Origin of the sequence: Nocardioides sp. J9 (assembly GCF_007829375.1) — a bacterium.
GTDB lineage: Bacteria > Actinomycetota > Actinomycetes > Propionibacteriales > Nocardioidaceae > Nocardioides.
Window position 1 is genome coordinate 1 of sequence record NZ_VLJQ01000072.1, and the last position, 51285, is coordinate 51285.

The 51285-nt window shown below is 73.0% G+C and carries 55 protein-coding genes, 4 tRNA genes and 1 pseudogene; 42 read left to right on the forward strand and 18 right to left on the reverse strand.

Translation table 11 applies throughout. From position 1 onward, the window contains the following. Positions 1-47 precede the first annotated feature (47 nt). Positions 48-479 carry a MarR family winged helix-turn-helix transcriptional regulator gene (locus L615_RS11230; RefSeq protein WP_145725126.1) on the reverse strand — a complete coding sequence of 144 codons (432 nt, stop codon included), beginning with the start codon at positions 477-479 and terminating at the stop codon, positions 48-50. Between the two features lie 66 nt (positions 480-545). Between L615_RS11230 and L615_RS11235 the strand changes: the two genes are divergently transcribed. The 8 genes from L615_RS11235 (at position 546) to L615_RS11270 (ending at position 5821) form a co-directional block, all read left to right on the forward strand. Next, positions 546-1079: a DUF1697 domain-containing protein gene (locus tag L615_RS11235; protein ID WP_028656066.1), complete on the forward strand. Its 534-nt coding sequence runs from the start codon at positions 546-548 to the stop codon at positions 1077-1079. Positions 1080-1136: 57 nt separating this feature from the next. Beyond that, complete coding sequence (gene clpS / locus L615_RS11240) at positions 1137-1451, forward strand: ATP-dependent Clp protease adapter ClpS (RefSeq protein WP_028656065.1); 315 nt, start codon at positions 1137-1139, stop codon at positions 1449-1451. Beyond that, positions 1448-2041 (forward strand): DUF2017 domain-containing protein, encoded by a 594-nt coding sequence (locus L615_RS11245; protein WP_145725127.1) that lies wholly within the window; start codon positions 1448-1450, stop codon positions 2039-2041. The genes clpS and L615_RS11245 overlap by 4 nt, the downstream gene beginning before the upstream one ends. A gap of 127 nt (positions 2042-2168) precedes the next feature. Continuing rightward, positions 2169-3122, forward strand: a complete 954-nt coding sequence (locus L615_RS11250; protein WP_145725128.1) for an acyl-CoA desaturase — start codon at positions 2169-2171, stop codon at positions 3120-3122. Positions 3123-3215: 93 nt separating this feature from the next. After that, positions 3216-3662, forward strand: a complete 447-nt coding sequence (locus L615_RS11255) for a Mov34/MPN/PAD-1 family protein (protein WP_028656062.1) — start codon at positions 3216-3218, stop codon at positions 3660-3662. A gap of 1 nt (position 3663) precedes the next feature. Further along, positions 3664-3954, forward strand: coding sequence for a MoaD/ThiS family protein (locus tag L615_RS11260; protein WP_028656061.1), 291 nt, complete (start codon positions 3664-3666; stop codon positions 3952-3954). Positions 3955-3967: 13 nt separating this feature from the next. Further along, positions 3968-4936, forward strand: a complete 969-nt coding sequence (locus L615_RS11265; RefSeq protein ID WP_028656060.1) for a PLP-dependent cysteine synthase family protein — start codon at positions 3968-3970, stop codon at positions 4934-4936. 33 nt (positions 4937-4969) lie between these two features. Continuing rightward, entirely contained in the window at positions 4970-5821 is an 852-nt protein-coding gene (locus L615_RS11270; RefSeq protein ID WP_051485869.1) for a DUF3152 domain-containing protein, read from the forward strand. Positions 5822-5845: 24 nt separating this feature from the next. Here the strand turns inward: L615_RS11270 and L615_RS11275 are convergent, their stop codons facing one another. Next, on the reverse strand, positions 5846-6916 hold the full coding sequence (locus L615_RS11275; protein WP_028656059.1) for an alkaline phosphatase family protein: 1071 nt from the start codon (positions 6914-6916) through the stop codon (positions 5846-5848). Positions 6917-7004: 88 nt separating this feature from the next. Between L615_RS11275 and murI the strand changes: the two genes are divergently transcribed. Both murI and L615_RS11285 read left to right on the forward strand, forming a co-directional pair. Further along, positions 7005-7826 carry a glutamate racemase gene (gene murI, locus L615_RS11280; protein ID WP_028656058.1) on the forward strand — a complete coding sequence of 274 codons (822 nt, stop codon included), beginning with the start codon at positions 7005-7007 and terminating at the stop codon, positions 7824-7826. Beyond that, entirely contained in the window at positions 7823-8644 is an 822-nt protein-coding gene (locus tag L615_RS11285) for an MBL fold metallo-hydrolase (RefSeq protein ID WP_232221794.1), read from the forward strand. The genes murI and L615_RS11285 overlap by 4 nt, the downstream gene beginning before the upstream one ends. A gap of 7 nt (positions 8645-8651) precedes the next feature. Here the strand turns inward: L615_RS11285 and L615_RS11290 are convergent, their stop codons facing one another. Further along, positions 8652-9338: a response regulator transcription factor gene (locus L615_RS11290; protein WP_261376647.1), complete on the reverse strand. Its 687-nt coding sequence runs from the start codon at positions 9336-9338 to the stop codon at positions 8652-8654. Further along, positions 9335-10531, reverse strand: coding sequence for a sensor histidine kinase (locus L615_RS11295; protein ID WP_145725130.1), 1197 nt, complete (start codon positions 10529-10531; stop codon positions 9335-9337). The genes L615_RS11290 and L615_RS11295 overlap by 4 nt, the downstream gene beginning before the upstream one ends. A gap of 131 nt (positions 10532-10662) precedes the next feature. Between L615_RS11295 and L615_RS11300 the strand changes: the two genes are divergently transcribed. From L615_RS11300 to rdgB, 4 genes are read left to right on the forward strand one after another with little or no spacing between them, the layout of a single operon-like run. After that, positions 10663-11598, forward strand: a complete 936-nt coding sequence (locus L615_RS11300) for an ABC transporter ATP-binding protein (protein ID WP_145725131.1) — start codon at positions 10663-10665, stop codon at positions 11596-11598. Beyond that, positions 11595-12422, forward strand: a complete 828-nt coding sequence (locus L615_RS11305) for an ABC transporter permease subunit (RefSeq protein WP_145725132.1) — start codon at positions 11595-11597, stop codon at positions 12420-12422. The genes L615_RS11300 and L615_RS11305 overlap by 4 nt, the downstream gene beginning before the upstream one ends. Before the next feature lie 50 nt (positions 12423-12472). Further along, positions 12473-13180, forward strand: a complete 708-nt coding sequence (rph, locus tag L615_RS11310) for a ribonuclease PH (protein ID WP_028656052.1) — start codon at positions 12473-12475, stop codon at positions 13178-13180. Then, positions 13177-13779: an RdgB/HAM1 family non-canonical purine NTP pyrophosphatase gene (gene rdgB, locus L615_RS11315; RefSeq protein ID WP_028656051.1), complete on the forward strand. Its 603-nt coding sequence runs from the start codon at positions 13177-13179 to the stop codon at positions 13777-13779. Before rph ends, rdgB begins: the two co-directional genes overlap by 4 nt. 20 nt (positions 13780-13799) lie before the next feature. On the opposite strand, the gene L615_RS11320 is transcribed toward rdgB, so the two are convergent. From L615_RS11320 to bcp, 3 genes are all read right to left on the reverse strand, one after another. Next, positions 13800-13881, reverse strand: a tRNA-Leu gene (locus tag L615_RS11320). A 50-nt stretch (positions 13882-13931) separates the two neighbouring features. Beyond that, entirely contained in the window at positions 13932-15104 is a 1173-nt protein-coding gene (locus tag L615_RS11325) for a hypothetical protein (protein WP_145725133.1), read from the reverse strand. Positions 15105-15129: 25 nt separating this feature from the next. After that, on the reverse strand, positions 15130-15615 hold the full coding sequence (gene bcp, locus L615_RS11330; RefSeq protein ID WP_028656049.1) for a thioredoxin-dependent thiol peroxidase: 486 nt from the start codon (positions 15613-15615) through the stop codon (positions 15130-15132). 105 nt (positions 15616-15720) lie between these two features. Between bcp and L615_RS23285 the strand changes: the two genes are divergently transcribed. From L615_RS23285 to L615_RS23295, 12 genes are all read left to right on the forward strand, one after another. Further along, entirely contained in the window at positions 15721-16407 is a 687-nt protein-coding gene (locus L615_RS23285) for an energy-coupling factor ABC transporter permease (protein WP_186449831.1), read from the forward strand. Then, complete coding sequence (locus tag L615_RS23290; RefSeq protein ID WP_186449832.1) at positions 16404-16781, forward strand: PDGLE domain-containing protein; 378 nt, start codon at positions 16404-16406, stop codon at positions 16779-16781. The genes L615_RS23285 and L615_RS23290 overlap by 4 nt, the downstream gene beginning before the upstream one ends. Position 16782: 1 nt before the next feature. Next, a complete protein-coding gene (cbiQ, locus tag L615_RS11340) occupies positions 16783-17481 on the forward strand; it encodes a cobalt ECF transporter T component CbiQ (RefSeq protein WP_036518090.1) in 699 nt (232 codons plus the stop codon). Beyond that, positions 17478-18248, forward strand: a complete 771-nt coding sequence (locus L615_RS11345) for an energy-coupling factor ABC transporter ATP-binding protein (RefSeq protein ID WP_028656047.1) — start codon at positions 17478-17480, stop codon at positions 18246-18248. Before cbiQ ends, L615_RS11345 begins: the two co-directional genes overlap by 4 nt. Then, positions 18245-18499: a DUF3618 domain-containing protein gene (locus L615_RS11350; RefSeq protein ID WP_028656046.1), complete on the forward strand. Its 255-nt coding sequence runs from the start codon at positions 18245-18247 to the stop codon at positions 18497-18499. The genes L615_RS11345 and L615_RS11350 overlap by 4 nt, the downstream gene beginning before the upstream one ends. 25 nt (positions 18500-18524) lie before the next feature. Continuing rightward, a complete protein-coding gene (locus tag L615_RS11355) occupies positions 18525-18824 on the forward strand; it encodes a co-chaperone GroES (RefSeq protein WP_051485876.1) in 300 nt (99 codons plus the stop codon). A 100-nt stretch (positions 18825-18924) separates the two neighbouring features. Further along, on the forward strand, positions 18925-21351 hold the full coding sequence (locus L615_RS11360) for a penicillin acylase family protein (protein ID WP_261376648.1): 2427 nt from the start codon (positions 18925-18927) through the stop codon (positions 21349-21351). 23 nt (positions 21352-21374) lie between these two features. Next, positions 21375-22160, forward strand: a complete 786-nt coding sequence (locus L615_RS11365) for a crotonase/enoyl-CoA hydratase family protein (protein ID WP_145725134.1) — start codon at positions 21375-21377, stop codon at positions 22158-22160. A 79-nt stretch (positions 22161-22239) separates the two neighbouring features. Further along, positions 22240-23145 carry a WYL domain-containing protein gene (locus L615_RS11370; RefSeq protein ID WP_145725135.1) on the forward strand — a complete coding sequence of 302 codons (906 nt, stop codon included), beginning with the start codon at positions 22240-22242 and terminating at the stop codon, positions 23143-23145. Further along, the gene (locus L615_RS11375) at positions 23142-24149 is read left to right on the forward strand and encodes a WYL domain-containing protein (RefSeq protein ID WP_145725136.1); all 1008 of its coding nucleotides are present in this window, start codon (positions 23142-23144) and stop codon (positions 24147-24149) included. Before L615_RS11370 ends, L615_RS11375 begins: the two co-directional genes overlap by 4 nt. A gap of 188 nt (positions 24150-24337) precedes the next feature. Further along, positions 24338-24739, forward strand: coding sequence for a hypothetical protein (locus L615_RS11380; protein ID WP_145725137.1), 402 nt, complete (start codon positions 24338-24340; stop codon positions 24737-24739). A 321-nt stretch (positions 24740-25060) separates the two neighbouring features. Then, positions 25061-25225 (forward strand): hypothetical protein, encoded by a 165-nt coding sequence (locus tag L615_RS23295; protein WP_186449833.1) that lies wholly within the window; start codon positions 25061-25063, stop codon positions 25223-25225. Here L615_RS23295 and L615_RS11385 read toward each other — a convergent pair. From L615_RS11385 to L615_RS11395, 3 genes are all read right to left on the reverse strand, one after another. Then, on the reverse strand, positions 25222-25980 hold the full coding sequence (locus tag L615_RS11385) for a GAF and ANTAR domain-containing protein (protein ID WP_186449834.1): 759 nt from the start codon (positions 25978-25980) through the stop codon (positions 25222-25224). The genes L615_RS23295 and L615_RS11385 overlap by 4 nt on opposite strands. Before the next feature lie 145 nt (positions 25981-26125). Continuing rightward, a tRNA-Lys gene (locus L615_RS11390) sits at positions 26126-26198 on the reverse strand. A gap of 62 nt (positions 26199-26260) precedes the next feature. Beyond that, a complete protein-coding gene (locus tag L615_RS11395) occupies positions 26261-27829 on the reverse strand; it encodes an NAD(P)/FAD-dependent oxidoreductase (RefSeq protein ID WP_145725139.1) in 1569 nt (522 codons plus the stop codon). Between the two features lie 80 nt (positions 27830-27909). Between L615_RS11395 and L615_RS11400 the strand changes: the two genes are divergently transcribed. Both L615_RS11400 and L615_RS11405 read left to right on the forward strand, forming a co-directional pair. Beyond that, positions 27910-28863, forward strand: coding sequence for a pirin family protein (locus L615_RS11400; protein ID WP_028656038.1), 954 nt, complete (start codon positions 27910-27912; stop codon positions 28861-28863). A gap of 42 nt (positions 28864-28905) precedes the next feature. Beyond that, entirely contained in the window at positions 28906-30843 is a 1938-nt protein-coding gene (locus L615_RS11405; RefSeq protein ID WP_145725140.1) for a penicillin acylase family protein, read from the forward strand. On the opposite strand, the gene L615_RS11410 is transcribed toward L615_RS11405, so the two are convergent. Together L615_RS11410 and L615_RS11415 are read right to left on the reverse strand one after the other, a co-directional pair. Beyond that, positions 30798-31673: a bifunctional helix-turn-helix transcriptional regulator/GNAT family N-acetyltransferase gene (locus L615_RS11410; RefSeq protein WP_145725141.1), complete on the reverse strand. Its 876-nt coding sequence runs from the start codon at positions 31671-31673 to the stop codon at positions 30798-30800. The genes L615_RS11405 and L615_RS11410 overlap by 46 nt on opposite strands. Positions 31674-31730: 57 nt before the next feature. Continuing rightward, the gene (locus L615_RS11415; protein ID WP_028656035.1) at positions 31731-31934 is read right to left on the reverse strand and encodes a hypothetical protein; all 204 of its coding nucleotides are present in this window, start codon (positions 31932-31934) and stop codon (positions 31731-31733) included. Between the two features lie 102 nt (positions 31935-32036). Here L615_RS11415 and L615_RS11420 point away from each other — a divergent pair, with 102 nt between their 5' ends. Further along, positions 32037-32267 (forward strand): hypothetical protein, encoded by a 231-nt coding sequence (locus L615_RS11420; protein ID WP_145725142.1) that lies wholly within the window; start codon positions 32037-32039, stop codon positions 32265-32267. Here the strand turns inward: L615_RS11420 and L615_RS11425 are convergent. Together L615_RS11425 and orn are read right to left on the reverse strand one after the other, a co-directional pair. Continuing rightward, positions 32260-32335: transfer RNA gene (locus L615_RS11425), tRNA-His, on the reverse strand. The genes L615_RS11420 and L615_RS11425 overlap by 8 nt on opposite strands. A gap of 48 nt (positions 32336-32383) precedes the next feature. Next, positions 32384-33067, reverse strand: a complete 684-nt coding sequence (gene orn, locus L615_RS11430; protein ID WP_036518087.1) for an oligoribonuclease — start codon at positions 33065-33067, stop codon at positions 32384-32386. Positions 33068-33151: 84 nt separating this feature from the next. Here orn and L615_RS11435 point away from each other — a divergent pair, with 84 nt between their 5' ends. The 5 genes from L615_RS11435 to L615_RS11455 all read left to right on the forward strand — a co-directional run bounded on the left by L615_RS11435 (position 33152) and on the right by L615_RS11455 (position 37948). Further along, entirely contained in the window at positions 33152-33649 is a 498-nt protein-coding gene (locus L615_RS11435) for a MauE/DoxX family redox-associated membrane protein (RefSeq protein ID WP_028656033.1), read from the forward strand. After that, complete coding sequence (locus tag L615_RS11440) at positions 33649-34395, forward strand: thioredoxin domain-containing protein (RefSeq protein ID WP_036518084.1); 747 nt, start codon at positions 33649-33651, stop codon at positions 34393-34395. Before L615_RS11435 ends, L615_RS11440 begins: the two co-directional genes overlap by 1 nt. Before the next feature lie 4 nt (positions 34396-34399). Continuing rightward, entirely contained in the window at positions 34400-35467 is a 1068-nt protein-coding gene (locus L615_RS11445) for an adenosine deaminase (protein ID WP_084255225.1), read from the forward strand. Between the two features lie 2 nt (positions 35468-35469). Next, entirely contained in the window at positions 35470-36633 is a 1164-nt protein-coding gene (locus L615_RS11450) for an acyl-CoA dehydrogenase family protein (RefSeq protein WP_145725143.1), read from the forward strand. Between the two features lie 259 nt (positions 36634-36892). Beyond that, entirely contained in the window at positions 36893-37948 is a 1056-nt protein-coding gene (locus L615_RS11455) for a hypothetical protein (RefSeq protein ID WP_145725144.1), read from the forward strand. Between the two features lie 233 nt (positions 37949-38181). Here L615_RS11455 and L615_RS11460 read toward each other — a convergent pair whose 3' ends face one another. Further along, positions 38182-38841: a hypothetical protein gene (locus L615_RS11460; protein ID WP_051485867.1), complete on the reverse strand. Its 660-nt coding sequence runs from the start codon at positions 38839-38841 to the stop codon at positions 38182-38184. Between the two features lie 69 nt (positions 38842-38910). Here L615_RS11460 and L615_RS11465 point away from each other — a divergent pair, with 69 nt between their 5' ends. Next, positions 38911-39759 (forward strand): hypothetical protein, encoded by an 849-nt coding sequence (locus L615_RS11465; RefSeq protein ID WP_145725145.1) that lies wholly within the window; start codon positions 38911-38913, stop codon positions 39757-39759. 65 nt (positions 39760-39824) lie between these two features. On the opposite strand, the gene L615_RS11470 is transcribed toward L615_RS11465, so the two are convergent. Continuing rightward, positions 39825-39898 (reverse strand) — tRNA-Arg (locus L615_RS11470). A 77-nt stretch (positions 39899-39975) separates the two neighbouring features. On the opposite strand from L615_RS11470, the gene L615_RS11475 reads away from it, so the two are divergent. Together L615_RS11475 and L615_RS23300 are read left to right on the forward strand one after the other, a co-directional pair. Beyond that, entirely contained in the window at positions 39976-40476 is a 501-nt protein-coding gene (locus tag L615_RS11475; protein WP_186449835.1) for a DUF4396 domain-containing protein, read from the forward strand. After that, the gene (locus L615_RS23300) at positions 40473-40610 is read left to right on the forward strand and encodes a hypothetical protein (protein ID WP_157514910.1); all 138 of its coding nucleotides are present in this window, start codon (positions 40473-40475) and stop codon (positions 40608-40610) included. The genes L615_RS11475 and L615_RS23300 overlap by 4 nt, the downstream gene beginning before the upstream one ends. A 30-nt stretch (positions 40611-40640) precedes the next feature. Here L615_RS23300 and L615_RS11480 read toward each other — a convergent pair whose 3' ends face one another. Together L615_RS11480 and L615_RS11485 are read right to left on the reverse strand one after the other, a co-directional pair. Further along, positions 40641-41987 (reverse strand): NAD-dependent malic enzyme, encoded by a 1347-nt coding sequence (locus tag L615_RS11480; RefSeq protein ID WP_051485866.1) that lies wholly within the window; start codon positions 41985-41987, stop codon positions 40641-40643. A 462-nt stretch (positions 41988-42449) separates the two neighbouring features. Continuing rightward, positions 42450-43697: pseudogene (locus L615_RS11485) on the reverse strand (aminopeptidase P family protein); the annotation flags it as partial. A 172-nt stretch (positions 43698-43869) separates the two neighbouring features. Here L615_RS11485 and L615_RS11490 point away from each other — a divergent pair. The 5 genes from L615_RS11490 to ettA all read left to right on the forward strand — a co-directional run bounded on the left by L615_RS11490 (position 43870) and on the right by ettA (position 50616). Next, positions 43870-44991: a PrsW family intramembrane metalloprotease gene (locus tag L615_RS11490; RefSeq protein WP_145725147.1), complete on the forward strand. Its 1122-nt coding sequence runs from the start codon at positions 43870-43872 to the stop codon at positions 44989-44991. Beyond that, positions 44988-46739 carry a dynamin family protein gene (locus L615_RS11495; RefSeq protein WP_261376649.1) on the forward strand — a complete coding sequence of 584 codons (1752 nt, stop codon included), beginning with the start codon at positions 44988-44990 and terminating at the stop codon, positions 46737-46739. Before L615_RS11490 ends, L615_RS11495 begins: the two co-directional genes overlap by 4 nt. Next, on the forward strand, positions 46736-48331 hold the full coding sequence (locus L615_RS11500) for a GTPase (protein WP_051485865.1): 1596 nt from the start codon (positions 46736-46738) through the stop codon (positions 48329-48331). The genes L615_RS11495 and L615_RS11500 overlap by 4 nt, the downstream gene beginning before the upstream one ends. A 176-nt stretch (positions 48332-48507) precedes the next feature. Further along, positions 48508-48924, forward strand: a complete 417-nt coding sequence (locus L615_RS11505) for a single-stranded DNA-binding protein (protein WP_051485864.1) — start codon at positions 48508-48510, stop codon at positions 48922-48924. 9 nt (positions 48925-48933) lie between these two features. Next, on the forward strand, positions 48934-50616 hold the full coding sequence (gene ettA, locus L615_RS11510; protein WP_028656023.1) for an energy-dependent translational throttle protein EttA: 1683 nt from the start codon (positions 48934-48936) through the stop codon (positions 50614-50616). The last annotated feature ends 669 nt before the right edge of the window (positions 50617-51285 follow it).

A 51285-nucleotide genomic window follows, 5' to 3' on the forward strand; every position in this document is an offset into this window, starting at 1 on the left:
GATCCCTCCCGTTCGGCGCTGGCGGTGGTGCTGCGAGGCGGTGGTGGTCACGAAGTTCCTTCCCGAGGGAGGTCGAGGACGGCCTTCAGCACCGCCACGGCGGTGGCGAGGTCGTGGGTGGTGAGGTCGGGGTGGTGGGCCAGGCGGTCGGCGACCAGCTCGGCGTTGAGCCGACGCACCCGGTCGAGCTCGGCGCGCCCTGCGGGGGTGAGCGCCACCAGGCTGCTCCGCGCGTCCGCAGGGTGGGGCTCCTTGGTCACCCAGCCCAGGTCGGCGAGGTGGCGCACCTGGCCGGTCATCGTGGGCTGTGAGCAGTGGTCGGCCTGCGCCAGCGCAGTCACCGACTGGGGGCCCAGCTCGTCGAGCGTGGACAGCACGCGCAACCCCGCCGTGGAGGTGTGCTCGCGGCGGATCAGGCGGACCAGCCGGGCGGCCTGGACCGTGAGCTCGCCGTGCAGCGGCGTGGGGGTGGAGGGCACGAGGAACCAAACTACATTGGAAACCTATGTATGTCAGGTGTCCGTGAGGCACGACACAATGCAGGGATGCCCACGTACGTCGCGTTCCTGCGGGCCATCAACCTCGGGCCCAACCGCAAGTTCCCCAAGGCCGACATCGTCGCCGCGACCGAGGCCGCCGGCGGCACCGACGTGCTGACCCACATCAACACCGGCAACGTCCGCCTCACCATCGGCAACCGGTCGCCGCAGAAGGTCGCTGCGGTGCTGGAGAAGGCCTACGAGGAGCGGGCCGGCTTCGCCGTGCCCACCATCGTGTTCACGACCGCCGAGCTGCGCGCCATCGCCGACGACGCGCGCGAGCTCACCCGCCCCGACCTCGAGCGGCACTACGTCTACCTGCTCGCCGACGAGCCGGACCCGGACCGGGTCACCGCGGTCCACGAGCGCAGCACCGACGTCAACCAGGTCGTCGTCCGCGGCCGCGCGGCGCACGTCCTGCTCGGCCCCGGCTACGAGGCCGGCGCCGTCGACCCGTACAAGATCGAGAAGTCCCTCGACGTCGTGGCGACCAACCGCAACCTCAACGTGGTCACCACGCTCGCCGACAAGTGGTGCTGACCGTGGGCTGACCGTGGTGCCCGGGGACGCCCCGAGGCGCTGTGCCACCATGGAGCCGTGACGACCGCGAGCCCGGAGAAGGTCGATCCGGGAGTCCAGCAGGACCTCACCCCGGACGACATCACGCTCGCCGACACCCCCTGGGTGACGGTGGTGTGGAACGACCCCGTGAACCTGATGTCCTACGTCACCTTCGTCTTCCAGAAGCACTTCGGCTACGGCAGGAAGAAGGCGGAGAAGCTGATGATGGAGGTCCACGAGGAGGGGCGGTCGATCGTCAGCAGCGGCAGCCGCGAGGAGATGGAGCGCGACGTGCAGGCGATGCACGAGTACGGCCTGTGGGCCACCCTGTCGAAGGCCACCGACGCGTGACCTCCCCGACCACCGGCTTCGTCCGGCACCGGCGCAGCAAGCGCGCCATCGCGACCTTCTCGGTCTTCGAGGCGGACCTGCTGCGCTCCCTGGCCGCCCAGCTCGTCGAGCTGCTGCACAACGAGTCGGCGGTCGCCGCCACCGAGCGCGACCCGCTGGAGGCGCTCCTCGACTTCTCCGGCCCCACCACCGAGCCCGAGGACCCGGTCCTGCGCCGGCTGTTCCCCAGCGCCTACCGCGAGGACGCCGAGGCTGCCGCGGAGTTCCGGCGGTTCACCGAGGGCGGCCTGCGCGACGGCAAGGCCCGCGCCGCGGCGACCGTCATCGACACCCTCGAGGAGGCCGGCCTGCCCGCCGAGCCCCTCGACGAGGAGCTCGCGATCGACGTCGAGCTCGACGACGAGACGGCGCTGGTCTGGCTGCGCTCGCTCACCGACCTCCGGCTCGCGCTCGGCACCCGGCTCGGGGTCGAGGAGGACGACGAGGAGCTCTGGTACTCCCTGCCCGACGAGGACCCGCGGGCACAGGCGCACCACATCTACGAGTGGCTCGGCTTCATCCAGGAGACGCTGGTCCGCTCAGTCGGCTGATCCGGCCAGAGGTCGGCGTCCGGTGGGGGACTACGCATCCCGTACGGCGGTACCGGGTGGTCAGACCCTGCAGCAGCGGGCCTAGTCTTTCCGTGATGAGGCCCGCCGAAGCCCTGGAGCACCCCCGATGACCGCACTCGACGACCGAGCCGGGACCGACACCACCGTCCGCGCCACCATGAGCGGTGACACGCAGTCGTGGCCCGAGCGCTTCGCCCTCGGGCTCTTCATCGCCGTTCCGTTCGTCGCGTTCCTCGCCGCCATCCCCGTCGCGTGGGGCGGCTGGCTGGGCTGGAGCGACGTGCTCATCACGTTCGTGATGTACGGCCTCACCCTGCACGGCATCACCGTCGGCTACCACCGGCTCTTCACGCACAAGTCCTTCAAGCCGAACCGGCCGGTGAAGATCACCCTCGCCGTCCTCGGCTCGATGGCCGTCGAGGGCCCGGTCATCCGCTGGGTCGCCGACCACCGCAAGCACCACAAGTTCTCCGACCGCGACGGCGACCCGCACTCGCCGTGGCGCTACGGCGACAGCCTGCGCGGCCTCACCAAGGGCTTCCTCTGGGCGCACATCGGCTGGCTGTTCGACCCCGAGCAGACCCCGATCGACAAGTACGCCCCCGACCTCGCCAAGGACCGCGACCTGGTCCGGATCTCCCGCCTCTTCTGGCTGTGGGTCCTCACCTCGCTCTTCCTGCCGCCCCTCCTCGGCTTCCTGCTGACCTGGTCGTGGCAGGGCGCGCTCACCGCGTTCTTCTGGGGCACCATCGTCCGGATCGGGCTGATCCACCACGTCACCTGGTCGATCAACTCGATCTGCCACACCCTCGGCGAGCGCCCCTTCACCTCCCGCGACTTCTCCGGCAACGTCTGGTGGCTGGCCATCCCGTCCGGCGGCGAGTCCTGGCACAACCTCCACCACGCCGACCCCACCTCCGCCCGCCACGGCGTCAAGCGGTTCCAGCTCGACACCTCCGCCCGGGTCATCTGGGTCATGGAGAAGCTCGGCTGGGTCCACGACGTCCGCTGGCCCAGCCCGGAGCGGATCCGCGCGAAGTCGGTCAGCCCGACGGGCTGACGGGCCGGTCGACGCCCCGGTGCGGGGCGGCCCAGCCATCCGACTACCGGCCCGATGCCGGGGGAGCGGGGCAGACGCAATACGCTGGAGCGCGTGTTGCGGATCGACCAGGCGACGTACGACGCCCTCGTGGAGCATGCCAAGCGGGAGCACCCGGTGGAGGCGTGCGGCATGGTCGTGGGCCCGATCGGGAGCGACCAGCCGGTGCGCCACGTCGAGATGGTGAACGCGGCGGGCAGCCCGACGTTCTACGAGTACGACTCCAGCGACCTGTTCCAGCTCTACAAGGAGATGGACGATCGCGACGAGGAGCCGGTGGTGATCTACCACTCGCACACCGCGACGGAGGCGTACCCCAGCGTCACCGACATCAACCTGGCCAGCGAGCCCGGTGCCCACTACGTGCTCGTCAGCACGCGGGAGCACGGGAATAACCCCGGTCCGGTGGAGTTCAGGTCCTACAGAATCATCGACGGCGTCGTGACCGAGGAAGAGGTCACCATCGTCGACACCGTCACCCCTGCAGAGGAGAGCAGCTGACATGGCCATCGAGGTCCGGATCCCGACCATCCTGCGCACCTACACCGGTGGTGAGAAGGCTGTCGACGCCGAGGGCTCGACCCTGAGCGCGCTCATCGACTCCCTCGAGTCCAACCACCCGGGCATCAAGGACCGGCTGGTCGAGGACAAGGGCGCCGGCCTCGAGCTGCGCCGCTTCGTGAACGTCTACATCAACGACGAGGACGTCCGCTTCATCGGCAGCCTCGACGCCGAGCTCTCCGACGGCGACCAGGTCGTCATCCTGCCGGCCGTCGCCGGCGGCGCTGCCTGAGCGCCCGTCGGCCATGGTCCGCTACGACAGCCTCCTGACCTCCGTCGGCAACACGCCGCTGGTGGGGCTGCCGCGACTCTCGGCCCCGTTCAACACCCCGGGTGCGCCGGAGGTGCGGATCTGGGCCAAGCTCGAGGACCGCAACCCGACCGGTTCGATCAAGGACCGGCCCGCGCTCCGGATGATCGAGGAGGCGGAGAAGGACGGCACGCTGCGTCCCGGCTGCACGATCCTCGAGCCGACGTCCGGCAACACCGGCATCTCGATCGCGATGGCGGCCAAGCTCAAGGGCTACCGCACCGTCTTCGTGATGCCCGAGAACACCTCTGAGGAGCGGCGCCAGCTGCTGCGGATGTGGGGGGCGGAGATCTTCTCCTCGCCCGCCGCCGGCGGCTCCAACGAGGCCGTGCGCGTCGCCAAGCAGATGGCGGCCGAGCACCCCGACTGGGTGATGCTCTACCAGTACGGCAACGCGGCCAACGCCCTCGCGCACGAGGAGGGCACCGGACCCGAGATCCTCGCCGACCTGCCGAACGTCACGCACTTCGTCGCCGGCCTCGGCACGACCGGCACGCTGATGGGCGTCTCCCGCTTCTTCCGCCGGGCGAAGCCCGACGTGCGCATCGTCGCCGCCGAGCCGCGCTACGGCGAGCTCGTCTACGGCCTGCGCAACCTCGACGAGGGCTTCGTCCCCGAGCTGTACGACGCCGAGCTGATCGACAGCCGGTTCTCGGTCGGACCGCGTGACGCCGTGCGCCGGGTGCGGGAGCTGCTGGAGATGGAGGGCATCTTCGCCGGCATCTCCACCGGCGCGATCCTGCATGCCGCGCTCGGCCAGGCGGCCAAGGCGGCGAAGGCGGGCGAGGCCGCCGACATCGCGTTCGTGGTCGCCGACGGCGGCTGGAAGTACCTCTCGACCGGTGCCTACGAGGGCACGATCGACGAGGCGGAGGACCGCCTCGAGGGCCAGCTCTGGGCTTGAGCCCGGCCCCCACGGGCGACGTATTGTGGAGCGATGCGACTCCGCGGAACCGTCCTCGCGCTGTGCTGCGTGCTCGCCGTCGCCACCCCGGCGGCCGCCGACGAGGCGACGCCCGGCTCGGGTGACCTGCCGGCCTTCACCCAGGTGGAGGCGCCGCAGGTCACCGGCGTGCGCCGCTTCGGGCAGACCCTGCGCGCCGAGCCCGGGCGGTGGCGCCCGGCGCCGGCGACGGTGCGCTACCAGTGGCTGCGCGACGACCGACCGATCACCGGTGCCACCGGCCGCCGCTACCAGGTCCGGCCCGCCGACGTGGGCCACCGGCTCGGTGTGAAGGTCGTCCTGCGCCACCCCGAGCGGAAGACGGCGATCGCGACCGCCCGGACCGGGGTCGTGCGCCACCGGGTCGACGTGCGCCGCGTCGTCCGCTACTCGGTGCGGGTCAAGGGCGCCGTGCGCACCGACGTCGCCACCTTCCGTCGGCAGGCCCAGGAGACCTTCGACGACCCGCGCGGCTGGCGGGGCCGGGGAGTGCGCTTCGTCCCGGTCCGCTCCGGCGGCGGCTTCACGCTGTGGATCTCGGCGGCGTCCCGTGTCCCCGGCTTCTCCTCCGGGTGCAGCGCGGAGTGGTCGTGCCGGGTCGGGCGCAACGTCATCATCAACGCGACCCGCTGGAAGCACGCCTCCCCGGCCTGGAACCGCGCCGGCCGTTCGCTGCGCTCCTACCGGCACATGGTCGTCAACCACGAGACCGGGCACTGGCTCGGCAAGGGCCATGCCTCCTGCCCGCGCCGCGGCGCCCTCGCGCCGGTGATGATGCAGCAGTCGAAGGGCACCCAGGGCTGCCGCTTCAACCCGTGGCCGACGCTGCGCGAGCTGCGCCGCTGACCGGGGGACCGGGTGCCGGCCCGATCAGCGGTGCCAGGTCAGGTGCTGCGACCGGTTCCAGAGGCTGCCCGCGACCGGGCCGAGGCCGAGCACCTTCGTCGCGAGGTTGGCCAGGTCGCCGTTGCGGACCGGCTGCGCCCCGCTCACGCCGGGGCGGCCGCGGCCGGGGTTGCGCAGCGTCGGGTTGAGGTCGTAGAGGTCGCCGTGGTCGACGCCGGCGCCCCAGACGATGAACGGGACGCGGTAGTTCTCGAAGCTGGTCGCGGCGCCGTGGCCGTTCGTGCCCGGGACGCCGCCGTGGTCGGCGGTGAGGACGACGACCGTCGAGCGTGCCAGGCGCGGCGTGCTGCGGACCGTCGACAGCACCTGGCCGACGAGCCGGTCGAGGCGCACCACGGCGTCGAGGTAGGGCCGGGTCATCCAGCCGCGCGCGTGGCCGGTCTTGTCGGCCAGGCCCAGGTGCAGGAAGGCGAAGGACCGCTTCGTGGCCACGATGTCGCGGCGGAAGAGCCTCGTGAGGGCGACGTCGTCGGCGTCGCGGATCACCGTGCGGTGCACGGCCTGCGACCACGACCGGCCGAAGAGGGTGAACTTCTGCTTGGTCGAGAACAGCGCCGTGCGACCGCCGCCGCGGTGGACGGTCCGGAACACCGAGGACACGTCGTGGCCGGCGGCCCCGTGCACCGTCGTCCCCGGGCGGTGGGTGTTCCACGTGACGCCGTGGCCGTCCGCGGCTGCGCGGATCCGGCGGCCGGTGACCATGCTCGTGTGGTTGGGCAGGGTGACCGTCTGCTCGACCTGGGCCCGGGCGTTGAGGGTGTAGGCGCCCTCCCGGATCATCCGGTAGAGGTGCGGCAGCCGGCTGCGGCCGAGCCGGGTGATCGCGCGGGGGTTGAGGCCGTCGAGGGAGATGGCGACGACGCGCTTGCCGTTGATCGCCGAGGCGCGCGGCACCTGCTGCGAGGTCGGCACCAGCTGGCGCGACGCCGGCTGCTCCTGCGCGCCGGAACAGCTCGCCAGGAAGGGCAGCAGCAGGGCGAGGGCGAGCGCCGCGGCGGTCCCCGGGAGGCGCCCGAGCCGGTCACCAGAGGTCATCGCACGAGCATAGGCGTGAGCGTCGTCATGACGTGATCTCGGTCCCGCAATGCCGACCCGGGAGGGGCCGACGCCGTAGTCTGGCCGGGTGCGGAACCACGACCACCTCGACGTCGATGCCCCTATCGGGATCTTCGACTCCGGGTTCGGCGGGCTCACCGTCGCACGGTCGGTCATCGACCAGCTGCCGCACGAGTCGATCACCTACGTCGGCGACACCGCCCGCCAGCCGTACGGCCCCAAGCCGATCGGGGAGGTGCGCGAGTACGCCCTCGAGTGCCTCGACCACCTCGTCGAGCAGGGTGTCAAGGCCCTCGTCATCGCGTGCAACTCCGCCTCCGCCGCGATGCTGCGCGACGCCCGCGAGCGGTACGACGTCCCGGTGGTCGAGGTGATCTACCCGGCCACCCGGCGCGCGGTCGCCGCCAGCCGCAACAACCGGATCGGCGTGATCTGCACGCGGTCCACCGCCGAGTCGATGGCCTACGACGACGCCTTCGCCGCGGCGCCCCAGATCTCCCTGACCACGCGTGCCTGCCCGCGCTTCGTGGACTTCGTCGAGGCCGGCGTGACGGGCGGCGAGGAGCTCATCGCCGTCGCGCACGAGTACCTCGACCCGCTGAGCGAGCTCGGCATCGACACCCTGATCCTCGGCTGCACCCACTACCCGCTGCTGACCGGCGTCATCTCCTACGTCATGGGCGACGAGGTGACCCTGGTGAGCAGCGCCGAGGAGTGCGCCAAGGACGTCTACCGGATGCTCGCCGACACCGGCCTGATGCGGCCGGCCGGCGAGCCGACGTACACCTTCTCCACCACGGGCTCCCCGGCGGAGTTCGCGACGATCGGGCGCCGGTTCCTCGGCCCCGAGCTGGTGGCGGCCGGACAGTTCGCAGGGGGACTTGCATGAGTGAAGACGTGGCTCCGGAGACGACGCGGCTCCGGGTCCCGGACGCCCCGGCGGACCGCTCCGTGCGGCTGACGGTCGTGGGGTGCTCGGGCTCCTACCCGGGTCCCGAGTCGCCGGCCAGCTGCTACCTCGTGCAGGCCACCGACGCGCTGCGCACGTGGAGCCTGGTGCTCGACATGGGCAACGGCGCGCTCGGCGCGCTGCAGCGCTACGTCGACCCGCTGCAGGTGGACGCGGTGTTCCTCAGCCACCTGCACGCCGACCACTGTGTCGACATGACCAGCTACTACGTGCTGCGCAAGTACCACCCGTCCGGCACCCAGCCGCGGATCCCCGTGTGGGGCCCGAAGGGCACCGCGAAGCGGCTCGCGAAGGCCTACGACCTGCCCCGCAAGCCGGGGATGCGCGAGGAGTTCTCCTTCCGGGTCTACAAGGAGCCGGTCGAGGTCGGACCGTTCACGATCGAGCCGTTCGAGGTCGACCACCCGGTGCCGGCGTACGGCCTGCGCGTCAGCGCGTTCGGCAAGGTGCTCGGCTACAGCGGCGACACCGGCCCCACGGCCGCGCTCGACGCGATCGCCGCGGACGCCGACCTGTTCCTGTGCGAGGCGTCCTTCCGCAGCTGCGACGACAACCCGCCCCACCTCCACCTGACCGGCCAGGAGGCCGGCGAGGTCGCGACGCGGGCCGGGTCGAAGCGGCTCGTGGTCACCCACGTGCCGCCGTGGCACGACGCGCAGACCATGCTCGCCGAGGCGGGCAAGGCGTACGACGGGCCGACCGAGCTCGCCGTGCAGGGCGCCGTCTTCGACCTCTGAGCCCGCGTCAGCGGCGGGCGGCCTCGATGGTCAGCGCGATCTGCACGCGGTTCGTCGTCTCCAGCTTGTCGAAGAGCCGCGACACGTGGCCCTTGACCGTCGGCACCGACAGGTGCAGCTCGGCGGCGATCTCGGCGTTGGACAGCCCGCGGCCGACGGCCAGGGCCACGTCGAGCTCGCGCTCGGTGAGCCGGTCGAGCCGACGCCGGGCGTCGGCGGCCCGGTCGTCGCCGGTGTCGGTGCGCACCCGCTCGATGAGCGTGCGGGTCACCGAGGGGGAGAGTATCGGGTCGCCGTCGGCGACCTTGCGGATCGCGGCGACGATCTCGCTGGGTGGGGTGTCCTTGAGCAGGAAGCCGTCGGCGCCAGCCGCGAGCGCGCCGACCACGTAGTCGTCGGCGTCGAAGGTGGTCAGCACGATCACCCGCGGCGGGTCCGGCTCGCCGTGCAGGACGCGAGTCGCGGCGAGGCCGTCGAGCACCGGCATCCGGATGTCCATCAGCACGACGTCGGGCGCCATCTCCCGGGCGAGCCGCACGCCGGCCTTGCCGTCGGGCGCCTCGCCGACGACCGCGATGTCCGCCTGCCCGCCCAGCATGAGGGCGAGCGCGGAGCGCACCAGCGGGTCGTCGTCGACGACCAGCACCCGGGTCACGCCCCCGGACCGGTCGCCCTGCCCACTCGTGTCACTCACCGCACGGCCTCCTCGGCGGACCACGGTAGCCACGCCCGGAGCACGAACGACTCCGGCCTGCCGTTCCCCGGCGAGGTGCCCTCGACGCCGTGCGCGAGCCAGCCGCCGCGCAGCTCCGCGCGCTCGGTGAGGCCGACCAGGCCGAGCCCGGCACCGGGGGTGCGGGTCGGGCCGAAGCCCAGGGCGTTGCGCAGCACGATGTCGACGCCGGTGTCGGGGGAGCCGCCGACGTGGACGTGCAGGGTGGCGGCCGGGGCGTGCTTGGTCGCGTTGGTGATGCCCTCCTGCACGATGCGGTAGGCCGTGCGCCCGACCGCGGCCGGTGGGGGCTCGTGGGCGACCAGCCCGTCGTCGTACTCGATGGTGGCGCCGGCCGCGCGGGCCTCGGCGACGAGCTCCCCGATGTCGGCGTACGTCGGCTGGGGGACCGTCGCGGGGACGTCGGCCTCCTCGTCGCGGAGCACGCCGAGCACCTCGCGGAGGTCGCTCAGCGCCTCGTGGGCCTTGGTCTGGATGACGGTGAGGCTGCTGCGCATCTCGTCGGCCGACAGGTCCTCGCGGAAGGTCAGTGCGCCGGCGTGCATGGAGATCTGCGAGATCCGGTGGGCGAGCACGTCGTGCATCTCCCGGGCGATGCGGGCGCGCTCGTTGGTCCGGGCCTGGCTGGCGCGCAGGTCGCGCTCGGCCTCGGCGGTCTCGGCGCGCTGCCGCAGCGTCCACAGCAGCTCGCGGCGCGAGCCGATGAACATGCCCCACGCCATCGTCGCCGCGACGGCCGCCACGCTGACCGACGCGACCAGCCACCCCGGGTCGGAGCTGGTCACCGGCTGGAGCTGGTAGTAGAGCCAGTCCCCGGCGAGCGTGGCGACCGCGACTACCGCGACCTGCCACCACCGGCGCCGGGTCGCGAGGGAGACCGCCGCGAGCGTCGACGCCCCGGCCGCGAGCGAGCTGAGCGGGAGCATCGCGGTGGTGGCGAGGGCGACCGCCAGCGGCCAGCGCCGGCGCCACCACACGACCGCGAGGGCGAGGACGCCGAGTGCGAGGTCGCCCCAGAACAGCAACGGCCGCTCCTCGGCCTGGGCCTCCACCACCGGCACCCAGACCACGAGACCGATGGTGACCGCGACCAGGTAGCGCCACAGGTGGCTCCACCACCGCAGGGGCGGCTGGTAGACGTCGGGGCACTCCACGCCGTCGAGACTAGGGTGTCCCGCACCCAGCGCGGGAGCGCCGTGGGGAGCAACAGCCCCCTACCGAGGTAGGGGTCTGTTCCAGCCGCCCGGCCGATGTGCGCCGGAGGTGGGTCCGGCAGGCTTGGACCATGATCACCGTAGATCGACTCACCGTCTCCTACGGCGCGTTCACCGCTGTCGACGACGTCAGCTTCGTCGCGCAGCCAGGCCGCGTGACCGGCTTCCTCGGGCCCAACGGCGCGGGCAAGTCGACCACGATGCGTGTGATGGTCGGCCTCACCCCGCCCACCCGCGGACAGGCCACCATCGGCGGACTGCGCTACCACGACATCCCCAACCCCGGCCGCCACGTCGGCGCCCTGCTCGACGCGGGTGCCCAGCACGCCGGTCGCACCGGTCGGGAGATCCTCACCATCGGCGCCCAGACGATGGGCCTGCCGCGCACGCGCGTCGACGAGATGCTCGAGCTGGTCGGGCTCACCGACGCCGAGGCGCGCCGCCGGCTGCGCAACTACTCGCTCGGCATGAAGCAGCGCCTCGGCATCGCCCACGCCCTGCTGGGCGACCCGTCGGTGCTGATCCTCGACGAGCCGGCCAACGGCCTCGACCCCGCCGGCATCCGCTGGATGCGCGGCCTGCTCAAGGGGTACGCCGACCGCGGCGGCACCGTGCTGCTGTCCAGCCACCTCCTGCACGAGGTCGAGCAGATCGCCGACGAGATGATCCTCATCGGCCACGGCCGGATCGTCGCGCAGGGCGACCGCAAGACCCTGCTCGAGCGGGCGGGCAACGCCGCGGTCACCCTCGTCACCTCCCTGGACAACGCGGCGCTCGCGACCGCCCTGACCGGGGCGGGCCACGCCGTCGAGCCGGCCGGCGAGGGGCTGAAGGCCCACGCGACGACCGAGGAGGTCGGTCGTGCCGCCCTCGCGGCGGGCGTCGTCCTCACCGACCTCCGGTCCGGTGGCGCCGGGCTGGAGGACCTGTTCCTGGAGCTGACCTCGGAGACCGCGCGCGACGCGGTGCCGGGCGTCGCCGTCCCGACCGGAGGTACCCCGGCATGAGCACCACCGCACCCGTGACCCTCGACCTGTCCAAGAGCGGCCCCACGCCCTTCTCCCGCCTGGTGAAGGTGGAGTGGCGAAAGATGGTCGACACCCGCGGCGGCCTGTGGCTGATGGGCATCACCGCCGGCCTCCTGCTGCTGGTGATGGCGCTGGTCGTCCTCATCGTCGGGCTCAACGACGGCCGGGTCGACGGCAACGACCTCTCGCAGGTCTTCACCATCCCGGTCTCGCTGCTGCTCCCGGTCTTCGCCATCCTCACCGTCACCAGCGAGTGGAGCCAGCGCACGGCGCTCGCGAGCTTCACCCTCGAGCCGCACCGCGGACGGGTGATCCTCGCCAAGCTGGTCGCGGTCTCCGCGCTCGCCGTCGCCACGATCGTCGTCGCGTTCGTCGTCGGCGCGGTGACCAACGTGCTGTGCGCCCTCGTCACGGACAACCCGCTGGCGTGGAACCTCGACCTGAGCACGCTGGTGTGGATCGTGATCAGCCAGCTCGCGTTCTTCGCGATGGGCTTCGCGCTGGCCTGCCTGATGCTGAACACCCCCGGCGCGATCAGCGTCTTCTACGTCGTCGCGCTGCTCATGCCGCTGATGGTGTGGTCGACGCTCTACGCGATCTTCGACTGGGCGAAGGACGTCCTGCCGTGGATCGACATCAACACCGCGATCACGCCGCTGACCACCGACGGCTACGACATCATCGGCGAGCCGGTCGACGTCGGCCTCGTCAACTACGTCCAGGGCGTCTGGACGCTCGTGCTGTGGGTCGGCATCCCGGTCACCCTCGGCATGTGGCGCATCCTGCGCGCCGAGGTGAAGTAGGCGGCCACCGCCGTCGGCGCGGCCGTCGGGGTGCTCGGTAGGTTTCTCCCATGAGCACCCGCGAGGACGGCCGCGCCGACGACGAGCTGCGCCCCATCACGTTCACCCGCAACTGGCTCGACCACCCCGCCGGCTCGGTGCTGGTGGAGTTCGGCCGCACCCGCGTGCTGTGCGCCGCCTCCGCCTCCGAGGGTGTCCCGCGCTGGCGCAAGGGCTCGGGGCTGGGCTGGGTGACGGCGGAGTACGCGATGCTCCCCGCCGCGACGAACACCCGCTCCGACCGTGAGTCCGTCAAGGGCCGCATCGGCGGTCGCACGCACGAGATCAGCCGCCTCATCGGCCGCTCGCTGCGTGCGGTCATCGACAACAAGGTGCTCGGCGAGAACACCATCCAGATCGACTGCGACGTGCTCCAGGCCGATGGTGGCACCCGCACCGCCGCCATCACCGGCGCGTACGTCGCGCTGGCCGACGCCTGTGCCAAGCTCGGCGTGCCCGGCGCGCTCACCGGCTCGGTGGCCGCCGTCAGCGTCGGCATCATCGACGGTGTGCCGCGCCTCGACCTGCCCTACGTCGAGGACGTCCGTGCCGAGACCGACATGAACGTCGTGATGACCGGCGACGGCAAGTTCGTCGAGGTGCAGGGCACCGCCGAGGGCGCCGCCTTCGACCGCGGCGAGCTCGACGCCCTGCTCGCGCTGGCCGAGAAGGGCTGCGCCGACCTCACCCGGATGCAGCAGGAGGTCCTGGGCTCGTGAAGGTCCTCGTCGCCTCCCGCAACGCCAGGAAGCTGGAGGAGATGCAGCGGATCCTCGCCGAGCACCTCCAGGGCGTCGAGGTCGTCGGGCTCGACGACGTCACGCCCTTCGAGGAGCCGGTCGAGGACCAGCCGACCTTCGAGGGCAACGCGCTGCTCAAGGCCCGTGCGGGCGTCGCCGCCACCGGCCTGCCGACGATCGCCGACGACTCCGGGTTGTGCGTCGACGCCCTCAACGGCATGCCGGGGGTGCTCTCGGCGCGCTGGTCCGGCCCGCCGAAGAGCGACGAGCGGAACAACCAGCTGTTGCTGGCGCAGCTCGCCGACGTGCCGGACGAGCGGCGCACGGCCCACTTCGCCTGCGCCGTCGCGCTGGTCCGTGCCGACGGCCGCGAGCTGGTCGTCGAGGGCCGCATGGAGGGCCGGGTGATCCGCGAGGTCCGCGGCACCGGCGGCTTCGGCTACGACGTGCTCTTCGTCGCCGACGAGCACCCCGGCCGCACCACGGCCGAGCTCAGCCGCGAGGACAAGGACGCGATCTCGCACCGCGGCCGTGCGCTGCGCGAGCTCGCGCCGCTCGTCGCCGACTTCCTGGCCTGACGGGCCCATCGGCCCATCGGTGCCGGAGGCGGGACTCGAACCCGCACACCCGAAGGCACAGGAACCTAAATCCTGCGTGTCTGCCAGTTCCACCACTCCGGCTGGGCGCAAGGGAGTCTAGGACCCGCCGACGCCCGGGGAGACCCGGGCCGTCAGCCCTGCCACTGCCAGGTGCTGAGGATCTTGTCGAACTCCTCGAGCACGTCGTCGTCGCCCGCCTTGAGCGACACGGTGATCGAGTAGCCCTTGTCACCGCTGATGACCAGGTGCGAGCGCTGCACGACGTCGACGTTGCTGTCGTTGGTGCGGGCGATGTCGACGGTGAGCGCGGTCTGGCCGTCGATGGAGATGTTGGCGGCGTCGTTGATCTCGGCGGAGCTGTCACCGGAGACCAGTGCGGTCTTCCAGTTGTCCTTGAGGTCGTTGGGGTCGGTGTAGCCGTACGACGACTGGGTCTCGATGATCACGTTGCCGCGCGCGGTGTTGAAGGTGTCGCCCCAGAGCAGCACCTTGTCGAGGGTGGAGGTGTTGGAGTTCTGCGACTTGAACTCCTCGGTGCCGTCGGTCCAGCCCTTCGGCACCTGGACCTCGTAGCCGAGGCCCTCGAAGCGGTCACCACCGATGTCAGGGACGTCCGAGCCGGGCGTGGACTGCGTGTCGGTCGGCGTCGGGTCGTCGGTCGCCTTCCGCTCCGGGTCGTCGTCGCCACTGAGCGCGACCGCGGCGATGATGCCGCCGATCACCAGGACGAGCACCAGGGCGACCGCGCCGATGACGAGGCCGGTCTTGCCCTTCTTCGGTGGAGTCGGCTGGGACCCGCCTCCGCTGCGGGCGGGGCGGGGGACGCCCGGCTGCTGGGGGTGGGCGACCGGGGAGGTGACCGGCGACGGGGCCGGCGGCTGGCCGGGGGAGGCCACCGGGGAGTGGCCCGGCGACTGCACCGGCGGGACCGGCGGGGGCGGCGCCGTCGTACCTGCGTCGGGGTCGAGGCCGGTGACCAGGTGCTCGGGCACCTTGCCCAGGGCGTAGCCGAGGACGGCGACGGCCCACTGGCAGCCGCGCACGTCGGCACTGCCGCGGTCGCGGGCCAGGCGCTGCCCGGCCGACTCGACGGCGTCGGCGGGGTTGGCGCCGCTGTCGAGCATGGTGACCATGCCGTCGAGCGCGCCGAGCCGGACGGCGTCGGTCAGCAGGTTGATGGTGCCGCTGGAGGCCTGGCCCTCGTCGAGGTAGTCGTCGAGGGAGCCGCGGAAGGCGGTCGCGTCACGGAACAGGTCGTGTCCGTGGTCGCGGGCGAGGTCGGCGAGCGACTGGTGGAGCTTCATCACTGTCCTTCGGAGTGGTCGGTCCCTAGGCGGTCAGGCCCAGGTCCCTCCTGAGCTTGGCGACGTGACCGGTCGCCTTGACGTTGTACTGCGCGAGCTCGAGCGTGCCGTCGGCGCCGACGACGAAGGTCGACCGGATGACGCCCTCGACAATCTTGCCGTAGAGCTTCTTCTCCCCAAAGGCTCCGTAGGCCTTGTGCGTGGCGAGCTCGGGGTCGGAGAGCAGGGTGATCGTGAGCCCGTCCCGCTCGCGGAACTTCGCCAGCTTCGCCGGCGCGTCCCTGGAGATGCCGACGACGGTGTAGCCGGCCGCCTGCAGCGAGTCGAGGGAGTCGGTGAAGTCGCACGCCTGCTTGGTGCAGCCCGGCGTCATCGCAGCGGGGTAGAAGTACACGATCACCTTGTCCCCGCCCTCGAGCAGCGAGGACAGGGAGACGGCCTCGCCGGTGTCGGAGGTGAGCTCGAACGCGGGCGCGGTGTCGCCGGGGGAGAGGCGGGCCGGGTCGGTCATGGGGTGCGATCACTCCTGAGGCGCAGGTGCTGTTGCAAATGACATGCAATAAGGTGGTCGTTGTTCGTGACCATCCAACTACACCCGCCCGAACGGAGCAGCGAGATGCACGTCCCTGACGGATTCCTCGACGCGCCCACGTCGGTCGCCACGGGGGTGGTCGCGGCGGCAGGTGTCGGCATCGCGCTGCGCCGCGCCCGCGCCGAGCTCGACGACCGCACCGCCCCGATGGCCGGCCTCGTCGCCGCCTTCGTCTTCGCCGGGCAGATGATCAACTTCCCGGTCGGCGCCGGCACCAGCGGCCACCTGCTCGGCGGGGCGCTCGCCGCCGTGCTCGTCGGCCCGTGGACCGGAGCGCTGTGCATCAGCGTCGTGCTGCTGGTCCAGGGCCTGTTCATGGCCGACGGCGGGTTGACGGCGCTGGGCACGAACATCACGCTCCTGGCGCTCATCAGCGTCGTCGTCGGGTACGGCGTCTTCGTGCTCCTGCGCGCGGTGCTGCCGCGCTCGGTCGCATCGGTCCCGATCGCCGCTGCCGGCGGTGCGCTGGTCTCGGTGCCGGCAGCCGCCGCGGTGTTCACCCTCCTCTTCGCGATCGGCGGCACCGCCGACGTGGCCACCGGCAAGGTGCTGACCGCCATGCTCGGCTGGCACACCGTGATCGGCATCGGCGAGGCGGTCGTGACCGGCCTCGTCGTCAGTGCCGTCGTCGCGTCCCGCCCCGACCTCGTCCACGGTGCCCGCGGCCTCGCCGCGCGCCGCCCCCTCGTCACCTCGGAGGCAGCAGCATGAGCAGCACGAGCCGCACCAGCGGCCGCCGCAGGTTCTGGGCGGTCGCCCTCCTGGTCACCCTGCTGGTCGCCGGAGTCGGCAGCTACTACGCCAGCAGCCACCCCGACGGCCTGGAGTACGTCGCCGAGAAGACCGGCTTCATCGACACCGCCGAGGACCCGGTCGACACCGGCAGCCCGTTCGCGGACTACGGCACGAAGGGGGTCGAGGACGAGCGGCTCAGCGGCGGCATCGCCGGCGTGGCCGGCGTGGGGCTGACCCTCCTCGTGGGCGGCGGCCTGTTCTGGCTGCTGCGCCGTCGTACACCCGCGGACCAGCCCGGCCCGCAGGACGACGCCCGGGGCGACAGCCAGCCCGAGCCGGCCCACCACTGACGTGGGCGCGGGACACGGCCACCGGCTGCACTTCCACGGCCACTCCGTGGTGCACCGTGCCCCGGCGCACCTGAAGATCCTCGCGCTGCTGGCCTTCGTCCTCGTCGTCGTCGCCACCCCGCGCGACTGGTACGCCGCCTACGCGGTGCACCTCGCGATCCTGCTCGGTGTCGTCGCGGCCTCGCGGGTGCCGCTGGGCTACCTGCTGCCCCGGATGGTCATCGAGGTGCCCTTCCTGCTGTTCGCCGCGCTCATCCCGTTCATCGCCGAGGGACCGCAGGTCGCCGTCGCCCTGCCCGGCGGGTGGGAGCTCAGTGTCTCCGAGCCCGGCCTGCTCGCCGCGTGGGGCCTGGCCGCGAAGGGCACGCTCGGCGTGCTCGCCTCCCTCACCCTCGCCGCGACCACCGAGCCGGACGCGGTGCTGCGCGGCCTGCAGCGGCTGCGGATGCCCGAGCTGCTGGTGCAGATCATGGCGTTCATGGTGCGCTACCTCGACGTGGTCACCGCCGACCTCGGCCGGATGCTGACCGCGATGCGCTCACGCGGTGCCGACCCCCGCTCGCCGCGGCACTGGCCGGCCCTCGCGCGCACCCTCGGCGCGCTCTTCGTCCGCTCCTACGAGCGGGGGGAGCGGGTGCACCTGGCCATGCTCTCGCGCGGGTACGACGGCCGCCTGCCCGACGTGGAGGGCGCCCGATGACCCCCGTGCTGGACCTCCAGGGCGTCGCCTTCGCCTACCCCGACGGGCACCAGGCGCTGTTCGGCGTGGACCTGCACGTCCACCCGGGCGAGCGGGTCGCGCTCCTGGGGCCCAACGGCGCGGGCAAGACCACCCTCGTGCTGCACCTCAACGGGATCCTGTCGGCCGAGTCCGGCCACGGTGCGGGCTCGGTCAGGGTGAGCGGCCTGCCGGTGACGAAGAAGAACCTCGCCGAGATCCGGCGCCGGGTCGGCATCGTCTTCCAGGACCCCGACGACCAGCTCTTCATGGGCTCGGTGCGGGCCGACGTGGCGTTCGGGCCCGCCAACCTCGGCCTGCGCGGCGCTGCGCTGGACAAGCGGGTGATGGACGCGCTGGAACAGGTCGGCATGGCGGAGTTCGCCGACCGGCCGCCGCACCACCTCTCCTTCGGCCAGCGGCGCCGGGTCGCGGTCGCGACCGTGCTCGCGATGGAGCCGGAGATCCTCGTCCTCGACGAGCCGAGCTCCAACCTCGACCCCGCCTCGCGCCGCGAGCTCGCCGACATCCTGCGCAGCCTCGACGTCACGGTGCTGATGGTGACCCACGACCTGCCGTACGCCCTCGAGCTCTGCCCCCGCTCGGTGGTGCTCAGCGGGGGGCGGGTGGTGGCGGACGGGCGCACCTACGACGTGCTCACCGACGACGAGCTGATGCGTGCCCACAGGCTGGAGCTGCCGTGGGGCTTCGACCCGCGTTCCATCCCGGTTGATAGCCTGCCCGGGTGAGTGACACTCCCTCTGACATCGAGCGTGAGATCGAGGAGGCGCGCGAGCGCCTCGCCGGCACGATCGACCAGCTCCTCTACCGCTCGCACCCCAAGACGATCATCGGGCGCGAGGTGGCCCAGGTGAAGGCCTACTACGTCGACGTGGAGACGGGGGAGCCGCGCACCGACAACATCCTCAAGACCGTCGGTGGCGTGGTCGGCGTGATCGCCCTGATCGCCACCATCCGCACGATCACCCGCACGCGCTGAGGTGTCCGACAAGACCCCCATCAAGATGCTGCACGACCGCATCTTGTGCGAGACCGACACCGAGGCCGGCGAGCGCCGCTCGTCCGGCGGCATCGTCATCCCCGCCACGGCGGCGATGGGTGCGCGCCGGCTGGCCTGGTCGCGGGTCGTGGCGGTCGGACCGCATTGCCGGGCCGTCGTGACCGGCGACCGCGTGCTCTACGACCCCGAGGACAAGGCCGAGGTCGAGGTGGCCGGTGAGGTCTACGTCGTGATGCGCGAGCGCGACATCCACGCCGTCGCCGCCGACCGGCTCGGCGACGAGTCGGCCGGCCTCTACCTCTGAGGCTCCCGGGACCTCCCGCGGCCGACCCGTTCCCCGAGAGGCCTCGGCAGAAGTGCCTGGCGTGACGTAACGCACACCGGGCCGGGACCGTTGGTCCCGTGTGCGCTCGCCCCGGCTCCTGACGCTGCTCGCCACGGCCCTGGCCGTGCCCGCCCTGGCCCTCGCGGGGCCCGCCGACGCCGGGCCCGACCCGGCCGACGGCGCGCTCGCCGCCGGGCCCTACCAGGCCACGGTCAAGATCACGAAGCACGGCATCCCGCACGTCACCGCGGCCGACTGGGGCTCGCTCGGCTACGGCAGCGGGTACGCCGCCGCGGCCTCGTCGATCTGCACCCTCGCCGACACCGTGCTCACCGCCCGCGGCGAGCGCTCGAAGCACCTCGGCCCCGACGGCCGCTACCGCGACGGCGTCTCGCTCGACGCCAGCAACCTGCAGGTCGACACCTTCGTGACCGACCTCCACGACCGCAAGGTCGTCGAGGGGCTGCTCCGCTCGCCGGCCGGGCCGAGCGCGCGGGCCCGCGCGATGGTCAAGGGCTACACCGCCGGCATCAACCGCTGGCTGCGCGACAACCGGATCACCGACCCCGCCTGTCGCAACGAGGCGTGGATCAAGCCCGACGCCACCGAGACCGACCTCTGGTACGGCGTCTACATGGCCAACATGATCGCCTCGTCCGGCAACTTCGTGAAGGAGATCGTCGAGGCCGACCCGCCGACCCTGCAGGACCCGGGCCTGCCGGACCTCGGCATCGACCTGCCGCTCCCCACGAAGAAGGAGGACGTCGCGGCGTACGCGAAGAAGGTCGACGGTGAGGCGCTGCGCCGGTCGCTGGGCCAGGACAGCAAGTTCGGGTCCAACGCCACCGCGATCGGCGGCGACAAGAGCTCGACCCGCCGCGGCATGCTCCTGGGCAACCCGCACTTCCCGTGGGTCGGCCGCTACAAGTTCACCCAGCAGCACCTGACCATTCCCGGGAAGTACGACGTCGCCGGCGCCTCGCTGATCGGCTCGCCGGCGGTCAACATCGGCTGGAACAAGGACGTCGCCTGGAGCCACACCGTCTCCACGGCGTACCGCTTCACGCCCTACGAGTACCTCACGGTCGGCCCCGGCCCGCTCTACCTGTCGGCCAACGGCCTGCTGCGCAAGGCCGAGCGCCGCTTCGTCGACGTCACCGTCAAGCGCAAGGACGGCTCGCTCGGCACCGTGCGCGAGGACGTCTGGCGCACGCCGCAGGGCTACGTCATCGACAGCCCGTCGCAGTTCATGGGCTGGTCCCCGATCAGCTTCTGGGCGATCCGCGACGCGAACGCCGAGCACCTGCGCACCATCGACACCTTCCTGTCGATGGGCGAGGCGCGCAGCAGCCGCGACCTGCTGGTCCGCCAGGACGCCGGGGGCGGCATGCCGTGGGTCAACACGATCGCCGCCGACCGGCGGGGCGAGGTGCTCTACGCCGACCACAGCGTCGTCCCGCACGTCACCAACGCCATGGTCAACCGCTGCCTCACCCCGGTCGGCCTGCTGCTCAAGACCGTCGCCGGGCTGCCCGGGCTCAACGGCCTGCTCGCCGACGGGCTGTGCACGTGGGGCTCCGACGCCGACGCGCAGCGCCCGGGGATCCTCGGGCCGAGGAACCTGCCCGCCGTCGTACGACGCGACTGGGTGATGAACGCCAACGACTCCTACTGGACGCCGAACGACAAGGTGCGGCTCGAGGGCTACGCCAGCATCATCGGCTGCGAGAAGTGCCCGCGCACGATGCGCACGCGGATGGTCCAGCAGTACGTCGTCGACCGCCTCGCCGTCGGCCGGGAGACCCCTTCGACGCTGCGCGGGCACGAGTACGCGAACCGGGTGCGGGCCGCGGAGGTCATGCGCGAGGGCGGCAGGCTCGACGAGGTCTGCGCCAGGACCGGGGAGACGCAGGCCTGCGCCGTGCTCAGGAAGTGGGACGGCCGCTCCGACGCCACCTCGGTCGGCACGCACATCTTCGAGGAGTTCGTGAAGCGCGCCCCGACCGGCACGAACCTGTGGTCGGTGCCCTTCAACGCCAGGGACCCGCTCAACACCCCGCGCGGGCTCAAGACCGGCACCGCGGTCGTGAAGGCGATGCAGGCGGCCATCGACGCCGTGCGCGACGCCGGCGTCGCCTTCGACGCGCCGTGGGGCAGCCTGCAGGTCGCCGGCGACCGGGGCGCCCCGCCGCTGCCGATCACCGGCGGCGACGGCGACCTCGCGGGCAACGCCAACGCCGTCGACACCGAGCACCCGCAGGCCAACAGCGACCGCTACAAGGCGATCAGCTACGGCTCCTCGCACATCCAGGCGATCAGCTACCTCGCCGACGGCACCGTCGACGCCCGCACGATCCTCACCTACAGCCAGTACGAGGACCCCGCGTCGCCGTGGTCGTGGGACCAGACCAAGCTGTTCTCGCAGGAGAAGTGGGTGCGCTTCCCGTGGACGCCGGCGCAGATCAAGGCGGCGCTGGTGCGCACGGTGCGGCTGTCGGGCAGCTGAGCCGCCGGGCCTAGCCTTCACCCATGTCCGTCGAGGTCGAGAAGCACGGTCCGGTCACGCTGGTCACCCTGTCGCGCCCCGAGGTGCGCAACGCCGTCGACGCCGAGCACGCCCGCCTGCTCACCGAGGCGTTCAGGGAGTTCGACGCCGACGAGTCCGCCGCCGTGGCCGTGCTCCACGGCGCGGGCGGGGTGTTCTGCGCCGGCGCCGACCTCAAGGCGGTCTCCGAGGGGCGGGTCGAGGTCGGCGCCCCCGGTGACGGCCCGGACGCCGGCCCGGCCGGGATGGGGCCGACCCGGATGCTGCTGTCCAAGCCGGTCGTCGCGGCCGTCGAGGGGTACGCCGTCGCCGGCGGCCTCGAGCTCGCGCTCTGGTGCGACCTGCGGGTGGCCGACCCGGCCGCCGCGTTCGGCGTCTTCTGCCGCCGCTGGGGCGTGCCGCTCATCGACGGCGGCACGGTCCGCCTGCCGCTCAACGAGTGGCTCGTCGGCCACTCCCACGCCCTCGACCTGATCCTCACCGGCCGCGAGGTCGGCGCCGACGAGGCGCTGCGGATGGGCCTGGCCAACCGGGTCTCCGCCCCCGGCAAGGCCCTCGACGAGGCGCTCGAGCTCGCCGCCCGGCTGGCCGCGTTCCCGCAGACGTGTCTGCGGCAGGACCGGCTGTCGTCGTACGGGCAGCACGGGCTGGGCCTCGACGACGCGCTGGCACTCGAGTGGAAACACGGCCTGGTCTCGCTCTCCGCGGATACCCTCGACGGTGCCTCGCGGTTCGCCGCAGGGGCGGGCCGGCACGGCCGGTTCGAGTAGGCATCCGCGAGCAGACATCCGCACAGCGCAACGAGGGGGACGAGTGGCGAAGGGACCGGGACGCGACCAGCGGGGTCCGATGGAACGGCTGGTGCGGATCGCGGCCTACCTGCAGGCTCACCCCCAGCAGGGCGTGCCCGGCGACACGCTGATCAAGGTCGCCGGGTTCGAGCACGGCAAGGACGCGGGCACCCAGCTCAAGCGGGAGCTGAGCCACCTCGAGCGCCAGGGCTGGCAGATCGAGAACATCGCCGCGCACGGCGAGCAGGCGGTCTACCGGATGACCACCGTCGACAACCGGCTGCGCGTGCGGTTGACGCCGGGCCAGCAGGCCCAGCTGCGCCGTGCCGTGCTGCTCGCCCGGCGCGAGGACCTCGCCCGCCGCCTCGGCCTGCCCGCCGGCTCCGCCGGCGACGAGCTGCCCGTGCCCGCCGCTGTCCGCGCCGCGACGCCCGAGGCGCTGCCGCTCGTCGTGGACGCCGTGCGCGACCACCAGCTGCTCACCTTCACCTACAAGGGCACCCGCCGCACCGTGCACCCCGAGTCGGTGCGCAACCAGAACAGCACGTGGTACCTGCGCGGCGTCGAGGACGCCGACCTCGACGAGCCGGTCGCGAAGGCGTTCGTGGTGTCCCGGATGTCCGACGCCGACGCCGGACCGGTGGGCAGCGCGCAGCCGATCCCGTCGGTGCGCCACACCGGGCTGCACCCGATGTCGTGGGAGATCGACCCGCCCGTGGACGTCACCCTGCGCGCGCCCGCCCACTACGAGCCCGACGTGCGCCGCTGGCTCGGGGAGCCGGTCCGGGTCGAGGACGCCGGGGACGCGCAGGTGCTGATCACCTACCGGGTCACCCACCGCGCCGCGCTCCGCACGCGCCTCAACGAGCTCGGCGACCGGGTCCGGATCGAGGGACCCGACGAGGTGCGGGCCGAGGTGATCGCCGCGCTGGACCAGGCGCGCGGGGGAGGGGGAGCGGCATGAGCACGCCCAAGTACGTCGAGCGCTTCGCCCGGCTGCCTGCGATCTTCGAGCGGCTCCAGCGCCACCCCGACGGGCTCTCGCTGGAGACCCTCGCCGCGGACTTCGACGTCACCGTCGAGGCGCTGCGCGAGGAGCTGCTCGCCTTCTACACCGCCGACATCGGCGGCCGCTGGCTGCTGACCCGACCCGAGGTGCTGGAGTTCCTCGGCCCCGACGGCGGCACCGAGGACCCCGGCACCGCCGGCGTCGTCCGCATCGTCGCCGAGGTGCCGGCCGACATCGGCGTCGAGTACGTCGACGCCGGCGAGCTCGGCCTCGCCTACACCGCCGCCCTGGCGCTGCTGGAGACCGAGCCCGACAACGAGGAGCTCTCCGGCGCGATCGACGTGCTGACCGAGACCATGTTCGGCCCCTCCGCCGCGGCCGACGCGCCTCCCGCCGTACAGAGCTGGAACCGGCTGCTGCCCACGCTGCGCGGGGCGCTCGACGACCGGCGCGCGGTGCGGATCAACTACTCCCGCGCCTGGCACCCCGGCGTCACCGACCGGGAGATCGAGCCCTACCAGCTCGTGCAGACCCGGCGCGGCTGGGAGGTCGACGCGGGTCCGGTCGACGACGAGGGCCGGCTGCGCACCTTCCTGCTGTCCAACATCCGCTCCGCGGAGGTCCTCGAGCGCACCTTCACCCTGCCCGACGACGTCGCGGAGCGGCTGGCCGAGCAGCGCGCCACCACCCGGGTGCGGGTGCTGCTGCCGCAGAGCGCCCGCTGGGTCGCCGACTTCTACGCCGAGCAGGTCACTCTCGTGGAGGACGACGAGCAGGACGTGGTCGTCGACCTCGACCTGCTGCCCCCCGTCGAGCGCCGCGTCGGCCGCCTCCTGCTCGCCGCCGGCCCCCTCGCCACCGTGCTCGCCCCCGCCGACCTCGACTCCGCCGGCGTCGTCCTCGCCGAGGAGCTCATGGTCCACCACTCCACCACCCCCGCCCCCGACGCCGAGGTGTGACACTTCGCCCCGCGAGGTGTGACGCTTTGCCCCGCGAGGTGTGAGGGCTTGCCCCGCGAGGTGTGAGGGTTTGCGCCGCGAGGTGCGGGTTGTGGCTGCGCGAGGTGTCGGTTCTGGCGGCACGACGTGCGCCTCGTGGCGGTGCGAGGTGCGTGTCGTGGTCACCACCGTCCCTCTAGGCTCCCGACATGACGCTGGCGCAGAACCTCGTGCGGATCGCGCTCGGCGCGGCGATGGTGGGAGCCGGGGTGACCCACCTGACGGTGGCCCGGGAGGAGTTCCGGGCCCAGGTGCCCGACTGGTTCCCGATCGACGACGACCTGGTCGTGCTCGGCTCGGGCGTCGTCGAGGTCGGCCTCGGCGCAGCCTTCGTGGCGCTGCCGCGAAAGCGGCGGCTCGTCGGCGCGCTGCTCGCGGCGTTCTTCGTCGCGATCTTCCCCGGCAACATCGCGCAGTACGTCGAGGGGACGGACGCCTTCGGCCTCGACACCGACCAGAAGCGGTTCGTGCGGCTGTTCTTCCAGCCCGTGCTGGTCCTGCTCGCCCTGTTCGGCGGCGGGCTGCTCGGCCGCGGGCGCCGTACATCCTGAGGCACGGGCGCCACGAGGCGCACCTCGGGCAGCCACGAGGCGCACGTCGCGCAGCCACGACGCGCACCTCGCGCAGCCACAACCCGCACCTCGCGCAGCCACAACCCGCACCTCGCGCCGCAAAGCCTCACACCTCGTGCTGCAGAGCCTCACACTTCGCGGTGCGCACCCTCACACCTCGCGCCGCAAAGTCTCACACCTCGCGGGGGCGGGGGTGTCGGGCATCGTGGTGGACGAGGGGTCATGGCCTACAGTGGCGGGAGCGGCTCAGGACGGGGGCCGTGCCTCGGGGTCGGCGACCCCACGGCCGAGAGGTCCCCTGTGCAACCCAACAGCCCTGTGCTCGTCGAGTTCGACGGAGCGCTCCTGAGCGGCCTGTGCCTCAAGGCGGCCGCTGACGGCGAGTCCCTGCTGGTCACCTTCGAGCGCGAGGGGCGCGTGGCGACCTCGTGGGTCCCGGCCGACCGGGTGCAGCCGGCGCCCTAGGCGCCCTGCTCCTGCACGGCCTGCGCCGAGGCGCGCTCCTCCTGCACCCGGCGGGTGGGGATCGCCTTGGGGTCGGCCTGCTCCTCGGCGGCCGCGACGATCTCCTGCGCGATCGCACGCAGGCGGATGTTGCTGGTCGACGAGGCGCGCACGAGGAACTGGAAGGCGCGGTCCTCGGTGAGCTGGTAGCGCTCCATCACGATGCCGACCGCGGTGCCGATGGCCTGGCGGGAGGCGACCGACTCCTTGAGCTGGTGCTCGTAGCGCGAGCGGCCGAGCGCGATCGCGGCGTGCGCGGCGAACAGCTCGGCGAGCTGGATCGCGTCGGGGTCGATGCCGGGCTCCTTCGCGTAGAAGTTCAGCCCGCCCAGGGCGCCGTCCTCGTTGTAGAGCTGCAGGCCCATCTGGGCCCGCAGGCCGAGGCGCTCGACCTCGGCGACGTACTTCGGCCAGCGGTCCTCGCTGTGCACGTCCTCCATCACCATCACGCCGCCGTGGCGGATGGCGTCGTAGCAGGGGCCCTGGCCCAGGGAGTACTGCAGCTCGTCGACCTCCCAGACCAGGCGGCCGGTGCCGGCGCGGGTCTCGATGGTGCCGCCGTTGGTGACGGAGATGCCGACGTGCTCGAACCCGGGGACCGTCTCCTGCGCGGCGCGGACGATCGCGTCGAGGGTGTGCTCGAGCGACTGCTGGCCGTCGATGGAGCGGGCGGCCTCGGTGAGGACGGCGGCGATGTGCTTGCTCTCGGGCGTCACGGGACCTCCTGGGTGATCGTCCGCCCAGTACCCCGGCGCGTCGGGTCGATGCGCGTGGCCCGGGCCACCGGATCCGCGGGTGCCGGCGGGGGAGCGCGCGAAAAAGCCAGGAGGCCCGGTCCTGGGACCGGGCCTCCTGCTGCGGTACACCCCCTCGGACTCGAACCGAGAACCCGCTGATTAAGAGTCAGCTGCTCTGCCAATTGAGCTAGGGGTGCTAGCGCTTGACGCGAGGCGAGACATTACCAGCGCCGGTGCCCCCGGGCGAAATCGGGATGCCTCACGCCTGCTCGAGCACGGCGTGGGCCGCGTTGTGCCCGCCCAGCCCGCTGACCGCGCCGCCGCGACGGGCGCCCGAGCCGCACACCACCACGGCGTCGTACGACGTCTGCACGCCCCACCGCTCGGCCGGGGTCTCGAGGCGGGCCCGTGCCGGCGCCCAGGGCCAGTCGAGGTCGCCGTGGAAGATGTGCCCGCCCGGCATCGCCAGGTCGGCCTCGACGTCCTGCGGGACCTTCGCCTCGATGCAGGGCTGCCCGTCGGGGCCGCGCAGCACCACGTCCTCGACCGGCTCCTCCAGCACGGCGTCCAGCGAGGCGAGGGCACGGCGCAGCGCCTCCGCCTTTGCCGCCGCGGGGTCGGCCGCGAACAGCCGGGCGGGGGTGTGCAGGCCGAAGTAGGTCAGCGTGTGGGTGCCGGGCGGCACGTCGCCGAGGATCGAGGGGTCGGTGAGGGAGTGGCAGTAGACCTCGCCGGGCAGGGGGTCGGGCAGCTCGCCGCGCTCCGCGGCGGCCCACGCGGCCTCGAGCTCGGTGGCGGACTCGGCCAGGTGGAGCGTGCCGGCGAACGCGACCGCCGGGTCGACGCCGGAGCGCAGCCGGGGCAAGCGCGAGAGCAGGAGGTTGACCTTGAGCTGCGAGCCTTCCGGCTTGGTCGCCGGGTCCTCGCCCTCCCCGAGAAGGATCCGTAGCACCCAGGGCGCGACGTTCGCCAGCACGTGGCCGGCCTCGACCACGTGCTCGCGCTCGCCGTCGTGCCAGTGCACCTCCGCGCCGGCGCCCGGGCCGCTGCCCGGGACGATCCGGCTCACGCCGGCGCCCGTGACGACCTCGGCCCCGGCCTCGACGGCGGCCCGGGCGAGCGCGTCGGTGACCGCGCCCATGCCGCCGACGGGCACCCGCCACTCGCCCGCGCCGTTGCCGATCAGGTGATAGAGGAAGCAGCGGTTCTGGGCCAGTCCCGGGCCGTGCAGCGAGGCGAAGGTGCCGATGAGGGCGTCGGTCGCGACCACGCCGCGGACCAGGTCGTCGCGGAAGCGGCGCTCGATCGCCTCGCCGATCGGCCGCTCGACCACGTCGTGCCAGATGTCCGCGTCGACCGCCGCGCGGACCTCGGCGTCGGTGGCCAGTGGCCGGGTCAGGGTCGGCGCGACGGCCGCGGCGAGGCGGGACACGCCGTCGTAGAAGGTGCGCCAGGCGTCGTACTCCTCGTCGGAGCCGGTCAGCTCGCGGAACGAGCGCCGGGTGGCCTCGCCCTCGTCGCGCTCGACGAGCAGCCCGGTCGGGCGGCCGTCCCGCACCGTCGGCGTGTACGACGCCGTGGGGCGGCTGACCAGGCGCAGGTCGAGCCCGAGGTCGTCCGCGACCTGCTGCGGCAGCAGGGAGACCAGGTAGGAGTAGCGCGAGAGCCGGGCCGGGACGCCGGGGAACGCCTGCGCGGAGACCGCGGCGCCGCCGACGTGGTCGAGCCGCTCGAGCACGAGGACGGACAGCCCCGCCCGGGCGAGGTAGGCGGCGGCGGTGAGGCCGTTGTGGCCGCCCCCGACGACCACGGCGTCGTAGCGCGTCATGCCTCGACCCTATGCGGAATACCTCCACCGGAGTTATGGTTGACATGGCAACTAAGCCGAACGACCTGGGAGGTGGGCCGATGCCCGCGATCACCGTTGACGACCTGACCGTCCTGCCGCGCGTGAAGGCGCCGGGGCTGGGGGACCAGCCGCGTCCGGTGTGGCAGGTGACCACCGCTCCGCAGGGCTACGAGGGCGAGGGATTCCCGGTGCGGCGCGCGTTCGCCGGCATCGAGATGCAGCGCCTCGACCCGTTCATCATGATGGACCAGATGGGCGAGGTGGAGTACGCACCGGGCGAGCCCAAGGGCACCCCGTGGCACCCGCACCGCGGCTTCGAGACCGTCACCTACATCATCGACGGCGTCTTCGAGCACCAGGACAGCCACGGTGGTGGCGGCACCATCACCAACGGTGACACCCAGTGGATGACCGCGGGCAGCGGGCTGCTGCACATCGAGACCCCGCCCGAGTGGCTGGTGCAGTCGGGTGGGCTCTTCCACGGCATCCAGCTGTGGGTGAACCTGCCGCGCACGGACAAGATGAACGACCCGCGCTACCAGGACATCCGCTCGGGCGAGGTCGCGCTGCTCACCAGCGACGACGCCGGCGCCCTGGTCCGGGTCATCGCCGGCACGGTCGACGGGCACGCCGGCCCGGGCGCGACCTACACGCCGATGTCGCTGGTGCACGCCACCATCGAGCCCGGCGCTCGCCTCGACCTGCCCTGGCAGGTCGACTACAACGCCCTGGTCTACGTGCTCAACGGCTCCGGCACGGTCGGCGCGACCGACGCCGCACCGGTGCGCACCGGCCAGACCGCCGTCCTCGGCGCCGGCGACTACCTGACCGTCACCGCCGACGGTGCCCAGGAGGGCCGCTCGCCGAAGCTCGACGTCATCGTCGTCGGCGGCCAGCCGATCCGCGAGCCGATCGCGTGGGCCGGTCCGTTCGTGATGAACACCAAGGCCGAGGTCCTCGCCGCATACGAGGACTTCCAGAAGGGCCGCTTCGGCCTGCCGATCGGCCACTGAGCCGCAGGTCACCGGGCCCGGCCCCTCGTTAGGGTCGGGCCCATGGCCCGGCTGTTCCGTGACCCGTACGGCGTCCCGCACCTGCGCGCCTCGTCGGTGACCGACCTGGCCCGCGGCCAGGGCCGGGTCAGCGTCCTCGACCGGGCCTGGCAGGTCGAGTGGCTGCGGCTGCGAGCCACGTCCGGCACCGCGGCCGTCCTCGGCACGGACGCCGCTGCCGCGTGGGACGACCTCGCCCGCGCGATGCGCGTCGAGGAGACCGCACGCCGGGCGCTCGCCGCGTGCAGCGCGGAGACGCAGGCGTTCGTCGGCGCGTACGTCGAGGGCGTGAACGCCGAGCTCTCCCGCACCGACCCGGGCTCGGTCCCCGAGCTCGCCCACCTCGGCCACGCGCCGGGGGAGTGGGAGCCGTGGACGCCGCTGGCCACCTTCCTCGCCCAGCACCTGCTCTTCGGCGCAATCGGCTCGCAGCTGTGGGACCGGCTTGTGACGCAGGTGCTGGGCGACGACGCCCACCTGCTGCGGCACGAGGGGCCGCAGGCCGCCGGCAGCAACGCCTGGGCCGTCGGCGGCCGGCGCACCGCCTCCGGCCTCCCGCTCGTCGGCGGTGACCCGCACCGCAACCTCGAGCAGCCCGGCGTCTACCAGCAGGTCCGCCTGGCCTGCGACGACCCGGACCGTCCCGAGGACCGCTTCGACGTGCTCGGCTTCTGCTTCGTCGGCGCGCCCGGCGTGCAGCACTTCGCCCACGCCGGCGACGTCGCCTGGGCGATCACCAACGCCTGCGCCGACTACCAGGACGTCGTCGAGGTCGACCCCGGCCTGGACGCGGCCGACCTCCCGGCCGACCTGCTACCGCTCCGGCCGGGCCTGGCGGTCCGCACGTCGTCGTACCTGCTGGGGGAGCTGGGCTTCGACGCCCTCCTGCCGCTGCTGCGCGCCCGCAGCGTCGACGACGTCGACCGCGCGCTCGACCGCTGGGTCGAGCCGGTCAACAACGTCGTCATCGCCGACCGGGCCGGCACGGTGCGCTACCGGCTCGCCGGACGCGTGCCCGTGCGCGACGCCGACGGCGGGTGGACCGGCTGGTTGCCCGACCCCCACCGGCACGACGCCGGGCCGGACGGGGTCGTGGTCACGGCCAACGAGCGCCGCGGCCCCGAGAGCAGCATGGTCGGGCGGTCGTTCGCGCCGCCGTACCGCGCCCGCCGGATCCGCGAGCTCCTGGGTGACCGGCGCGGGCTCACGACCGCCGACTTCGCCGCCATCCACGACGACGCGTTCCTGCCCACCGCCCCGCTGCTCGCCCGGCTCGTGCCGGGCGCCTTCGACGACTTCGACGGGGTGATGGCGGCCGGCTCCGCCGGGGCCGCACGCTTCGCCGCCTGGCGGTCCGCGCTGGTACGACGCCTCGTGGCCGAGCCTGCGCTGGCCGGCCTCGCCGATCCGGGACCCGAGCACGACCACGGCCCGTTGCTGGCCTGGTCGATGGACCCGGTCGTGCGGGTCGGGCTGGCGCTGCCGACCCTCGCCGCGGCGGCGCTGGCCGACGAGCGGCCGCTCGGGATCGACCTGCCCGCGCTCGCCCGGGCCGCCCTCGGCGACCTCGCGGCGAAGGAGGTGCCGGCGACCTGGGGCGACACCCACGTGGCCCGGCCGGTGCACGCGCTGGCCGAGGTGGGCTTCGACGCCGGCATCCCGTTCCTACCGGTCTCCGGGGACCAGGACGCGGTGCGCACGATGGGTTCGTGGCCGGCGATCAGCGACGCCGCCACCCGGGGAGCGGTGGCGCGCTACGTGTGGGACCTCGCCGACCGGCAGGCCGGGGGCTGGGTGGTGCCGACCGGCGCCTCCGGCCGGCCCGGCCCGCACCACGACGACCAGCTGCGACCGTGGCTCGACGGGCACCTCGTGCCGATCGTCACCGACTGGGATCAGCTGGCCGAGGACAGCTCCTTCTCGAAGAACGCCTCGGCGTAGGGGTTGTCGTTGTAGCGGTCGATCCGCGCGTAGCCAGCCCGTTCGTACATCTCGATCGCCCCGGTCAGCGTGCCGTTGGTGTCCAGCACGACGCGTCGGTAGCCCTGCTCGCGCGCGAGGCTCTCGAGGTGTCGCAGCATCCGCGTGCCCAGGCCTGCGCCGCGCCAGCCGGCGTCGACCCACATCCGCTTGATCTCGGCGGTGTCGTCCCGGCCGGGGACCGGGCGGAGGCCACCGTGGGCCACCGGCCGGCCGTCCGAGGTCGCCACCACCCAGGTCGCGTCCGGCTCCGGCGCCAACGGGCCGGGGTCGAAACCGGCGGGGAAGCGGTCGTCGAGCTCCGCGACGTACCGCCGGGTGGCCTCCCGGGCGACCGGGTCGTCGTCACCGACCTGCCGCAACCGGACCGTGGCGGCCCGCACGAGCAGGTCGGCCGTGGCCAGCGCGTCGGCCAGCCGCTCCTGCTGGCGGGGTGTCAGCGGGGCCATCAGGGAGCTGGCCCGCTCATCGGAGCGACGCTCGAGGTCGTCGTAAGCCTGTTGGCCCGCGGTCGTCAACGAGACCAGCCGGCGGCGCCGGTCGGCGCCGTCGACCGTCGTGGCCACCAGGCCGTCGTCCTCGAGCCGGCGCAGCATCCGGGACAGGTGCCCGGAGTCGAGGTCGAGCAGCTCGCGCAGCTCGCGGACCCCCACGGCCCCCGCGCTGCCGATCTCGAAGAGCAGCCGGGAGACTGCCAGCGGCCGGCCGGTCCCGAGGAAGGACTCCTCGAGCACGCCGATGCGCTGGGTGTAGGTGCGGTTGAACCGGCGGAGGACCTCGGTCACGGTCATTCTCTGACTCTAGTCAGAGATTACTCCGAGTGGCAAGGGAGCGATTGCGACACCGACTCACTTCGTGTCGTCGTTGCTGCCCCCGGTGTCCTCCTCGCCGGCGTTGTCGCCCTCCTCGGGCGGCGTCGTCGAGCTGTCGTCGACCGGGTCGTTGATGATGTCGTCGTTGTTCTCGCCGCCACCGCCGCAGGCGGTCAGGCCCAGGGCGAGCAGGGTCGCGGCCACGGCGGCCGCCTTGCGGGGGATGCTCACGGTGCTCATCGCCGAGCGTTACCCCCGCGTCGCTGCTGCACTCAGGGGGCGGGGCCCGACCGGAGGCGCTGAGAGACTTCGCTCCCGTCGACCAGGGAAGCAGGTGGCGCCATGACCTGGTTCACCGCCCTCGTCATCGTCCTCCTGGCTCTCGTGCTGGCCGGGCTCGTCCTCGGTGGACGGCGGCGTTCGGGCCCCTCGCCGCTCGAGCGGGACCACGGCGCCGGGCTCTACCGCGGCGGCACCGGCAACGACCCGCTCGAGCGCCGCCAGGCAGCGGAGAAGCAGGAAAAGCGAACCGGCCGGACTCGAGGGAGTCCGGCCGGTCCGTTGCTGGGGTGAGTAACGGGACTTGAACCCGCGACATCTGCGACCACAACGCAGCGCTCTACCAGCTGAGCTATACCCACCATGTGGCCCGAGGGCCGGAGATGAGTGTAGACGCAAGCCGCCCGGAATCAGGAATCGGTACCCGTACCAGCGGCGTCGCCGCCGGTGGCCGGATCCTCGGCTGCGTCCTCGGCCGGGGCCAGCCCGAGGCCGGTGAGTGCGCCGCCGTGGCGCGTCGCGACCTCGCGTGCGGTGTCGGTGTCCGGGCCGGGCGGCGCCACGAAGACGGTGTCGCGGTAGTAGCGCAGCTCCTCGATGCTCTCCTGGATGTCGGCCAGGGCCCGGTGGTTGCCGCGCTTGGTCGGGGCGTTGAAGTAGGCCCGCGGGAACCAGCGCTTCGACAGCTCCTTGATCGAGGAGACGTCGACGATCCGGTAGTGCAGGAAGCCGTCGAGCTCGGGCATGTCACGGGCGACGAAGCCGCGATCGGTGGCGACCGAGTTGCCCGCGAGCGCGGGCCGGCTGTCCGGGGCGCAGTGCTCGCGCAGGTAGGCCATGACCTGTTCCTCGGCCTCGCGCAGGGTGACGCCGTTCTCCAGCTCGGTGATCAGGCCGGAGGTCTCGTGCATGGTCCGCACGAACTCGATCATCTGGTCCAGCGCCTCGGCGGGCGGCTTGATGATGACGTCGACACCCTCGCCGAGCACGTTGAGGTCGAAGTCGGTCACCAGGGCTGCGATCTCGATGAGGGCGTCGTTGCGGAGGTCGAGCCCCGTCATCTCGCAGTCGATCCAGACCAGTCGTTCGTTCACGATGCTGCACCCTACGCCTGACGGCCGTCACCGGGGCGGGGTGCTCTCAGGAGCCGCTCAGCGGAGCCGGTTAGCCTCGGCGCCGTGAACGGAACACTGGCCTGGGTGGGCCTGCTCGCCCGGCTGGTGACGGGAGGGGTCTGGCTCGTCGCGGGCGGCCTCAAGATCACCGAGCCCGACGCGAGCGTCAACGCGGTCCGTGCCTACCAGCTGCTGCCGTCCTCGGTCGCCGAGGTGGTCGGCCTCGCCCTGCCCGGCATCGAGGTCGCCATCGGCCTGGCGCTGGTCCTCGGCGTGCTCACCCGTGGCGCCGGCGTGCTGTCGGCGCTGCTGTTCGTCGCGTTCATCATCGGCATCGCGTCGGTGTGGGCACGCGGGATCGAGATCGACTGCGGGTGCTTCGGCGGTGGCGGGGCCGACCCCGGTGCCTCCTCGGCCTACCCGTGGGAGATCGCCCGGGACGTCGCGCTGCTGGCCGCGTCCCTTCTCGTCGTGTGGCTGCCACGCACGCGGCTCGCCCTGGATTCCGTACTGTTCGAGAACCGCGCCGCCAGCGGCGCTGCTGAAGGAGAAGTGGACTGATGTCGTCGAAGTCGTCGAAGGCGAACGCGCGGGCGCAGAAGGCGGCCGCCGAGCGGGCCGCCCAGGCCAAGCGGGAGGCGCGGCGCCGGATGCTGACCGTCGGTGGCGTCGTGCTCGCGATCGTGCTGATCGTCGGCGGCTCGGTCGGCTACTCGGTGTGGAAGCGGGACAAGGACCAGAAGGCGCTCGAGGAGGCCGTGGCCACCGCCGCGGCGTACGGCGTCTCGATCGGCCCGGAGGACGCGCCGCACGAGGTGATCATCTACGAGGACTTCCTCTGCCCGTTCTGTGGTGACCTCGAGGAGGAGACCCGCGACGACCTCGCCCGGCTCGCCGCCGACGGCAAGGTCCGCGTGGAGTACCGCCCGTTCGACCTGCTCAGCCAGATCGGTGACTACCCGATCCGCGCGACCAGCGCCTTCTCGATCGTGCTCGAGGAGGCCGGCCCGGAGGCGGCGAAGAAGTTCCACGACCTGCTCTTCGCCAACCAGCCGTCCGAGAGCAACCCCGACGCGGTCGACAACGACGACCTCGTCGAGTACGCCGTCGAGGCCGGTGCCGACGAGGCCGCCGTCGGTGACGCGATCCGCAGCGTCGCCAACCGCGACTGGGTCACCGAGGCCACCGAGGAGGCGCGCCGCGTCGGTGTCTCGAGCACCCCGACCATCCTGCTCGACGGCAAGGTCTTCGACGACGGGCGCACCGTCGACGACCTTGCGGAGAACCTCATCGACGCGCTTGAGTGACGTCGTGCCGCCGAGCCCCTCGCTGAGCCCCTCGCCGAGCCCGTCGCTGGGTCGGTTCGTCGCCGGCCTGCCCAAGGCCGAGCTGCACGTCCACCACGTCGGGTCGGCCTCGCCGCGCATCGTGTCCGAGCTGGCCGCGCGCCACCCCGGCACGGTGCCCTCGGACCCGGAGCGGCTCCGCGAGTTCTTCGCGTTCCGCGACTTCGCCCACTTCATCGAGGTCTACCTCGCCGTGGTCGACCTGGTCCGGACGCCGGAGGACGTGCGCTACCTGACCTACGAGATCGGTCGCGAGCTCGCCGAGGGCCAGTCCGTGCGCTACGCGGAGCTCACCTGCACGCCGTACACCTCGGTCTGGCCGGACGACCCGGACCGGGGCATGCCGATCGAGGCGTACACGGAGGCGATCGAGGACGCGCGGGTCGCCGCCGAGCGTGACTTCGGGCTGGTGCTGCGCTGGATCTACGACGTCCCGGGGGAGGCCGGTGTGCCGGCGGCCGACGCGACCCTGCGGTTCGCCCTCGAGCACGCGCCCGACGGACTGGTCGCCTTCGGCCTCGGCGGGCCGGAGATCGGGGTGCCGCGCGAGCAGTTCGTGCCGCACTTCGCCCAGGCGCTGGCGGCCGGGCTGCACTCGGTCCCGCACGCGGGGGAGACCACCGGCCCGGAGACCATCTGGACCTCGCTGCGCCACCTGGGCGCGGAGCGGATCGGGCACGGCACGTCCGCCGCGGAGGACCCGGCGCTGCTCGCCCACCTCGCCGAGAACCGGATCCCGCTCGAGGTGTGCCCGTCGTCCAACGTGGCGACCCGGGCGGTGGCCGCGCTGGACGAGCACCCGCTGCCGGCGTTCGTGGAGGCGGGGGTCGTGGTCACCATCAACTCCGACGACCCGCCGATGTTCGGCACCACCCTCAACCGGGAGTACGAGATCGCCGCCGACCTGCTCGGCCTCGACGAGGCCGGCCTCGCCGACCTCTCCCGCGCTGCCGTCGGCGCCTCCTTCGCACCGGAGGACGTCAAGGCGCGCCTGGTCGGCGAGATCGACGCCTACGTCGCCGAGGGGCGCTGAGCATGCAGGCGCCGCTCGAGCTGTTCGGGATCGACGGCCTGCTGAGCGACGAGGAGCGCGCGATCCGCGACACCGTCCGTGCCTTCGTCGACGACAGGGCCCGGCCCCACCTCGCCGAGTGGTACGACGACGCCCGGATCCCGGCTCGCGAGCTCGCCGTCGAGCTGGGCCGGCTCGGCCTGCTCGGCATGCACCTGGAGGGCTACGGCTGCGCCGGCACCAGCGCCACCGCCTACGGACTGGCCTGCCTCGAGCTCGAGGCGGCCGACTCAGGCCTGCGCTCGCTGGTCTCCGTGCAGGGCTCGCTGGCGATGTTCGCGATCCGCCGCTGGGGCTCGGAGGAGCAGCGCGAGGAGTGGCTGCCCCGGATGGCCACCGGCGAGGCGATCGGCTGCTTCGGCCTCACCGAGCCCGACTTCGGCTCCGACCCGGGCGGGATGCGGACCCGCGCCGTGCGCGACGGCGATGACTGGGTGCTGCACGGCGCCAAGATGTGGATCACCAACGGCTCCGTCGCCGACGTCGCCGTGGTCTGGGCCCGGACCGAGGAGGGCATCCGCGGCTTCGTGGTGCCGACGGACGCCCCTGGCTTCTCCGCGCCGGAGATCCGGCGCAAGCTGTCCCTGCGCGCCTCGGTCACCAGCGAGCTGGTCCTCGACGGGGTGCGCCTGCCCGCCTCCGCGGCCTTCCCCGACGTGCGCGGCCTGCGCGGCCCGCTGTCCTGCCTCGACGAAGCGCGCTTCGGGATCGTCTTCGGCGCGCTCGGCGCCGCCCGCGACTGCCTCGACGCGACGATCTCCTACGCCCGCGAGCGGGCGATCTTCGACAAGCCGCTGGCGTCGTACCAGCTGACCCAGGCGAAGCTCGCCGACATGGCCCTCGAGCTCGGCAAGGGGATGCTGCTCGCGCTGCACCTGGGCCGGCTCAAGGACGCCGGGCAGCTGCAGCCCGACCAGGTCAGCCTCGGCAAGCTGAACAACGTGCGCGAGGCGCTCGGGATCGCGCGGCAGTGCCGCACCATCCTCGGCGCTGCCGGGATCACCCTGGAGCACCCGGTCATGAGGCACGCCAACAACCTCGAGTCGGTGCTCACCTACGAGGGCACGAGCGAGGTCCACCAGCTGGTCATCGGACGTGCCCTGACGGGCGAGTCGGCCTTCCGCTGAGAGGCGTCAGCCCCGCGAGGCTCATACCTCCCGCGGGGCCACGACCTTTGTACGACGCCGGGCCGCCCTCCGGGCGGAGGCGCGCCGTCCCGACCGCCCTCCCGGTACCCGACCGTCTCGCCGCCACGACCCTCCGACATTTGTGTCGGTAAAGCCGGGGATCATGGGTCACCGGTCGTCGACGGGTCAGGTCCGGGCCGGCGACGACGATGGTGACCGTGGAGGACGAGGCGTGGGACGCACTGGTGAGGAGGCAGGGATGGCCGAGGCAGCCGAGGAGGCCGCAGGCGCACGCTCCCTGGACGACCTCGCCGACGACCTGCGCGCCCTGCGCGTGGCAGCCGGCAGCCCGTCGTACGCCGAGATCGCGCTGGGCGTCGCCCGGGTCCGCGAGGCGCGGGGAGCCGCAGGGCGCCCCGGCCGGACGACCGTCTACGACGCCTTCCGCACCGGTCGCCGACGCATCGACGTCGAGCTGGTGGTCGACATCGTGCGGGCGCTGGGCGTCGACGAGGACGAGGTCGTCCGCTGGGACGCCGAGTGCCGCGCCGCCCTCTCGGCCGCGACCGCAGCACTGCCCGCCACGCGCCCCGGGACCGGGGCCCCGGTGGCCGACGCCCCGGCCGCGGGGGAGGGCCCGGCTGCGGGGGAGGGCCCGGCTGCGGGGGAGGGCCCGTCGCCTGCCCGCTCGGCGCCGGAGGCCGCGGCCCGTGTCCCGGCTGTGCCGCTGCCCCCGCCGCTGACCGCGCGTCGCGGGCTGCTGGTCGGCGTCGGCTGCGTGCTGGCGAACCTGCTCGGCCGCTCGCTGGTCGACCTGCTGAACCTGCCGCTCTACCTCGACATGATCGGCACCGCGGTCGCCGCGGTGGTCCTCGGGCCGTGGTGGGGCGCCCTGGTCGGCGCGACCACGAACGTGGCGGGAGTCCCGATCAGCGGCGCCGACTCGATCCCGTTCGCGCTGGTCAACGTCACCGGCGCGCTCATCTGGGGCTACGGGCTGCGGCGCTTCGACATGGGGCGCACCATCGGACGCTTCCTGCTGCTCAGCATGGTCGTGGCCCTCGCCTGCTCGGCGGTGGCCGTCCCGATCCTGCACGTGCTCTACGGCGGCTCGACCGGGCACGGCGCCGACACGATCACGGCGACCTTCTTCGACCTCAGCCACAGCCTGCTGCTGGCGGTGACCTCGGCCAACCTGCTGACCTCCCTGGCCGACAAGCTGATCAGCGGCTTCGTCGCCCTGGCCGCCCTCGACGCGGTGCGCCGGCGGGCGGAGGACCGACCACCCGTGCGGGCCGACGGCCTGCTGGCCTGACCCCCTCGTCCGGAGGCATCCGGAAGGGGGTAGGCCCCGGCGTCCCCGCGCTGACCTGCGTGTTCGGAGTTGTTCGGGGTTGCCGGAGGGGCGCCGACGACGCCTCCGGACAGGCGAGACTGTGCGTGGGGGACCGCCCGGTTCGGCGCCGACCGCCGTCGGGGGACACGACGGCACACAAGCCAGGCAGTGGGCCGGAAGGTGGTCGTGGGGGCCAGCTTCCGAGACCGGCGTCAGCGGGCGGTCCGCTCCCCGCGCAGGCGCCGGGCGGTGGCGTAGGAGCGCTCGCGGAGCTGCTCCACCCAGGGGTACTGCTCGAGTCCCGGCATCGTGTTCACGATCGGGTCGAAGGACGCCTCGGCGTCGTCGGGCAGGGGCAGCTGGAGGGTGAGCACCCCGAGGTGGCGCCAGGCCCCGCCGACCGGCGCCCAGGACAGCTCGTAGCGGTGCTCCTCGGTGCCACGGGCGCCGAGCACCACCGGCCCGGCCTCGGTCCGGTACGGCAGCAGGGTGGTCAGCGGCTGGCCCTTGCGGAAGGCCGGGACGAGCAGGTGGCGCGCCACGGGCGACCAGCCGGTGTTGGCGAGCAGCAGGTCGGCGTACCGGTCGTTGCCCAGGGGCAGGCGCACGGCGAGGCCGAGGATGTCCGGGACCGGACCGGGCAGGCCGATCGCCCGGGAGGTGCGCACCAGCACCTCGTCCTCGCCCGCGGTGTCGATCCAGGGGACGCCGACCGGCTCGGGGGAGCCGGTGCGGCTGATCAGGCCGGCCCAGGTCCGGCCCTCGGGGTGGAGCGGTTTCTCCGCCGGGCGCAGCGCGGCGATCCCGGAGGTGGCGGCCGAGAGGGCCCGGCCGGCGAGGTCGGCAGCGGTCGTGATCACGGGGTGGGGCATCACCGTGCGGTACCCCTCCCTCGTCGTGGCATGAGGTCCCGCCTCCGGCCGGCGTCCTAGGCTCGCGGCGTGGACGAGCAGGTGCGGGTGCGGGTGGATCGCGACAGCGTCGCGGCCGGGGACGACGTCGTGTCGCACGCACGGGTCGTCGACCTGCCGGCCGGGCAGCCGCTGGGCGTCGTGCTGGCGGCCGTCCGCCCCGAGGTCCGGGCGCCGGGCTGGTCGTGGGTGGTCCGCGTCGACGGCGAGGTGGCGGGGGTGTGGTCGACCGACCACGGTGTGCGGCTGCTGGTCCCCGACCGCCCGGTCGGGCCCGGGGAGCTGGACGTCCACTTCTCCTACTTCCTGCAGGTCGACCCGAGCTGGCTGTTCGACCGGCTCGCCGCGGGGGCCCGGGCCCGGCGGCGCGACCTCGTCGAGGAGTACACACCGATCGCCGCCGCGCGCCACGAGGAGGAGCTGCGGCGCCGCGAGCGCGAGCTCCCGGAGCGGCTGCTCGGGCCGGAGTGCGTCGCCGCGCTGGTGGCGTTCGGCGCCGTCGTCGACCTGCACGCCGACCGGGCGTGCTGGTTCGAGTGCGGTGGGGAGCGGTGGCGGGTGGTCCGCGCCGACACGATGACCCAGGTCTTCGCGCCCGGACGTGCCGGGGCCACCTTGTCCGCGCGTCCGGTGGAGGTCGTGGAGGGATGGCTGGTCGCCGCCCTCGGCGCCCGGGGCCGGGTCGGGCAGGGGCTGGCGCCGTACCCCGAGCACGAGCCGGTCCCACTTCCGGGCCTGGCGCTGCAGGCAGGTCGCTGGGTGATGACCGGCGCGGTGACCGTCCAGGTCCAGGACGGGTGGGCGGTCGAGGCGCTGCGCTTCGCCCACGGTCGCACCGTGCCGGACATCCGAGCGGCCCTCGTCGTTCCCGGGGCCTGACGGCCCGGCGTCCGGTGACCGCGCGGGGAGGGCAGTGCGTCGCCCTCGCCCGCCCGGTCGGACGGCGCCCCCGGCAGGAGTCGAACCCGCAACCTGAGAGGTAGAAGCTCCCTGCTCTATCCAGTTGAGCTACGGAGGCCTGCGGGCGAGCCTAGCGCCCGCGCCGCGCGCCGGACGAGCCGGAATAAACCCCGAGGGGGTATGTGTTGGCCGATCATGGACCCTCGCAACGCCATCGCTGTCAGCGCGACCCTGCACTGCCTGACCGGTTGCGCCATCGGTGAGGTCGCCGGCCTGATGGTCGGTACGGCGCTCGGCCTGTCCGCCGGCCAGACCATCGCGCTCGCGGTCGGCCTCGCCTTCGCCTTCGGCTACCTGCTCTCGTCGCTGCCGCTCGTCGGTGCCGGCATGCCCCCGGGCCGCGCGCTGCGCCTGGTGCTCGCCGCTGACACGATCTCCATCGTCGTCATGGAGGTCGTCGACAACGTGGTCATGGCGGCCGTCCCGGGCGCGATGGACTCCGGCCTGGTCGACCCCGTCTTCTGGCTGGCGATGATCGTCGCGCTCGCCGCCGCGTTCCTCGCCGCGTTCCCGGTCAACCGCTTCCTCATCGACCGTGGCCGCGGGCACGCCCTGCACCACGCCCACCACGACCAGCACGACCAGCACGACCAGCACGACCGGCACGACCAGGCCCACGGATCGGAGCACCGATGAGCACCACCACCCTCGCCGCCGGCGTCGCCGGCTTCCTGCTCGGCGGCCTCGTCGTCTCCACCGCCGCCAGCCTGGAGGACGACGACGGGCCGGCCCACGGCCTGGACCGGCCTGCTGTCGTCACCGTCCGGTAGGCGCGAGCACGCACACGGCTCGACCGCGGGTCACTCCGGCTTGTGCGCGATCGCCGCGGCGACCGCGTGGTGCACCTCGGGGTGGAACACCGACGGCATGATGAAGCTCGCGTTGAGCTCGTCGTCGTGGACCACGTGCGCGATCGCGTCGGCCGCGCGCAGGCACATGTCCACGGTGACCTCGTGGGCGCGGGCGTCGAGCAGGCCGCGGAAGACGCCGGGGAACGCCAGCACGTTGTTGATCTGGTTCGGGAAGTCCGAGCGGCCCGAGGCGACCACGGCGGCGTACCTCGCCGCCTGCGCCGGGTCGACCTCCGGGTCCGGGTTGGCCAGGGCGAAGACCACCGGGTCCTCGGCCATCGTCTCGATCCACTCCGGCTTGAGGATGCCGGGCGCGCTGACGCCGATGAAGACGTCGGCCCCCACGAGCACCTCCTGCAGGCCGCCGCTGCGGGACTCCCTGTTGGTCAGGGAGGCCAGCTCCTCGTGCGCGACCGACAGGTCGGCGTCGCCCGCGACGAGGGCGCCGGTGCGGTCGACGACGACCACGTCGCGCACGCCCGCGGCGAGCAGCAGCTTCACGATCGCGGTGCCGGCGGCACCGGCGCCCGAGACGACCACACGCGCCTCGCCGAGCTCCTTCTTCACCACGCGCAGCGCGTTGGTGAGCGCGGCGAGCACCACGATCGCCGTACCGTGCTGGTCGTCGTGGAAGACCGGGATGTCGAGCCGCTCGCGCAGCCGGGCCTCGATCTCGAAGCAGCGCGGCGCTGCGATGTCCTCGAGGTTGATGCCGCCGAAGCCGGGGGCGATCAGCTCGACCGCGCGCACGATCTCGTCGGTGTCCTGGGTGTCGAGGCAGATCGGCCAGGCGTCGATCTCGCCGAACCTCTTGAACAGCGCCGCCTTGCCCTCCATCACCGGCAGCGCTGCGCCGGGCCCGATGTTGCCCAGGCCGAGGACCGCGCTGCCGTCGGTGACGACGGCGACGGCGTTGCCCTTGATGGTCAGCCGGCGCACGTCCTCCGGGTTCTCGGCGATCGCCATCGACACCCGGCCCACGCCGGGGGTGTAGGCCAGCGACATGTCGTCGCGCGTCTTCAGCGGCACCTTCGAGCCGACCTCGATCTTGCCGCCGAGGTGGATGAGGAAGGTCCGGTCGGAGACCTTGTGCACCTCCACGCCGTCGACGCCGGCGACCGCCTCCTGCAGCTCCGCCGCGTGCTCGGCGTCGGCCGCCGAGCAGGTGACGTCGACGGTCAGCCGGTTGCTGCTGGACTCCGCCACGTCGATGGCGGTGACCATCCCGCCAGCGGCAGCGATCGCCGTGGCGACCTCTCCGACGACCCCGTGGTCGACGGAGGTGCGCAGGCGCATGGTGATGGAGTACGACGAGGCAGTGGCAGTTTTCCGAGGCACGGACCCAGTCAACGCCCGACCGGGGGTTACTCGGAAGTCGCCGGGGTGTCTGATGGCGCGAGCGTGTCGCCTGTCGAGGGCTGCGCGCAGGCACTCGCAAGCTCGGCCCGCACTTGCCCTCGACGCGCCTTCGGCGCGGGCGCCACGCTGCCGCGCCGCGGTTGCCTTGCGTAGGTCCAGCCCCCGCCCGGCGGCAAGCCGACCGCAGGTGGTGGGAGCGCGAACTCCCGGTGGTTGAGGTGCGAGGCCGCCCGCGGCCGAGCCTCGAAACCTCCGGGCCTGCCCGCCGGGCGGTGGTGGGCACGGTCCGGCGGACCGAGGGGCCGGCYMCCCGCGCAGGCGGSCCATCCACTCCTCGACGTCGTCGGAGGTGCGGGGGAGGGCCGAGGACAGGTTGTGCACGCCGTCGGCGGTGACCACCACGTCGTCCTCGATCCGGATGCCGATGCCGCGCAGCTCCTCGGGGACCAGCAGGTCGTCGGCCTGGAAGTAGAGGCCGGGCTCGACGGTGAGCACCATGCCCTCGGCGAGGGTGGCGTCGCGGTAGGCCTCGGGGGCGGCGTGGCCGCAGTCGTGCACGTCCATGCCGAGCATGTGGCTCACGCCGTGCAGGGTCCAGCGGGCGTAGACCTTCGAGTCGGGGGCGAGCGCCTCCTCGGCCGACACCGGCAGCAGGCCGAGGTCGGCCAGGCCGTGCGCCAGCACGACCATCGCCGCGTCGTGGCCGGCGAGGAACTTCACCCCGGGGCGCAGCGCCGCGATCGCGGCCTCCTGGGCCTGGAGCACGAGCGAGTAGAGGTCGCGCTGCAGCGACGTGAACCGGCCGTCGACCGGCAGGGTGCGGGTGACGTCGGCGGTGTAGAGGTTCGCGCCCTCGACGCCCATGTCGCACAGCACCATCTGACCGGGCACGACCGGGCCCGAGTTCTCGATCCAGTGCAGGGTCGTGGCGTGCGGGCCGTTGGCGACGATTGAGTCGTAGCCGAGGTCGTTGCCCATCGTCCGCGCGCGGCGGAAGAAGGTGCCCTCGAGCCAGCGCTCGCCGTGCTCGATGACGCGGTCCCACTCGCGCACGCAGTCCTCGAAGCCGAGGGTGGTCGCGTCGACCGCGGCCTGCAGCTCGCCGACCTCCCACTCGTCCTTGATCAGCCGCAGCTCGGAGAGCACCCGGGCCAGCTCGGCGTCGCGGCCGTCGTCGGGCGTGACGAGGCCGTCGACCACGGGGGAGACGCCGCGGTGCACGCGGGTCTTGGTGCCGCTGCCGAGCGCGCCCGGGAGCTCGTCGACGTGGCGGACCTCGATGCCGAGGGCAGCCGACAGCTCGTCGGCCGACGGGCGCTTGCCGGCCCACAGGGCGCCGTACTGCCGGTCGCGGAAGAACTCGTCGCTCTCGCGGCCCGCGCGCGGACGCGCGTAGAGGGCGGAGGAGCCGTCGGGCTCGACGACCAGGACGGCGTCGGAGGTCTGGTTGCCGCACAGCCAGGTGTGGGCGGTGTCGGGGCGGAAGCGGTAGTCGGTGTCGTACGCGCGGACCTTGTAGCCGCCCGCGGGCAGCACCAGCCGCTCACCCGGGAAGGCCTCGGCCAGGCGGCGCCGACGGTCGACGGCGAGGTCGGCGAGCGGGTGGCGCTCGACCTCGGTCGGCCGGTCGTCCCAGCCGGTGCGCATGAAGGTCGCGTAGGCCTCGGGGACGGCCGGGTCGTGCTGCTCGGTCCTGAGCTGCTCCTCGGCCGCGGACGTCGTGCTGTCGGGGGTGTCCTCTGTCACCTTCCTCACTGTACGCCGCGGGGGACGATCCACGATCAGGGGTTGACGGATGCCTCCCGATAGGCTTCAGCCCATGACAATGGGCCCCCGCAACAGTGTTGCCTTCACGGTCGTCGTGACCGTGGCGGTCGCTGTCGGGGCCCTGCTCACCCTGCTGGTGCTCGCGCTGTCCGGCGCGCCCGGCACGACGTTGCTCGCCACGGCCCTCGCCGCGGTGCCGGTCGGACCCGTGCTCGCGGCGTACCTCTGGCTCGACCGCTACGAGCCCGAGCCGCGGAGCCTGCTCGCCGCCGGCCTCGCCTGGGGCGCGTTCGTGGCGACCATGGCCGCCCTGCTCGTCCAGGGTGTCGGCGGCCTCGTCGTGGGCATCACCGAGACCGCGTCCCTCGCGCTCGCCGCGCCGGTGGTCGAGGAGGCCAGCAAGGGGCTGTTCCTCCTCCTGCTCCTGTGGTGGCGCCGGGCGGAGGTGGACGGGATCCTCGACGGCATCGTCTACGCCGGCATGGTCGGCATCGGCTTCGCCTTTACCGAGAACATCCTCTACCTCGCGGCGGCGTGGAACGGCACCGACGGCCTCGGCCCCGGCGGCTTCGAGGCGGTCACCGGCACGTTCGTGCTGCGCTGCCTGTTCAGCCCGTTCGCACACCCGCTCTTCACCGCGTTCATCGGTGTCGGCATCGGCGTCGCCGTGGCCTCCCGCAGCCGGACGGTGCGCTGGAGCGCCCCGGTCGCCGGCTACCTCGCCGCCGTCCTCGCGCACGGGCTGTGGAACGGCTCGGCGGTGCACGGCTTCGGCGGCTTCGTCGTCGTGTACGCCGTCATCATGCTCCCGGCCTTCGTCGGCATGGTCGCCCTCGCGTGGTGGGCCCGCGAGACCGAGGCCCACGTGCTGCGGATGGCGCTGACCGACGCCGCCGACCGCGGACTGCTCCCGGCCACCGACATCGGCTGGGTCGTGAACCTCCGCGGACGCCGCGAGGCCCGCCGCCACGCCCGGGCCGCCGGCGGGCCGGAGGCGGAGCGCGCGATGCGCGACTACCAGCAGGCAGCCATCGAGCTCGGCTTCCTGCACCACCGCCTGCTGCGTGGCACGGCACCACGGGACTGGCAGGCTCGTGGACAGGACTTCCTCGGTCGCATCCAGGCGGCCCGGCCCCGGATCGCGTTCCCCGGACAGGTGGTACCCCAGCGATGACTCACCAGGCCCCCCGCGGCGGCGACCTCCCCGGTGCCGGCCTCGACGGCCGCATGCTCACCGAGGTGGTGCGGCTGCACGGCGCCCTCAAGGCGGCCCCGCTGCCGCTCGACCTGCCCGGCGTGAGCGCCCTGCGAATCGGCCGCGACCACGTGATCGAGCAGCTCGAGGACTACGTCATCCCGCGGCTGACCGAGATCGAGGCGCCGATGCTCGTCGTGGTCGGCGGGTCGACCGGCGCCGGCAAGTCGACGCTGGTCAACACCCTCGTGGGCCACAAGGTGACCACCCCCGGCCTGCTGCGCCCCACGACGCGGTCGCCGGTCCTGGTCCATCACCCCGAGGACGTCCGCTGGTTCGGCGCCGACCGGCTGCTGCCGGAGCTGGCCCGGGTCAGCGAGCCGACCGCCGACCAGTTCGCGATCCAGCTGGTGCCGAGCACCTCCGTGCCCCGTGGGCTGGCGATCCTCGACGCCCCCGACGTCGACTCGGTCGACGAGCGCAACCGCGAGCTCGCCGGCCAGCTGCTCGCCGCCGCCGACCTGTGGCTGTTCGTCACCTCGGCTGCCCGCTACTCCGACCAGGTGCCGTGGGACCACCTCAAGCTCGCCGTCGACCGCAACACCGCCGTCGCCCTCGTCCTCAGCCGCACCCCGGCCGACGACGTCGCGACCGTGTCCGTCCACCTCGCCCGGATGATGGCTGCCCGCGGCCTGAAGGACAGCCCGCTGTTCGCCGTGGCGCAGGGTGAGGTCAGCGACGAGGGACTCCTGCCCACGTCGTACGCCGTCGAGATCCGTGGCTGGCTGGAGGCCCTCGCCTCCGACGTCGCCGCGCGCCGCGACGTGGTCAACCAGACCGTCGCCGGTGCCGTGCGCACGGTGACCCGCAAGGCGTTCCCGATCGCCGACGCCGTCCAGCTGCAGGTCACTGCAGTCAGCGACCTGCTCGCGGCCGCCGACAAGGTCTACGACGGCGCGCAGACCGGCCTGCTCGCCGCGGCGGCCGACGGCACGCTGCTGCGCGGCGACCTGCTCGCGCGCTGGCAGGAGTTCGTCGGCAGCGGCGAGCTCGTGCGCTCCCTCGAGGCGAAGGTCGGCTTCGTCCGCGAGCGCCTCGTGAACGCCATCAAGGGCAAGCCGCAGCAGGCCGAGCGGGTCGCGGTCGCGATCGAGATGGCCGTCGAGGCCCTCGTCGTCGACCACGCCGAGCGCGCCGCCGAGGAGGCGGCCGAGCAGTGGCACGCCGAGGAGTACGGCGCTGCGCTGCTCGCCTCGACCCAGGACGACCTGACCCGCGCCGGCCGCGCGCTGCGCAACCGCGCGACCCAGGAGGTCCGCGGCTGGCTCGACGAGCTCCAGGAGCTGGTGCGCCACGAGGCCGGCGACGCCCGGCACAGTGCCCGCTTCCTCGCCCTCGGCGTGCGCGGGCTGGGGGTCACCCTGGCCGTCGTGGCGCTCGCCGGCGAGGGGGCCAGCGGACCGGGCGCGGAGTCGGTGCGGCAGGGCTGTGCCCTGCTCGACACCACGCTCGGCGCCGGGATCACCGACCGCCTCGTGGAGCAGGCCCGGGGCACGCTCGCGCGCCGGCTCGCGACCCTGATGGGTGCCGAGCGGGCCCGCTACCTCGCGCCGGCGGCGCAGTGGGAGCTCAAGCCCGACGCCGCCGACCAGCTACGCCAGGCAGCGCGGCGGGTGGACGACCTGCGGTTCGCAGCCGCCAAGAAGGGAACGGGTGGACACCTGTGACGAACGGTCTCGACACGGACACGACGCTGGGCGACCTCGCGACGCGGGGCACGCCCGTCGGTGAGCGGCTGCAGGGCCTCGGCGACGCCGTGGTGGCCGCGCGCGGCCACGTCCCCGACGAGCTGCTCGACGAGGTCGCCTCCGCCGCCGACCGGGCGACCGGCCGCCTGCGGCTGTCCGCCCGGCACACGGTGGTCGCGATCGCCGGCGCCACCGGCTCCGGCAAGTCGTCGACCTACAACGCGCTGACCGGCCTCGAGCTGTCCTCCGTCGGCGTCCGCCGCCCCACCACCTCCTGGGCGACCGCGGTCGTGTGGGGGAGCGAGGGCGCCGACGAGCTCCTCGACTGGATCGGCATCCCGCCGCGCCACCAGACGATGCGCGACTCCATGCTCGACACCCGGCACACCGACAGCGCCCTCGACGGCGTCGTGCTGCTCGACCTGCCCGACCACGACTCGACCGAGGTCTCCCACCACCTCGAGGTCGACCGGCTGGTGGCCGTCGCCGACCTGATGGTCTGGATCCTCGACCCCCAGAAGTACGCCGACGCGGCGGTCCACGACCGCTACTTCAAGAAGCTGACCTCCCACCAGGGGGTGATGCTCGTCGCGCTCAACCACATCGACACCGTCCCGGTCGAGCGCCGCCAGGCCATGGTCGACGACGTGCGCCGCCTCCTGGCCGAGGACGGTCTGCCCGACGTGCAGGTGCTCGCGATCTCCGCCAAGCAGGGCATCGGCATGGACGAGCTCCGCGCCGAGATCCGGCGCCGCGTCCAGGACAAGCGCAGCACCACCGCCCGCGTCGAGGCCGACATCGCCGCCGCGGCCGCCCGGCTCGAGGCCGCCGCCGGCGACACCCCCGCCCGCGAGCTCCCCGCGAAGCGCTACGACGAGCTCGAGGACTCCGTCGCCGACGCCGCGGGTGTCTCCGCGGTCGTCGACAGCATCGAGCGCACCGTGGGCGAGCGTGCCCGCCGCGCCGTCGCCTGGCCGCCCTTCCTGCTGCTCGGCCGCAAGGCCGACGGCGACCAGCCGCGCCACGAGCCCGAGGTGGCGCCCGTCGACCGGTCCAGCGTCGACACCGCCGTGCGTGGCGTCGCCGACGAGGCCAGCGAGGGCGTCGGCGCCGGCTGGGCGCCCCACGTGCGCAAGGCCGCCACCGGCCGCCTCGCCGAGGTCAGCGACCGCCTCGACCGCGAGCTCGGCCGGGTCGACCTCCCGACGCGCCTCCCGTTCTGGCTGGTCCTGGTCCGCGTCCTGCACGGGCTGCTGCTCCTCGCCGCCGTCGGCGGGCTCGGCTGGTGGGCCTACGCCGCCATCAGCGGTGAGAGCGCCGACCTGACCGAGGTCGCCGGCCTCCCGCTCCCCGCGGTCATCGGCATCGGGGGGCTCGTGCTCGGCCTGCTGCTCGCCGTCGTCGGCCGCGCCGTGGTCGGCGGGCTGGCCCGCCGGCGTGCCGAGGACGCCGACGAGGAGCTGCGCTCGGTGGTTCACCAGGTCGTCCACGAGGACGTCGTCGCCCCGCTCGCGGAGGAGCTCTCGGCCTACGCCACCTTCCGCCGCGGGATCAGCGCCGCCCGCGCCTGACCCGGTCCCGGGAGCCCCACCCGGAACACGCACGTCCTGCTGCCGTCCACAGCCCGCTGACCGACCCCGCGGCGTCCACAGGGAGCGGGCGCTGGGGTCGTGGTCGTCGTACCGGCGGGGTGGAGTGGCTCCGACCGGCCGCACGGGGCGGCCGGCGCGAGAGGCAGGAGCTCCCCATGGCCAACGAGACGATCGTGACGGTGCAGGGCTGGGTCGCCAACGTGCCGATGGTGCGCGAGGTCGGCGGCGTCCCGGTGATCAACTTCCGGGTCGGCTGCACGCCGCGGCACTACCAGCGGCAGAGCGACACCTGGGTCGACGGACCCACGCAGTGGTACGGCGTGAGCGCCTGGCGCCGCCTCGCCACCCACGCCGGCGCGTCCCTCAAGCAGGGTGACGCCGTGGTCGTCCAGGGTCGGCTCAACCACCGCACCTACGTCAACAAGAACGGCGTCGAGGTGCTCGCGATGGAGATCGACGCGACCGTCGTCGGCCACGACCTCACCCGTGGCACGTCGACCTTCACCAAGGCCGGCGGCGGCACCGGCGCGGCCGGAGACCCCGGAATGGGAGATGCCACAGCGGCTGCGTAGCCTTGGGGCGTGGCTGAATACGTCCTCTCCCTGCGCAACGTTCGCAAGGCCCACGGCGACAAGGTCGTCCTCGACAATGTGACGCTGTCGTTCCTCCACGGCGCCAAGATCGGCGTCGTCGGCCCGAACGGCATGGGCAAGTCGTCGCTGCTCAAGCTGATGGCCGGGCTCGACCAGCCCAACAACGGCGACATCGTCCGCGACCCCGACGCGACGGTCGGCATGCTCCAGCAGGAGCCGCCGCTCACCGAGGGCAAGACCGTCCTCGAGAACGTCGAGGAGGCCGTCGCCGGCATCAAGGCGAAGATGAAGCGCCTCGAGGACGCCTACATGGAGATGGGCGACCCCGACGCCGACCAGGACGCCCTCATGGCCGAGACCGGCGAGCTGCAGACCGAGCTCGACAACCTCAACGCCTGGGACCTCGACAGCCGCCTCGAGCAGGCGATGGACGCGCTGCGCTGCCCGCCGTCGGACCTGCTCGTCGACAACCTCTCCGGTGGTGAGCGCCGCCGCGTCGCGCTGTGCAAGCTGCTGCTCCAGCAGCCCGACCTGCTGCTCCTCGACGAGCCCACCAACCACCTCGACGCCGAGTCGGTGCAGTGGCTCGAGGGCCACCTCAAGAGCTACCCCGGCGCCGTCCTCGCGGTCACCCACGACCGGTACTTCCTCGACAACGTCGCCGAGTGGATCGCCGAGGTCGACCGCGGCTCGATCCACGGCTACGAGGGCAACTACTCGACGTACCTCGAGACCAAGAAGGAGCGCCTCAAGGTCGAGGGCGCCAAGGACGCCAAGCGCGCCAAGATGCTCGAGAAGGAGCTGGAGTGGGTCCGCTCCAACGCCAAGGCGCGGCAGACCAAGTCCAAGGCCCGCCTCCAGCGCTACGAGGAGCTCGCGGCCGAGGCCGACAAGGCCCGCAAGATCGACGCGGCCGACATCAACATCCCGCCGGGCCCGCGCCTGGGTGACGTCGTCCTCGAGGCCGAGCACCTCACCAAGGCGTTCGACGGCCGCACCCTGTGGAACGACATCACCTTCACCCTCCCGCGTGCCGGCATCGTCGGCGTCGTCGGCCCCAACGGTGTCGGCAAGACGACCCTCTTCCGGATGATCACCGGCGGCGAGCAGCCCGACTCCGGCAAGCTCACCGTCGGCCAGACCGTGAAGATCTCCTACGTCGACCAGAGCCGCGGCGGCATCGACCCCAACAAGAACGTCTGGGAGGTCGTTTCCGACGGCCTGGACTTCATCAAGGTCGCCAACTTCGAGATGAACAGCCGCGCCTACGTCGCGTCGTTCGGCTTCAAGGGCCCCGACCAGCAGAAGAAGGCCGGCGTCCTCTCCGGCGGTGAGCGCAACCGCCTCAACCTCGCGCTCACCCTCAAGCAGGGCGGCAACCTGCTGCTCCTCGACGAGCCCACCAACGACCTCGACGTCGAGACCCTGTCCTCCCTCGAGGACGCCCTGCTCGACTTCCCGGGCTGTGCCGTGGTCACCTCGCACGACCGGTGGTTCCTCGACCGCATCGCCACCCACATCCTCGCGTGGGAGGGCACCGAGGAGAACGAGGGCGCCTGGTTCTGGTTCGAGGGCAACTTCGCCTCCTACGAGGAGAACAAGATCGAGCGCCTCGGTGTCGACGCCGCCCGCCCCCACCGCGTCACCCACCGCCGCCTGACCCGCGACTGATCACGGCGCGAGCGCCACGCTCGTGCTTGATTGCGCGAGCGTGTCGCCTGTCGAGGGCCGCGCGCAGGCACTCGCTGCGCTCGGCCCGCACTTGCCCTCGACGCGCCTTCGGTGCGGGCGCCACGCTGTCTGATGGCGCGAGCGTGTCGCCTGTCGAGGGCTGCGCGCGGGCACTCGCAAGCTCGGCCGCACTTGCCCTCGACGCGCCTTCGGCGCGGGCGCCACGCTGCCGCGCCGCGGTTGCCTCCGGTAGGTGGTGGGGTCCGCTTGGCGGCCAGACTTGGGTTCGCTTCGCCTGAATCCCGGTGGTTGAGGTGCGACGAGCGCTAGCGAGGAGCCTCGAAACCTCCGGGCCTTGATGGCGGGCCGTGGCGGGCACAGTCCGGTGCACCGGGGCCGGCGGTTTCGAGGCTCAACCACCGGCGGCGGGGTCCCCGCTCGGAGCCTCCGGGAGGGGGCCGGCGGTGAGGCGCCGCAGGCGCCCGGCGGCCCCTACGAGACCGACCCCAGCACCGACACCCCACGAGACCCGGCCAGGCCGTCGGGTGTCTGGGGTGCCGGACGACGGTCCCTCGTGGAGGCGAATCGGGGTGCCGTCGGCGTCTGTGTGTGATTCCGGCTTGCGCGGGGGAGTGGTGACGCCGGCGGCGGGGTCCCCGCTCGGAGCCT

Excerpts from the sequence above, each read along its gene's own strand:
- L615_RS11235 (WP_028656066.1), top strand. The coding sequence starts at position 546 with ATGCCCACGTACGTCGCGTTCCTGCGGGCCATCAACCTCGGGCCCAAC.
- L615_RS11250 (WP_145725128.1), top strand. The coding sequence starts at position 2,169 with ATGACCGCACTCGACGACCGAGCCGGGACCGACACCACCGTCCGCGCC.
- L615_RS11260 (WP_028656061.1), top strand. The coding sequence starts at position 3,664 with ATGGCCATCGAGGTCCGGATCCCGACCATCCTGCGCACCTACACCGGT.
- L615_RS11265 (WP_028656060.1), top strand. The coding sequence starts at position 3,968 with ATGGTCCGCTACGACAGCCTCCTGACCTCCGTCGGCAACACGCCGCTG.
- L615_RS11270 (WP_051485869.1), top strand. The coding sequence starts at position 4,970 with ATGCGACTCCGCGGAACCGTCCTCGCGCTGTGCTGCGTGCTCGCCGTC.
- L615_RS11275 (WP_028656059.1), bottom strand. The coding sequence starts at position 6,916 with ATGACCTCTGGTGACCGGCTCGGGCGCCTCCCGGGGACCGCCGCGGCG.
- L615_RS11285 (WP_232221794.1), top strand. The coding sequence starts at position 7,823 with ATGAGTGAAGACGTGGCTCCGGAGACGACGCGGCTCCGGGTCCCGGAC.
- L615_RS11300 (WP_145725131.1), top strand. The coding sequence starts at position 10,663 with ATGATCACCGTAGATCGACTCACCGTCTCCTACGGCGCGTTCACCGCT.
- L615_RS11305 (WP_145725132.1), top strand. The coding sequence starts at position 11,595 with ATGAGCACCACCGCACCCGTGACCCTCGACCTGTCCAAGAGCGGCCCC.
- rph (WP_028656052.1), top strand. The coding sequence starts at position 12,473 with ATGAGCACCCGCGAGGACGGCCGCGCCGACGACGAGCTGCGCCCCATC.
- L615_RS11325 (WP_145725133.1), bottom strand. The coding sequence starts at position 15,104 with ATGAAGCTCCACCAGTCGCTCGCCGACCTCGCCCGCGACCACGGACAC.
- bcp (WP_028656049.1), bottom strand. The coding sequence starts at position 15,615 with ATGACCGACCCGGCCCGCCTCTCCCCCGGCGACACCGCGCCCGCGTTC.
- L615_RS23285 (WP_186449831.1), top strand. The coding sequence starts at position 15,721 with ATGCACGTCCCTGACGGATTCCTCGACGCGCCCACGTCGGTCGCCACG.
- L615_RS23290 (WP_186449832.1), top strand. The coding sequence starts at position 16,404 with ATGAGCAGCACGAGCCGCACCAGCGGCCGCCGCAGGTTCTGGGCGGTC.
- L615_RS11345 (WP_028656047.1), top strand. The coding sequence starts at position 17,478 with ATGACCCCCGTGCTGGACCTCCAGGGCGTCGCCTTCGCCTACCCCGAC.
- L615_RS11355 (WP_051485876.1), top strand. The coding sequence starts at position 18,525 with ATGCTGCACGACCGCATCTTGTGCGAGACCGACACCGAGGCCGGCGAG.
- L615_RS11365 (WP_145725134.1), top strand. The coding sequence starts at position 21,375 with ATGTCCGTCGAGGTCGAGAAGCACGGTCCGGTCACGCTGGTCACCCTG.
- L615_RS11370 (WP_145725135.1), top strand. The coding sequence starts at position 22,240 with ATGGAACGGCTGGTGCGGATCGCGGCCTACCTGCAGGCTCACCCCCAG.
- L615_RS11375 (WP_145725136.1), top strand. The coding sequence starts at position 23,142 with ATGAGCACGCCCAAGTACGTCGAGCGCTTCGCCCGGCTGCCTGCGATC.
- L615_RS11380 (WP_145725137.1), top strand. The coding sequence starts at position 24,338 with ATGACGCTGGCGCAGAACCTCGTGCGGATCGCGCTCGGCGCGGCGATG.
- L615_RS11395 (WP_145725139.1), bottom strand. The coding sequence starts at position 27,829 with ATGACGCGCTACGACGCCGTGGTCGTCGGGGGCGGCCACAACGGCCTC.
- L615_RS11400 (WP_028656038.1), top strand. The coding sequence starts at position 27,910 with ATGCCCGCGATCACCGTTGACGACCTGACCGTCCTGCCGCGCGTGAAG.
- L615_RS11405 (WP_145725140.1), top strand. The coding sequence starts at position 28,906 with ATGGCCCGGCTGTTCCGTGACCCGTACGGCGTCCCGCACCTGCGCGCC.
- L615_RS11410 (WP_145725141.1), bottom strand. The coding sequence starts at position 31,673 with ATGACCGTGACCGAGGTCCTCCGCCGGTTCAACCGCACCTACACCCAG.
- L615_RS11415 (WP_028656035.1), bottom strand. The coding sequence starts at position 31,934 with ATGAGCACCGTGAGCATCCCCCGCAAGGCGGCCGCCGTGGCCGCGACC.
- L615_RS11420 (WP_145725142.1), top strand. The coding sequence starts at position 32,037 with ATGACCTGGTTCACCGCCCTCGTCATCGTCCTCCTGGCTCTCGTGCTG.
- L615_RS11440 (WP_036518084.1), top strand. The coding sequence starts at position 33,649 with ATGTCGTCGAAGTCGTCGAAGGCGAACGCGCGGGCGCAGAAGGCGGCC.
- L615_RS11450 (WP_145725143.1), top strand. The coding sequence starts at position 35,470 with ATGCAGGCGCCGCTCGAGCTGTTCGGGATCGACGGCCTGCTGAGCGAC.
- L615_RS11455 (WP_145725144.1), top strand. The coding sequence starts at position 36,893 with ATGGCCGAGGCAGCCGAGGAGGCCGCAGGCGCACGCTCCCTGGACGAC.
- L615_RS11460 (WP_051485867.1), bottom strand. The coding sequence starts at position 38,841 with ATGCCCCACCCCGTGATCACGACCGCTGCCGACCTCGCCGGCCGGGCC.
- L615_RS11475 (WP_186449835.1), top strand. The coding sequence starts at position 39,976 with ATGGACCCTCGCAACGCCATCGCTGTCAGCGCGACCCTGCACTGCCTG.
- L615_RS23300 (WP_157514910.1), top strand. The coding sequence starts at position 40,473 with ATGAGCACCACCACCCTCGCCGCCGGCGTCGCCGGCTTCCTGCTCGGC.
- L615_RS11480 (WP_051485866.1), bottom strand. The coding sequence starts at position 41,987 with ATGCGCCTGCGCACCTCCGTCGACCACGGGGTCGTCGGAGAGGTCGCC.
- L615_RS11490 (WP_145725147.1), top strand. The coding sequence starts at position 43,870 with ATGACAATGGGCCCCCGCAACAGTGTTGCCTTCACGGTCGTCGTGACC.
- L615_RS11495 (WP_261376649.1), top strand. The coding sequence starts at position 44,988 with ATGACTCACCAGGCCCCCCGCGGCGGCGACCTCCCCGGTGCCGGCCTC.
- L615_RS11505 (WP_051485864.1), top strand. The coding sequence starts at position 48,508 with ATGGCCAACGAGACGATCGTGACGGTGCAGGGCTGGGTCGCCAACGTG.